The sequence below is a fragment of the Rouxiella aceris genome (genome assembly GCF_012933545.1).
Classification (GTDB): Bacteria; Pseudomonadota; Gammaproteobacteria; order Enterobacterales; family Enterobacteriaceae; genus Rouxiella; species Rouxiella aceris.
This window is the reverse complement of record NZ_JAADJU010000016.1, coordinates 57672-115342: the sequence shown is the minus strand read 5'-3', so window position 1 is coordinate 115342 and position 57671 is coordinate 57672. Positions and strand designations below refer to the sequence as shown.

General features: G+C 53.6%; 48 protein-coding genes and 4 tRNA genes (2 of these 52 cut by a window edge). 39 read left to right on the top strand and 13 right to left on the bottom strand.

Annotation, left to right across the window (positions count from 1 at the left end; translation table 11 throughout):
* Positions 1–678: the 3' portion of a galactofuranose ABC transporter, permease protein YjfF gene (gene yjfF, locus GW590_RS23025; protein ID WP_169405418.1), read on the top strand. It extends 309 nt beyond the left edge of the window; the window shows 678 of its 987 coding nt (coding positions 310–987); its start codon lies off the left edge, out of view; the stop codon is at positions 676–678.
* An 18-nt stretch (positions 679–696) separates the two neighbouring features.
* Here the strand turns inward: yjfF and hdfR are convergent, their stop codons facing one another.
* Positions 697–1527: an HTH-type transcriptional regulator HdfR gene (hdfR, locus tag GW590_RS23020; protein ID WP_169405417.1), complete on the bottom strand. Its 831-nt coding sequence runs from the start codon at positions 1525–1527 to the stop codon at positions 697–699.
* A gap of 119 nt (positions 1528–1646) precedes the next feature.
* On the opposite strand from hdfR, the gene GW590_RS23015 reads away from it, so the two are divergent.
* Positions 1647–1985 (top strand): DUF413 domain-containing protein, encoded by a 339-nt coding sequence (locus GW590_RS23015; RefSeq protein WP_169405416.1) that lies wholly within the window; start codon positions 1647–1649, stop codon positions 1983–1985.
* Positions 1986–2010: 25 nt separating this feature from the next.
* Here the strand turns inward: GW590_RS23015 and GW590_RS23010 are convergent, their stop codons facing one another.
* On the bottom strand, positions 2011–3552 hold the full coding sequence (locus tag GW590_RS23010; protein WP_169405415.1) for a YifB family Mg chelatase-like AAA ATPase: 1542 nt from the start codon (positions 3550–3552) through the stop codon (positions 2011–2013).
* Between the two features lie 364 nt (positions 3553–3916).
* Between GW590_RS23010 and GW590_RS23005 the strand changes: the two genes are divergently transcribed.
* The 8 genes from GW590_RS23005 (at position 3917) to GW590_RS22970 (ending at position 12651) form a co-directional block, all read left to right on the top strand.
* A complete protein-coding gene (locus GW590_RS23005) occupies positions 3917–5155 on the top strand; it encodes an MFS transporter (RefSeq protein ID WP_169405414.1) in 1239 nt (412 codons plus the stop codon).
* A 131-nt stretch (positions 5156–5286) separates the two neighbouring features.
* Positions 5287–5388 carry an ilv operon leader peptide gene (gene ilvL, locus GW590_RS23000; protein WP_169405426.1) on the top strand — a complete coding sequence of 34 codons (102 nt, stop codon included), beginning with the start codon at positions 5287–5289 and terminating at the stop codon, positions 5386–5388.
* A 137-nt stretch (positions 5389–5525) separates the two neighbouring features.
* Entirely contained in the window at positions 5526–7172 is a 1647-nt protein-coding gene (ilvG, locus tag GW590_RS22995) for an acetolactate synthase 2 catalytic subunit (protein ID WP_169405413.1), read from the top strand.
* The gene (gene ilvM, locus GW590_RS22990) at positions 7169–7444 is read left to right on the top strand and encodes an acetolactate synthase 2 small subunit (protein WP_169405412.1); all 276 of its coding nucleotides are present in this window, start codon (positions 7169–7171) and stop codon (positions 7442–7444) included. The genes ilvG and ilvM overlap by 4 nt, the downstream gene beginning before the upstream one ends.
* A gap of 15 nt (positions 7445–7459) precedes the next feature.
* A complete protein-coding gene (locus GW590_RS22985) occupies positions 7460–8389 on the top strand; it encodes a branched-chain amino acid transaminase (protein ID WP_169405411.1) in 930 nt (309 codons plus the stop codon).
* 118 nt (positions 8390–8507) lie between these two features.
* Positions 8508–10358: a dihydroxy-acid dehydratase gene (gene ilvD, locus GW590_RS22980; protein ID WP_169405410.1), complete on the top strand. Its 1851-nt coding sequence runs from the start codon at positions 8508–8510 to the stop codon at positions 10356–10358.
* A gap of 5 nt (positions 10359–10363) precedes the next feature.
* Positions 10364–11908, top strand: a complete 1545-nt coding sequence (gene ilvA, locus GW590_RS22975; protein ID WP_169405409.1) for a threonine ammonia-lyase, biosynthetic — start codon at positions 10364–10366, stop codon at positions 11906–11908.
* A 41-nt stretch (positions 11909–11949) separates the two neighbouring features.
* A complete protein-coding gene (locus GW590_RS22970; protein WP_169405408.1) occupies positions 11950–12651 on the top strand; it encodes a DUF2461 domain-containing protein in 702 nt (233 codons plus the stop codon).
* Positions 12652–12665: 14 nt separating this feature from the next.
* Here GW590_RS22970 and ilvY read toward each other — a convergent pair whose 3' ends face one another.
* A complete protein-coding gene (gene ilvY / locus GW590_RS22965; protein WP_169405407.1) occupies positions 12666–13550 on the bottom strand; it encodes an HTH-type transcriptional activator IlvY in 885 nt (294 codons plus the stop codon).
* A gap of 198 nt (positions 13551–13748) precedes the next feature.
* Between ilvY and ilvC the strand changes: the two genes are divergently transcribed.
* Positions 13749–15224, top strand: a complete 1476-nt coding sequence (gene ilvC, locus GW590_RS22960; RefSeq protein ID WP_169405406.1) for a ketol-acid reductoisomerase — start codon at positions 13749–13751, stop codon at positions 15222–15224.
* A gap of 243 nt (positions 15225–15467) precedes the next feature.
* Here ilvC and ppiC read toward each other — a convergent pair whose 3' ends face one another.
* Positions 15468–15749 (bottom strand): peptidylprolyl isomerase PpiC, encoded by a 282-nt coding sequence (ppiC, locus tag GW590_RS22955; protein WP_169405405.1) that lies wholly within the window; start codon positions 15747–15749, stop codon positions 15468–15470.
* Between the two features lie 176 nt (positions 15750–15925).
* On the opposite strand from ppiC, the gene rep reads away from it, so the two are divergent.
* Complete coding sequence (gene rep / locus GW590_RS22950) at positions 15926–17968, top strand: DNA helicase Rep (protein WP_169405404.1); 2043 nt, start codon at positions 15926–15928, stop codon at positions 17966–17968.
* A gap of 47 nt (positions 17969–18015) precedes the next feature.
* Here rep and ppx read toward each other — a convergent pair whose 3' ends face one another.
* Complete coding sequence (gene ppx, locus GW590_RS22945) at positions 18016–19512, bottom strand: exopolyphosphatase (protein ID WP_169405403.1); 1497 nt, start codon at positions 19510–19512, stop codon at positions 18016–18018.
* Positions 19513–19517: 5 nt separating this feature from the next.
* Positions 19518–20813, bottom strand: a complete 1296-nt coding sequence (rhlB, locus tag GW590_RS22940) for an ATP-dependent RNA helicase RhlB (RefSeq protein WP_169405402.1) — start codon at positions 20811–20813, stop codon at positions 19518–19520.
* A gap of 133 nt (positions 20814–20946) precedes the next feature.
* Here rhlB and trxA point away from each other — a divergent pair, with 133 nt between their 5' ends.
* From trxA to GW590_RS22850, 18 genes are all read left to right on the top strand, one after another.
* Positions 20947–21273, top strand: a complete 327-nt coding sequence (gene trxA, locus GW590_RS22935; RefSeq protein WP_169405401.1) for a thioredoxin TrxA — start codon at positions 20947–20949, stop codon at positions 21271–21273.
* A gap of 677 nt (positions 21274–21950) precedes the next feature.
* Positions 21951–23210, top strand: coding sequence for a transcription termination factor Rho (gene rho, locus GW590_RS22930; protein WP_169405400.1), 1260 nt, complete (start codon positions 21951–21953; stop codon positions 23208–23210).
* 389 nt (positions 23211–23599) lie between these two features.
* Positions 23600–24691 carry a UDP-N-acetylglucosamine--undecaprenyl-phosphate N-acetylglucosaminephosphotransferase gene (gene wecA / locus GW590_RS22925; RefSeq protein WP_169405399.1) on the top strand — a complete coding sequence of 364 codons (1092 nt, stop codon included), beginning with the start codon at positions 23600–23602 and terminating at the stop codon, positions 24689–24691.
* A 101-nt stretch (positions 24692–24792) separates the two neighbouring features.
* Positions 24793–25857, top strand: a complete 1065-nt coding sequence (gene wzzE / locus GW590_RS22920; protein WP_169405398.1) for an ECA polysaccharide chain length modulation protein — start codon at positions 24793–24795, stop codon at positions 25855–25857.
* A 94-nt stretch (positions 25858–25951) separates the two neighbouring features.
* The gene (gene wecB, locus GW590_RS22915) at positions 25952–27082 is read left to right on the top strand and encodes a non-hydrolyzing UDP-N-acetylglucosamine 2-epimerase (protein WP_169405397.1); all 1131 of its coding nucleotides are present in this window, start codon (positions 25952–25954) and stop codon (positions 27080–27082) included.
* Positions 27079–28377 (top strand): UDP-N-acetyl-D-mannosamine dehydrogenase, encoded by a 1299-nt coding sequence (gene wecC, locus GW590_RS22910; protein WP_169405396.1) that lies wholly within the window; start codon positions 27079–27081, stop codon positions 28375–28377. Before wecB ends, wecC begins: the two co-directional genes overlap by 4 nt.
* Positions 28378–28415: 38 nt before the next feature.
* The gene (rffC, locus tag GW590_RS22905) at positions 28416–29123 is read left to right on the top strand and encodes a dTDP-4-amino-4,6-dideoxy-D-galactose acyltransferase (protein WP_169405395.1); all 708 of its coding nucleotides are present in this window, start codon (positions 28416–28418) and stop codon (positions 29121–29123) included.
* A gap of 4 nt (positions 29124–29127) precedes the next feature.
* The gene (gene rffA / locus GW590_RS22900) at positions 29128–30258 is read left to right on the top strand and encodes a dTDP-4-amino-4,6-dideoxygalactose transaminase (RefSeq protein ID WP_169405394.1); all 1131 of its coding nucleotides are present in this window, start codon (positions 29128–29130) and stop codon (positions 30256–30258) included.
* A gap of 1 nt (position 30259) precedes the next feature.
* Complete coding sequence (gene wzxE / locus GW590_RS22895; RefSeq protein ID WP_169405393.1) at positions 30260–31510, top strand: lipid III flippase WzxE; 1251 nt, start codon at positions 30260–30262, stop codon at positions 31508–31510.
* A complete protein-coding gene (locus GW590_RS22890) occupies positions 31507–32592 on the top strand; it encodes a TDP-N-acetylfucosamine:lipid II N-acetylfucosaminyltransferase (protein WP_169405392.1) in 1086 nt (361 codons plus the stop codon). The genes wzxE and GW590_RS22890 overlap by 4 nt, the downstream gene beginning before the upstream one ends.
* Complete coding sequence (wzyE, locus tag GW590_RS22885) at positions 32589–33974, top strand: ECA oligosaccharide polymerase (protein WP_169405391.1); 1386 nt, start codon at positions 32589–32591, stop codon at positions 33972–33974. The genes GW590_RS22890 and wzyE overlap by 4 nt, the downstream gene beginning before the upstream one ends.
* Entirely contained in the window at positions 33971–34708 is a 738-nt protein-coding gene (wecG, locus tag GW590_RS22880; RefSeq protein WP_169405390.1) for a lipopolysaccharide N-acetylmannosaminouronosyltransferase, read from the top strand. Before wzyE ends, wecG begins: the two co-directional genes overlap by 4 nt.
* A gap of 282 nt (positions 34709–34990) precedes the next feature.
* A complete protein-coding gene (gene thrP, locus GW590_RS22875) occupies positions 34991–36364 on the top strand; it encodes a bifunctional threonine/serine APC transporter ThrP (protein ID WP_169405389.1) in 1374 nt (457 codons plus the stop codon).
* Positions 36365–36518: 154 nt separating this feature from the next.
* A tRNA-Arg gene (locus GW590_RS22870) sits at positions 36519–36595 on the top strand.
* Positions 36596–36660: 65 nt separating this feature from the next.
* Positions 36661–36736, top strand: a tRNA-His gene (locus GW590_RS22865).
* 48 nt (positions 36737–36784) lie between these two features.
* Positions 36785–36871, top strand: a tRNA-Leu gene (locus GW590_RS22860).
* A 62-nt stretch (positions 36872–36933) separates the two neighbouring features.
* Positions 36934–37010 (top strand) — tRNA-Pro (locus GW590_RS22855).
* A gap of 393 nt (positions 37011–37403) precedes the next feature.
* Positions 37404–39785 carry a beta-glucosidase family protein gene (locus tag GW590_RS22850; protein ID WP_169405388.1) on the top strand — a complete coding sequence of 794 codons (2382 nt, stop codon included), beginning with the start codon at positions 37404–37406 and terminating at the stop codon, positions 39783–39785.
* A 623-nt stretch (positions 39786–40408) separates the two neighbouring features.
* Here the strand turns inward: GW590_RS22850 and hemY are convergent.
* Genes hemY through hemC form a run of 4 tightly spaced genes read right to left on the bottom strand, consistent with a single transcriptional unit; the run spans position 40409 to position 44449 of the window.
* Positions 40409–41602 (bottom strand): protoheme IX biogenesis protein HemY, encoded by a 1194-nt coding sequence (gene hemY, locus GW590_RS22845; protein ID WP_169405387.1) that lies wholly within the window; start codon positions 41600–41602, stop codon positions 40409–40411.
* 3 nt (positions 41603–41605) lie between these two features.
* Entirely contained in the window at positions 41606–42748 is a 1143-nt protein-coding gene (gene hemX, locus GW590_RS22840) for a uroporphyrinogen-III C-methyltransferase (protein ID WP_169405386.1), read from the bottom strand.
* Positions 42749–42770: 22 nt separating this feature from the next.
* Positions 42771–43511 (bottom strand): uroporphyrinogen-III synthase, encoded by a 741-nt coding sequence (gene hemD / locus GW590_RS22835; protein WP_169405385.1) that lies wholly within the window; start codon positions 43509–43511, stop codon positions 42771–42773.
* Positions 43508–44449 carry a hydroxymethylbilane synthase gene (gene hemC / locus GW590_RS22830; protein WP_169405384.1) on the bottom strand — a complete coding sequence of 314 codons (942 nt, stop codon included), beginning with the start codon at positions 44447–44449 and terminating at the stop codon, positions 43508–43510. The genes hemD and hemC overlap by 4 nt, the downstream gene beginning before the upstream one ends.
* Positions 44450–44768: 319 nt before the next feature.
* Between hemC and GW590_RS22825 the strand changes: the two genes are divergently transcribed.
* From GW590_RS22825 to uvrD, 7 genes are all read left to right on the top strand, one after another.
* Positions 44769–47327 carry a class I adenylate cyclase gene (locus GW590_RS22825; RefSeq protein WP_169405383.1) on the top strand — a complete coding sequence of 853 codons (2559 nt, stop codon included), beginning with the start codon at positions 44769–44771 and terminating at the stop codon, positions 47325–47327.
* A 175-nt stretch (positions 47328–47502) separates the two neighbouring features.
* Entirely contained in the window at positions 47503–47706 is a 204-nt protein-coding gene (gene lptM, locus GW590_RS22820; RefSeq protein WP_169405425.1) for an LPS translocon maturation chaperone LptM, read from the top strand.
* A gap of 156 nt (positions 47707–47862) precedes the next feature.
* Positions 47863–48687: a diaminopimelate epimerase gene (gene dapF, locus GW590_RS22815; protein ID WP_169405382.1), complete on the top strand. Its 825-nt coding sequence runs from the start codon at positions 47863–47865 to the stop codon at positions 48685–48687.
* On the top strand, positions 48684–49388 hold the full coding sequence (locus GW590_RS22810; protein ID WP_169405381.1) for a DUF484 domain-containing protein: 705 nt from the start codon (positions 48684–48686) through the stop codon (positions 49386–49388). Before dapF ends, GW590_RS22810 begins: the two co-directional genes overlap by 4 nt.
* A complete protein-coding gene (gene xerC, locus GW590_RS22805) occupies positions 49385–50296 on the top strand; it encodes a tyrosine recombinase XerC (RefSeq protein WP_169405380.1) in 912 nt (303 codons plus the stop codon). Before GW590_RS22810 ends, xerC begins: the two co-directional genes overlap by 4 nt.
* Positions 50296–51012 (top strand): 5-amino-6-(5-phospho-D-ribitylamino)uracil phosphatase YigB, encoded by a 717-nt coding sequence (gene yigB / locus GW590_RS22800; protein ID WP_169405379.1) that lies wholly within the window; start codon positions 50296–50298, stop codon positions 51010–51012. Before xerC ends, yigB begins: the two co-directional genes overlap by 1 nt.
* Positions 51013–51197: 185 nt before the next feature.
* On the top strand, positions 51198–53360 hold the full coding sequence (uvrD, locus tag GW590_RS22795; protein ID WP_169405378.1) for a DNA helicase II: 2163 nt from the start codon (positions 51198–51200) through the stop codon (positions 53358–53360).
* 78 nt (positions 53361–53438) lie between these two features.
* Here the strand turns inward: uvrD and GW590_RS22790 are convergent, their stop codons facing one another.
* Positions 53439–53915 carry a WbuC family cupin fold metalloprotein gene (locus GW590_RS22790; RefSeq protein ID WP_169405377.1) on the bottom strand — a complete coding sequence of 159 codons (477 nt, stop codon included), beginning with the start codon at positions 53913–53915 and terminating at the stop codon, positions 53439–53441.
* Positions 53916–54410: 495 nt separating this feature from the next.
* Between GW590_RS22790 and corA the strand changes: the two genes are divergently transcribed.
* Both corA and GW590_RS22780 read left to right on the top strand, forming a co-directional pair.
* A complete protein-coding gene (corA, locus tag GW590_RS22785) occupies positions 54411–55364 on the top strand; it encodes a magnesium/cobalt transporter CorA (protein ID WP_169405376.1) in 954 nt (317 codons plus the stop codon).
* Positions 55365–55474: 110 nt separating this feature from the next.
* Positions 55475–56533 carry an AbrB family transcriptional regulator gene (locus tag GW590_RS22780; RefSeq protein ID WP_169405424.1) on the top strand — a complete coding sequence of 353 codons (1059 nt, stop codon included), beginning with the start codon at positions 55475–55477 and terminating at the stop codon, positions 56531–56533.
* On the opposite strand, the gene rarD is transcribed toward GW590_RS22780, so the two are convergent.
* Positions 56522–57412, bottom strand: coding sequence for an EamA family transporter RarD (gene rarD, locus GW590_RS22775; protein WP_169405375.1), 891 nt, complete (start codon positions 57410–57412; stop codon positions 56522–56524). The two genes, GW590_RS22780 and rarD, sit on opposite strands and share 12 nt — an antisense overlap.
* 27 nt (positions 57413–57439) lie before the next feature.
* A protein-coding gene (locus tag GW590_RS22770; RefSeq protein WP_169405374.1) for a thioesterase family protein crosses the window boundary here: on the bottom strand, positions 57440–57671 show its final stretch. It continues 251 nt past the right edge of the window; 232 of the gene's 483 nt are visible here — the last part of the coding sequence; the start codon falls outside the window, past its right edge; it ends in the stop codon at positions 57440–57442.

The window sequence follows — 57671 nt, the reverse complement described above, 5'->3', positions numbered from 1 at the left end:
CTGATGGGCTGGATCATCGATACCCTCAAGCTACCGGCGTTTATCATTACCCTGGCCGGTATGTTCTTTATCCGCGGCATGAGTTTTATCGTTTCCGAAGAATCCATCCCTATTAATCACCCGCTGTATGCCGAACTGGCTAACTATGCCTGGAAGGTTCCCGGTGGCGGGCGCTTTACGCTGTTAGCGCTGGTGATGCTATGCGTGGTCGGGGCCGGGATTATCCTGGCTCACCGTACGCGTTTTGGTAACAGCGTCTATGCCATCGGCGGTAACACCATTTCGGCGGCGCTGATGGGCGTTCCGGTCAGGCGTACCACCATTGCCATCTATATGCTGTCGAGTACGCTGGCGGTGTTGTCGGGCATTATTTTCTCGCTCTATACCTCTGCCGGCTATGCGCTTGCTGCCAGCGGCGTCGAGCTGGATGCCATTGCGGCGGTGGTGATCGGCGGCACCTTGCTAAGCGGCGGGGTGGGTACGGTATTGGGCAGCTTGTTTGGGGTCATGATCCAGGGGTTGATCCAAACCTACATCACCTTTGACGGTACATTAAGCTCATGGTGGACCAAGATTGTGATGGGGATTTTGCTGTTTATCTTTATCGCACTGCAAAAAGGTATGGGCTCCTACTGGCTGATCCGCCGAGCCCGTCACCCACAGCTTAAAACCACGTGATTGACGGCGAACGTGCCGCTAAATCACGGTTTCCATCGGGGTTTTAAGCAATTGTCGTATCAGGGTCTGTTGGTCGCTGTTTTGCAGCCAGACGGCATACAGCGGCCTGACCACCGGTGGAACATCGGGATACGCCGACAGCTGTTGTGGATAGTCTTTCTCCCAGTGACTCGGGAGAAAGGCGCAGCCTCCCGTTGTTTCCAGCAACTGGCGCGTCAGGTGTGCCGAGGTGGTGGTTAACACCGGTTCCTGTTCGCTGGCCTGCATTCTGCTCTCCTGTTGTGGAAAGTCCGCCCCCCATTCCAGTCGGATATACGCCCCCTGAGCATTTTTTTCCTGTTTTGGTGAGGAAAAAAGACGTAACGAAAAATTACCTAACAGCTGACTGGCGAGCTCATCCATCTTTGGCGGCTCGGTGGTAATCAATAAGTCGAGCTGTCTCTCATGCAACTGTTTGACCAGCGATTGGCGCAGAGCCACCCGAGCTTCCAGGCGAAGTGTGTCACGTTGCTGGTATAACGCCTCAAGCCAGGGGGTAAGGTACGCCTCCCAAAGCGATGCCGTGGCACCAATCGACAATTCTGCGTGCTGTAAGGAGCGTACAACCTCTTTTTTTGCCAATTGCCATGTTGACATCAGGTTTTCTGCGTAAGGCAGCAGACGCTCTCCTGCGGGCGTCAAACGGATATTATTTCTATGGCGCGTAAACAAATTTGCACCCAGTTGCGTCTCCAACTGGCGTATGCGAAAGCTCACTGCTGACTGCGTCAAATAGAGAGATTCAGCTGCCCGACCAAAGTGACGAGTTCTACTGACCTCCAAAAAGGTTTTCAGTAATTCCGTGTCCACCGCTATCTCCAAAAATTTTTGTCGTTAAGATTTAAATGTTTTGTTTTACAGAATGTCAAGCCTATCTAATACTCCGCGCCATAAACAGCACGACCATGAGAGAATTAGGAGCGTGTCAGATGGCGGAAAGCTTCACCACGACAAATCGTTTTTTTGACAATAAACATTACCCTCGCGGGTTCTCCCGGCATGGCGATTTCACCATTAAAGAAGCGCAATTGCTAGAACGTTACGGCTATGCTTTCAACGAGCTGGACATGGGAAAACGCGAACCGGTAACCGAAGAAGAAAAGCTGTTTCTGGATGTTTGCCGCGGTACCCGCGAGCCAGCTTCCGATGCTGAAAAAGTGTGGAATAAATACATTATCCGCACCCGTCGCCCGAAGAAATTTCACACGTTGTCAGGCGGAAAACCGCAAGCCGACGCGGTGGAAGACTACACCGAAAGCGACGACTAACAAAACGGGGCTTGTCCCCGTTTTTTTATGCCAGATTTTTATGCAAGGTTAACAATAGACGATCCATGCAACGATAGCTTAGCGCTTCCGAAAGTTGTGCTTTTTCAATTTGCGACTGTTGATTGAGATCGGCCAATGTTCTGGCCACCTTCAAGATCCGATGCCACGCCCGTACCGATAATCCCAGCTTTTGTAACACACTTTCCAGAAACTCTGCATCTTCCGGCGCTAATTTACAGAATTGCTGAACTTCACTGCTGCTTAAATAAGCATTCAATTTTCCCGCTCGTTGTTGCTGTCGCTCCCGCGCGGCTATCACTCTGGCGCGGACATGTGCGCTATTTTCTCGCGCCGTGCCTGCGGGGTATCTTTGCTGCTCACTAAGCAAGCCGGCAGGTAACAGCGGCACTTCCAGGGAGAGGTCGAAGCGATCGAGAAACGGGCCGGACAAGCGACTGAGGTAACGCAGGATCTGCTGCGGTGGCGTTCTGTTGTGCGGTCCCTGATAGTGCCCGGTAGGGCTGGGATTCATGGCGGCAATCAGTTGCATACGCGCCGGGAAATCAACCTTGGCCCGGGTGCGTGAAATGGTGATTTCTCCGGACTCCATCGGCTGCCGCAGCGCATCGAGGACTTTGCGGTCAAACTCCGGCAGTTCGTCGAGAAACAGAATGCCATTATGCGCCAGGGAGATCTCGCCGGGACGTGGAATACTGCCGCCGCCCACCAGGGCGTTAAGGGAAATGCTGTGGTGCGGGGCGCGAAATGGCCGCTGACGCCAATTGACAGCCTGCTGTTCCGGGCTGTAGACCAGACTGGCAATGGCCGCCGTTTCCAAGGCCTCTTGCTGGGTCAGCGGCGGGAGAATACCGGGTAAGCGGCTGGCCAGCATGGTTTTGCCGGTGCCCGGCGGTCCCAGCAGCAGCAGATTGTGGCCGCCCGCTGCTGCGACCTCCAGCGCTCTTTTGGCCTGCTCCTGCCCGATGATATCGCCGAGATCCCCGGCTGGTGGTTCACCAATCGGCGAGTGATGGCTTTCTACTGCCCGCAACTCGCCACTGCCTTGCAGGAAAGCGCACACCTGCAGCAGATGATCGGCAATCCACACCCTGTTCTGTTCGAGCAGGGCCATCTCTTGCTGATTGTCCTGCGGCAAAATCAGCCGACGCCCCTCATTGTGGGCGGCAATAGCGGCCGGGATAGCGCCATAAACGCCGCGTAACGCGCCAGAAAGCCCTAACTCACCGATAAACTCATATTGCCCTAGCTTGTCCGTTGCAAGCTGCTCAGAGGCCGCCAGAATGGCTAGCGCGATCGGCAGGTCGTAGCGCCCCCCTTCCTTGGGCAGATCTGCCGGCGCGAGATTGACGGTAATGCGCCTGGGGGGAAAGCTGAACCCGCAGTTGATTAGGGCACTGCGCACGCGGTCTCTGGCTTCTTTAACCGTGGTTTCCGGCAGACCGACCAACGTCAAGGCTGGCAAACCGTTGCTGATATGAACTTCGATGGACACGCTCGGGGCGATCACGCCCAAAGATGCCCGGGTATTGACCACGGCCAGTGACATGCCCGCCTCCCTGTGCGCATGAAAAACCCATTATGACCAAAGCGGCGGCTGGCGAAAAATAAGCAAAATCTTCCTCTGCGAGCACGATTCTGTTTTTTATCTGCAAGCCAGACTGTCGCACATTTTCCTGCGAGACCCCGCCCAAAGTGCTGCAACAATCCTTAACATTTCGCCTTTATTAGATACAAATTAGCGACCTAATAATGTTGCCGGTTATTTGTCTGCGGTGTATTAATTAATATGTTTTTAACAAAAAATAAACAAATACATCTTAGCCAAGACACTGTTTTGCCGCCGAGTATCCATAGTGAATAACCCACTGATCGGCGGCGTTACCCCTACCTCTGCAAATAAGGTACATCACATGTTTGGATGGACTTCCCGGCAACGTCATGTCGCCATTGCCAGCTTTTTGAGCTGGACGCTTGATGCCTTCGATTTCTTCCTGCTGGTATTTTTACTCAGCGATATCGCTGGCACCTATCATGTTGATATCAAACAGGTGACGCTGGCCATTCTGTTGACGCTGGCGGTCAGACCTGTCGGTGCCTTACTCTTTGGTCGCGCCGCCGAGAAATATGGCCGCAAGCCGGTGCTGATGGTCAATATTCTGTTTTTCTCGTTTTTTGAACTCTGCACTGCCGCCGCCCCCTCGCTGGCGGTTTTTCTGATCCTGCGCGTGATGTATGGCGTGGCGATGGGCGGCATCTGGGGCGTGGCATCATCGCTGGCTATGGAGACCATTCCCGATCGTTCCAGAGGGCTGATGTCGGGGATTTTCCAGGCGGGTTACCCCTTTGGTTATTTGCTGGCGGGTGTGGTCTACGGTCTGCTGTTTAGCAGCCTGGGTTGGCGCGGTATGTTTGTGATCGGTGCGGCACCGATATTGTTGCTGCCCTATATCTATTTCAAAGTACAAGAGTCGCCGGTCTGGCAGGCCGCTCGTGAGCGTAATGAAAGCACTGCGCTGTTGCCGGTGTTAAGAAGCCACTGGAAACTCTGTGTCTACCTGGTGATCCTGATGGCCGCTTTTAACTTCTTTAGCCACGGCACCCAGGATCTCTATCCGACCTTTCTGAAGGTGCAACACGGATTTGATGCCCATACCGTCAGCCTGATCGCCATTGCCTATAACATTGCGTCGATAATCGGTGGCGTTTTCTTTGGTTCGCTCTCTGAACGCATTGGCCGCAAAAAGGCGATTATCATTGCCGCCTTGTTGTCGCTGCCGGTGCTGCCGCTGTGGGCTTTTGCCGGGGGATCCTGGAGCCTGGGGCTGGGGGCGTTTCTGATGCAGTTTATGGTGCAGGGTGCCTGGGGGGTGATACCCACCTACCTCACCGAACTGGTGCCAGCCAATACTCGCGCGGTTCTGCCCGGTTTTGTTTATCAGTTGGGTAACCTGCTCGCCTCGGTGAACGCGACGTTGCAGGCGGGCATTGCCGAAAGTCACGGTCATAATTACGGACTGGCGATGGCGATGGTCGCCGGAACGGTCGCCATTGTGATCGCCGTGCTGGTATCTTTTGGCCGCGATACCCAGGGCAAGGTGATCAGTGCCGCATCAAATGCTAAAACCGCCGATCTGCGCTCGAGAGCTTGATATTGCTGATGATTTTATGATCTTTGCCGCCGTGCGTCGGAATAATAACGCAAGAAAAGTGTTGTCATTACTTAGCTAACTGTGATAACTCTGTAGGCAATCGTTCGTAAGAAGACTAATTGAAACCAAAAATGAAAGCCCTTCTCCAAGTCCTAACCCTAGTCGTGATTAGCGTGGTGGTGATTATTATCCCACCGTGCGGGGCTGCACTTGGACGAAGAAAGGCTTATTAAACAAGCCTGAACCTGAAAAGAACCCCCGCACCGAAAGGTCCGGGGGTTTTTTTTGGTCAGGTCAAAACAAGGCGAGAAGAAAATATGACCAACAGCATAATGTTCTGCGCTTTTAGCCAAAAGGCAGGAGAATAAAGATGAATGGAGCACAGTGGGTAGTACAAGCGTTGCGTTCGCAAGGGGTGGATATGGTTTTCGGCTATCCTGGCGGAGCAATCATGCCGGTATACGATGCACTCTATGACGGCGGCGTGGAACACCTACTGTGTCGCCATGAGCAAGGCGCGGCGATGGCGGCTATCGGCTATGCCCGTGCTACCGGCAAAGTGGGGGTCTGTATCGCCACTTCCGGACCGGGTGCTACCAACCTGATCACCGGCCTGGCCGATGCGCTGCTGGACTCTGTCCCGGTAGTGGCCATCACCGGTCAGGTAGGCTCCGCCTTGATTGGCACCGATGCTTTTCAGGAAATCGATGTGCTGGGTCTGTCGCTGGCCTGTACCAAACACAGCTTTTTGGTGGAGTCGCTGGAAGCTTTGCCAGAAATCATGGCAGAAGCCTTCGCTATCGCCAGCAGTGGTCGCCCTGGCCCGGTGCTGGTAGATATTCCCAAGGATATCCAGTTGGCGGTGGCGGATTTGGCTCCGCACCTGATGCCGGTTGAACAAAAAATGGCACACCCTGCCGCCGAGTTGCAGCAGGCGTATCAAATGATCGCCGCGGCAAAAAAACCGATGCTGTATGTCGGTGGCGGTGTCGGCATTGCGCGCGCAGTACCGGCACTGCGGGCGTTTATGCGCACCACTGGTATCCCTTGCGTGGCTACGCTGAAAGGGCTGGGCGCCGCGGATGCCGCTGACCCCTGTTATCTGGGGATGCTGGGCATGCACGGTACCAAAGCAGCCAACCTGGCCGTTCAGTCCTGCGATCTGCTGATTGCCGTCGGCGCGCGTTTTGATGACCGCGTGACCGGCAAGTTGAACACCTTCGCCCCCCTGGCCAGCGTGATCCATCTGGATATCGACCCGGCAGAATTAAATAAACTGCGTCAGGCCCATGTGTCTATTCAGGGGGATTTGACCACGCTGCTGCCTGCTCTGGAACAGACGCTGGCGATCAACGCCTGGCGTGATGAAGTCATGACGCTGAAAGCCGCCGGTGAGTGGCGTTATGATCATCCCGGCGAGGCGATTTACGCGCCGCTGCTGTTAAAACAGGTTTCCGATCGCAAAGCCGCCGATACCGTCGTGACCACCGACGTCGGCCAACATCAGATGTGGACCGCGCAGCATATGACCTTTACCCGCCCCGAGAATTTCATCACCTCCAGCGGGCTGGGCACCATGGGCTTTGGTATCCCCGCCGCGGTGGGTGCGCAGGTTGCCCGTCCCGATGATATGGTGATCTGCGTGTCGGGCGATGGCTCTTTTATGATGAATGTGCAGGAGCTGGGCACCATCAAGCGAAAACAGTTGCCGCTGAAAATCCTGCTGTTGGATAACCAGCGATTAGGCATGGTTCGACAGTGGCAGGAACTGTTTTTTGATGGACGCTTCAGTGAAACCAACCTCTCAGATAACCCCGATTTTATAACGCTGGCCAGCGCATTTGATATCCCCGGCCAACGTATCAGCCGTAAAGACCAAGTCGACGCTGCCCTGGACGCTTTCTTCAATAGCGAAGGCCCTTATTTGCTTCAGGTTTCCATCGACGAAAATCAGAATGTCTGGCCGCTGGTGCCACCAGGCGCAGGCAACGAAACCATGTTGGAGAAAATGTCATGATGCAGCATAACGTCTCAATTCAGGCCCGCTTTCGTCCGGAAGTGTTGGAGCGCGTACTGCGCGTGGTTCGTCATCGCGGATTTCAGGTCTGCGCCATGAATATGAGCCCGATGGTGAATAAAGATAATATAAATATTGAATTGACCGTTGCCAGCCAGCGGTCTGTAGATTTACTGTCTGCACAGTTAAGTAAACTTATGGATGTCGCCTGCGTCGAGATCCAACAGCCAGCATCACAACCTATTAATCAACAAATGTGCGCCAACGCGTGAGTAAGGAAAAGAACAATGACTACCAAGAAAGCTGATTTTATTTGGTTCAATGGCGAGATGGTTAAATGGGAAGACGCTAAGGTTAGCGTGATGTCCCACGCGCTGCACTACGGTACGTCGGTATTCGAAGGCGTTCGTTGCTACGACTCGCACAAAGGACCTGTGGTTTTCCGCCATCGTGAGCATATGCAGCGTCTGCATGATTCTGCAAAAATCTATCGATTCCCGGTAAAACAATCAGTTGAAGACTTAATGGAAGCTTGCCGCGCCGTTCTGCGCAAAAATGATCTGAAAAGCGCTTACATTCGTCCTCTGGTTTTCGTTGGCGATGTTGGTCTGGGTGTTAATCCACCTGATGGTTTTGACACCGACGTGATTATTGCCGCCTTCCCATGGGGTGCCTACCTCGGCGCAGAAGCGCTGGAAAACGGTATCGATGCCATGGTCTCTTCATGGAACCGCGTAGCGGCTAATACCATTCCTACTGCCGCCAAAGCCGGGGGTAACTACCTCTCCTCACTGCTGGTGGGCAGCGAAGCACGCCGTCACGGTTATCAGGAAGGTATTGCCCTGGACGTCAATGGCTACGTTTCCGAAGGTGCGGGCGAAAACCTGTTTGAAGTCAAAGACGGTATTCTGTTTACCCCTCCGTTCACCTCGTCAGCGCTGCCGGGTATTACCCGTGACGCCATTATCAAGCTGGCGAAAGATCTCGGCCTTGAAGTCCGTGAACAAGTGCTGTCACGCGAATCCCTGTACCTGGCAGATGAAGTCTTTATGTCCGGTACCGCCGCAGAAATTACCCCGGTGCGCAGCGTAGACCGTATTCAGGTCGGCGCAGGCAAATGCGGTCCGATCACCAAGCAAATCCAGAATGCGTTCTTTGGCCTGTTCACCGGCGAAACTGAAGACAAATACGGTTGGTTGGATCAGGTTAATCCATAATTTAAGTCTGCCTGTCATCATGTCCGTGGCCCAGGCGCTGCACCATGAGATCGGGTAAAGAGTTGGCAGGTGGCGGTCTCGTCGCCTGCACATAAGAAATAATTGGAGTAAATAGAGCATGCCTAAGTACCGTTCCGCTACCACGACTCACGGCCGCAATATGGCTGGTGCCCGCGCATTATGGCGCGCCACCGGTATGACCGATGACGACTTCGGGAAACCTATTATTGCCGTCGTAAACTCATTTACCCAGTTTGTCCCTGGTCACGTGCATTTGCGTGATTTGGGTAAGCTGGTGGCTGAACAGATCGAAGCCTCCGGCGGTGTGGCCAAAGAGTTTAACACCATCGCCGTGGATGACGGGATTGCCATGGGTCATGGCGGCATGCTGTATTCACTGCCTTCACGCGAACTGATCGCCGACTCCGTGGAGTATATGGTCAACGCCCACTGCGCGGATGCCATGGTGTGTATCTCTAACTGCGACAAAATCACCCCGGGAATGTTGATGGCTTCGCTGCGCCTGAACATTCCGGTGATTTTTGTTTCCGGTGGACCGATGGAAGCCGGCAAAACCAAGCTGTCTGACAAAATCATCAAACTGGACCTGGTTGATGCCATGATCCAGGGGGCCAACCCGAACGTCAGCGATGCCGACAGCGAGCAGATTGAACGTTCTGCCTGTCCGACCTGTGGCTCCTGTTCCGGGATGTTTACCGCCAACTCAATGAACTGTCTGACCGAAGCGCTGGGCCTGTCTCAGCCGGGCAACGGTTCATTGCTGGCCACCCATGCCGATCGTCGCGAGCTGTTCCTCAATGCCGGTAAACGTATTGTCGGTCTGGCCAAGCGCTACTACGAAAACGACGACGAAAGCGTGTTGCCGCGCAATATCGCCAATAAGGCGGCGTTTGAAAATGCCATGACGCTGGATATCGCCATGGGCGGCTCCACCAATACGGTACTGCATCTGCTGGCGGCGGCGCAGGAAGGCGAAGTGGACTTCAATATGTCCGATATTGACCGTCTGTCTCGTCAAGTGCCGCACCTGTGTAAAGTGGCGCCCAGCACCCAGAAATACCATATGGAAGACGTCCATCGCGCCGGTGGCGTATGGGGCATCCTCGGCGAGCTCGATCGCGCCGGTCTGATGCATCGTGATGTTAGCAATGTGTTGCAAATGACCCTGCCGGAAACCCTGCAGCAGTACGACATCATGCTGACTGAAAACGAAGACGTGAAGAAAATGTACCGTGCCGGTCCTGCCGGGATCCGCACCACCAAAGCCTTCTCGCAGGACTGTCGCTGGGACACCCTGGATAACGACCGCGCCGAAGGCTGTATCCGCAATCTTGATCACGCTTTCAGTCTCGACGGTGGTCTGGCGGTGCTGTACGGCAATATGGCCGAAGACGGCAGTATCGTTAAAACCGCCGGTGTTGATAAAGGCAGCCTGACCTTCCGCGGTCCGGCTAAAGTCTACGAAAGCCAGGACGCTGCCGTTGAAGCCATTCTCGGCGGTAAAGTGGTCGCCGGTGACGTGGTAGTGATCCGTTACGAAGGGCCGAAAGGTGGACCGGGCATGCAGGAAATGCTCTATCCCACCACCTATCTGAAATCCATGGGATTGGGCAAAGAGTGCGCGCTGATCACCGATGGCCGTTTCTCCGGCGGTACCTCCGGCCTGTCGATCGGCCACGTTTCTCCGGAAGCGGGCAGCGGCGGTCTGATCGCGCTGGTGGAAGATGGCGATATGATTGCCATTGATATTCCTAACCGCAGCATGGTGCTGGATGTTGCCGACAGTGAACTGGCAGCGCGTCGCGAAGCCGAACTGGCGCGTGGCGACAAAGCATGGACGCCTAAAAACCGTCAACGTCAGGTTTCTTATGCTCTGCGCGCTTATGCGCTGTTGGCGACCAGTGCCGACAAAGGAGCAATTCGCGACAAGAGTAAGCTGGGAGGCTAACTGTCATGGCGGTATCACAACCTTTGCCCGAGCAACCCAGCGGTGCAGAATATTTGCGCGCGGTGTTGAGCGCGCCGGTTTATGAGGTGGCGCAAGTCACCCCGTTACAAATGATGGAAAAAATCTCGACTCGTCTGGGCAATACCATTCTGGTCAAGCGCGAAGATCGTCAGGCGGTGCACAGTTTTAAACTGCGTGGCGCCTATTCCATGATTGCTGGCCTGACCGAAGCGCAGGCGGCCCAGGGTGTGGTAACGGCCTCTGCCGGCAACCATGCGCAGGGCGTGGCCTTATCCGCCAGCCGCAAAGGGATCAGGGCACTGATTGTGATGCCGGTGGCGACCGCCGATATCAAAGTGGATGCCGTGCGTCATTTCGGCGGTGAGGTACTGCTGTACGGTGCCAACTTTGACGAAGCCAAAGGCAAGGCCATCGAGCTTTCGCAAACCATGGGCATGACTTTTGTGCCACCGTTCGACCATCCGGCGGTGATCGCCGGACAGGGAACGCTGGCCATGGAGCTGCTGCAACAGGATGCGCATATCGATCGGGTGTTTGTCCCGGTGGGTGGCGGCGGTCTGGCGGCAGGGGTGGCGGTGCTGATCAAACAGCTGATGCCGCAAATCAAAGTGATCGGTGTTGAAGCCGTTGACTCTGCCTGCCTGCGCGCGGCGCTGGATGCCGGTGAGCCGGTCGATTTGGCGCGTGTCGGGCTGTTTGCCGAAGGCGTGGCGGTCAAGCGAATTGGTAATGAAACCTTCCGTCTGTGCCGTGAATACCTTGATGATGTGATCACCGTAGACAGTGATGCCATCTGTGCGGCGGTCAAGGATCTGTTTGAAGATGTGCGTGCCATTGCCGAGCCTTCCGGGGCGCTGGCACTGGCCGGTCTTAAAAAGTATGTGCAGCAGCATAATATTCAGGGTGAGCGCTTGGCGCATATCCTGTCGGGGGCCAACCTCAATTTTCATGCGCTGCGCTATGTCTCTGAGCGTTGTGAACTGGGTGAGCAGCGTGAAGCGCTGTTGGCTGTGACCATCCCGGAACGCAAAGGCAGTTTCCTGCAGTTTTGCCAACTGCTTGGCGGTCGTTCGGTTACCGAATTCAATTACCGTTACGCCAATGCCGATAACGCCTGCATTTTTGTCGGTGTGCGGTTGACGCGCGGTAATCTTGAGCGTAAAGAAATTATCGAACAACTGACTGAGGGCGGTTACCAGGTGGTGGATCTCTCCGACGACGAAATGGCGAAACTGCATGTGCGCTATATGGTCGGCGGCCGTCCCAGCAAACCTTTGCACGAACGTTTATACAGCTTTGAGTTTCCGGAATCGCCCGGCGCATTGCTCAAGTTCCTGCATACCCTGGGCACGCACTGGAATATTTCGTTATTCCATTATCGTAGCCACGGCACCGATTTCGGCCGGGTGTTGGCCGCGTTTGAGCTGACCGAGCAAGAGCCGGAGTTTGAAAAGAACCTGTCGGCGCTGGGTTATGATTGCCATAACGAATCGGAAAATCCGGCGTTTCGCTTCTTTTTGCAGGGATAGTCAATTTTTTTAGTGTTATAAACCAAAGGCAGGGAAGGCGTATGAGTTCCGCGTTTACAGGTTTCAGTCAGCAAGGGTTGAATTTTCTTCAGCAGGTGCGGATTGAGAACGATAAAGAGTGGTTTGAAGCAAACCGCCATATTTATGACCGGGAGCTGCTTACGCCGTTCCGCAACCTGGTGGATGCCCTGAGCCCCACCATGTTGACCATCGACCCGCAGTTTGAAACCCGTCCTGCCATTGGTAAAACGCTGTCGCGTATCCACCGCGACACGCGTTTCTCACACGATAAATCCCGTTACCGCAGCCGTATGTGGCTGACCTTCAAGCGTCCCAGTAAAGACTGGAAAGACGCACCGGTCTATTTTTTTGAACTCGGTCCCGACATGTTGCGCTATGGCCTGGGATATTACAGTGCCAACAAGCCGACCATGGATCTGTTTCGCCATACCCTGACCCGCCAGCCGCAGGCCTTTCTCGAGGTGGCCGACTGTTGTCGTCCGCCATTTGAGCTGGTGGGCGAGAGCTATAAGCGGCCCTTGGTCAAAGAGCAGGCGGCAGAGATTGCCACCTGGTATAACCGTAAGTCGTTTGCCATGATGGTGACCGATAGTCAGGTTGACAAGCTGTTCCATCCCCGGCTGATCACGGAGTTGGCAGAAGGTTTTCAACAGCTGGAACCGCTTTACCAGTGGCTGATGCGGGTGGAAACCATGAAACAGGTCGATCCGGCAGATCTCTGATGCCGCCCGCCGATCTAGCGTAACAGCTGCCAGAACGCGGCGATCAGGGGTTCATCAAGGCGTTTTTTCTGTACGCAAACCCCCAGCGGTAAAGGGGCATCCATGGTCATATTATCCATTACCGAAATACGGTTACGGATCGGCTCGGGGCTGTTTTCCAGCACCACGCCGGGAATAAGGGCCACGCCGCAGCCGAGCGCCACCATCGAGACAATGGCTTCATGGCCGGAAACGGTGGCGTAAATCAGCGGATTGGTCAGTTTGTGATGGCGAAACCAGTTGTCGATGCGTTTCCGCGCCGGTCCGTGCTCCGGCAGAATAAAAGGAATCTGTGACCACTCAGGCGTTGGTTGGCTGATCTGGGTACGTACGGCGCAGGGTAACGAGGGGGCAATCAGGATCATCGACACTTCGCCAATGGGCATAAAGTCTATACTGATGGGCAGCACCTCCGGATGTCCGGCAATGCCGAGATCGGCATCGGTTGACTGCACTTTCTCTACCGCGTCGGCGGCATCACCGGTGGTCAGTTTGATCTCCACCAGCGGATGCTGGGCGCGAAAGCGGTCCAGGATCGGCGGCAGATGACTATAGGCGGCAGTGACCGAGCAAAACAGGCGCAGTTCACCGCTAAGGGTGGGGCCGTTTTGCCCCAGTGCATGACGCAGCTGCTGATATTGCAGCAGAGTCTGTTGCGCAAAAGTTTTGAGCTGTTCACCGGCGTGGGTTAACTGTACGGTACGATTATCCCGCTGAAACAGCGTCTGCCCCAACTCTTCTTCCAGTCGCTGAATTTGTCGTGAAAGGGTGGAAGGGCTGACGTGCATGGCTTTGGCCGAACGCCCGAAATGGCGGCTTTCGGCAAGATTGAGAAACAGTTTCAGATCGCGTAAGTCCATAAAGATTTCCAGGTCCGGTCATGTGAGGCAAGTGGCGAAATTGCGGAATGTTTAACCGTTGCATAAACTGCAATATCATTTTCGTAATATATCAATTTAAGCAATGCCACGCATGACATATAGTGTTTTTACCGCGTCCTTCGGCTAAGCCGATGAGACAGCAAAATAACAGCATCTAACCTCGAACGGAGTTTTACCATGGCTAACTATTTCAACACATTGAACCTGCGTCAGCAGTTGGCGCAATTAGGCAAGTGCCGCTTTATGGCACGCGATGAATTCGCCGATGAGGCGAGTTTCCTGAAAGGTAAAAAAGTGGTGATCGTTGGCTGTGGCGCCCAGGGCCTTAACCAGGGTCTGAACATGCGTGACTCCGGTCTGGATGTTTCCTACACCCTGCGTGCAGAAGCGATTGCCGAGAAGCGTGCTTCATGGCGTAAAGCGACCGAAAACGGTTTTAAAGTCGGCACCTACGAAGAACTGATCCCGCAGGCTGACCTGGTTGTTAACCTGACGCCGGACAAACAGCATAGCGCGGTGGTTAAGGCCGTTCAGCCGCTGATGAAAGACGGTGCAGCCCTGGGTTACTCCCATGGTTTCAACATCGTTGAAGTCGGTGAGCAGATCCGTAAAGACATTACCGTCGTCATGGTAGCGCCAAAATGTCCGGGTACCGAAGTGCGTGAAGAGTACAAACGCGGTTTTGGTGTGCCTACGCTGATCGCCGTTCACCCGGAAAACGATCCTAAAGGCGAAGGCATGGCCATTGCCAAAGCCTGGGCTGCGGCTACCGGTGGTCACCGTGCCGGCGTTCTGGAATCCTCTTTCGTTGCAGAAGTGAAATCTGACCTGATGGGTGAGCAAACCATCCTGTGCGGTATGTTGCAGGCGGGTTCACTGCTGTGCTTCGATAAGCTGGTTGCGGACGGCGTTGATGCGGCTTATGCCGAAAAACTGCTGCAGTTCGGTTGGGAAACCATCACCGAAGCGCTGAAACAAGGCGGTATTACGCTGATGATGGACCGTCTGTCCAATCCGGCGAAACTGCGTGCGTTCGCCCTGTCTGAACAGCTGAAAGGCATTATGGCACCGCTGTTCCAGAAACATATGGATGACATCATCTCCGGTGAATTCTCCGGTGGCATGATGGCTGACTGGGCGGCTGACGATGTCAAATTGCTGACCTGGCGTGAAGAGACTGGCGCGACGGCGTTTGAGAATGCACCACAGTTTGCTGGCAAAATCGCTGAGCAAGAGTATTTCGATAACGGCGTGCTGATGATTGCGATGGTAAAAGCCGGTGTTGAACTGGCCTTCGAAACCATGGTGGCTTCTGGCATTATCGAAGAGTCTGCTTACTACGAATCACTGCATGAGCTGCCGCTGATCGCCAACACCATTGCCCGTAAGCGTCTGTACGAAATGAACGTGGTGATCTCCGACACGGCTGAATACGGTAACTACCTGTTTGCCAATGCGGCAGTGCCGTTGCTGAAAGAGTTTATGACCACGCTGCAAGCCGGCGATCTGGGCAAAGCGGTCGCTACAACTGAAGTGGATAACGCCCAGTTGCGTGATGTCAATGAAGCTATCCGCAACCATGCCATTGAAGCCGTAGGCCACAAACTGCGCGGTTATATGACGGATATGAAACGTATTGCGGTTGCCAGCTAATTTACTGCGTTAACGCACCGACAATATAAAAAGACAGGGCAAATACCATGCCCTGTCTGAGTTTGATGACAAAGTCGTCTTGATGATCGAGATACCCGGGCATAGCACACCTAGGGGCGCTCCGGCGGGCAAGCCCGCTACGACCCCAACGGTGCACTCTCCCTAATAACGGACTTTGTCAGCCGTCTGAGACAGGGCAAATACCATGCCCTGTCTTTTTTTATGCTTTGGCTAAGCCGCGACTTAGTTGCGGTAAAGCACTTTAATGATGTGATAACCGAACTGGGTATGCAGCGGGCCAGTAGGTTCCAAAAGCGGGCAGGAAAAAACCACTTTATCAAACGCTGGCACCATGGCACCTTGCTTAAATTCGCCCAAATGACCGCCCTTGCGACCAGACGGGCAGGTGGAGTGCTTTTTCGCCAGTTTTTCGAAATCTGCGCCGTTTTTCAACTGGGTCAGAAGCTCTTGAGCCTGCTGTTCTTCCTTTACCAGGATATGTAATGCTGCCGCTGTTTTTGCCATCAGTAGACCTTTAGATAAAATAACTATTCAGGGGCGTAATGTAACATCTGCAACGCCGGATGTGGAATGCGCGATGCCACCCAGAGTCGATTCGCCGACGTTTTTGCCTGTCATGCCCGCGGCGAGTTTCTGCTACAATCCTCCTCCCGCGTCCATCAAGTGAGCAAATTTACGCCATGCGATTAAACCCTAGTCAACAACACGCCGTCGAATTCGTTACCGGACCTTGCCTGGTTCTGGCCGGTGCCGGCTCGGGCAAAACGCGGGTGATCACCAATAAAATTGCCCATTTGATCCGCGTCTGTGGTTATCAGGCCCGGCATATTGCCGCCGTGACCTTTACCAATAAAGCGGCGCGCGAAATGAAAGAGCGCGTGGCACAAACGCTGGGGCGCAAAGAGTCACGCGGTCTGCTGATCTCCACCTTCCATACCCTGGGTTTGGAAATTATCAAGCGAGACTATGCGGCGCTGGGCATGAAAGCCAATTTCTCGCTGTTTGACGACCAGGACCAGTTAGCCCTGCTCAAGGAGTTGAGCGAAAAGTGGCTCGACAATGACAAGACGCTGTTACAGCAGCTGATCTCGACGATCTCCAACTGGAAAAACGATCTCATCGATCCGGCCGGGGCCGCGACCCTTGCCCGTTCCGAACGCGACAAACTCTTTGCCCACTGCTATGGCCTCTATCACGACCATATGCGCGCCTGCAATATTCTCGATTTTGACGACTTGATCCTGCTGCCTACGTTATTATTGCAGCGTAACGAAGAAGTTCGCGAACGTTGGCAAAACAAGCTGCGTTATTTGCTGGTGGACGAATATCAGGATACCAATACCAGCCAGTATATGATGGTCAAGCTGCTGGTCGGCAATCGCGCCCGCTTTACCGTGGTGGGCGATGACGATCAGTCGATCTACTCCTGGCGCGGCGCGCGGCCACAAAATCTGGTGCTGCTGAAAGAGGATTTTCCGGCATTACAGGTGATCAAACTGGAGCAGAACTATCGCTCCACGCAGCGTATCCTGAAAGCGGCGAATATTTTGATTGCCAATAACCCGCACGTCTTTGAAAAGCGCTTGTTTTCCGAGCTGGGCTACGGCGAGTCGCTGAAAGTGATCACCGCCAACAATGAAGATCACGAAGCCGAACGGGTGGTCGGTGAGCTGATTGCCCATCACTTTGTCAAAAAGACGCAATACGGCGATTACGCCATTCTCTATCGTGGTAACCATCAGTCGCGGCTGTTTGAAAAAATGCTGATGCAAAACCGCATTCCCTATCGCATTTCCGGCGGCACCTCCTTTTTCTCGCGCCCGGAAATCAAAGACCTGCTGGCCTATTTGCGGGTGTTGACCAATCCCGACGACGACAGCGCCTTTTTGCGCATTGTGAATACCCCGCGCCGCGAGATTGGGGCCGCTACCCTGCAAAAACTGGGGGAGTGGGCCAATCAGCGCAACAAAGGTCTGTTTAAAGCCAGTTTTGATTTGGGACTCGGCCAATACCTGACCGGACGGGGTCTTGAATCCCTGCAGCGTTTTACCCACTGGATGGGCAATATTGCCGAACTGGCGGAACGCGAACCCATTGCCGCCGTGCGCGATCTGATCCACGGCATGGACTACGAAAGCTGGCTGTTTGAAACCTCGCCCAGCCCCAAGGCCGCGGAAATGCGTATGAAAAACGTCAATCAGCTCTTTAGCTGGATGACGGAAATGCTCGAAGGGACCGATCTCGATGAGCCGATGACGCTGACGCAGGTGGTCACCCGCTTTACGCTGCGCGATATGATGGAACGCGGTGAGAACGACGAAGAGCTGGACCAGGTTCAGCTCATGACCTTGCATGCCTCCAAGGGGCTGGAGTTCCCCTACGTCTTTCTGGTAGGGATGGAGGAGGGGCTGTTACCCCATCAAAGCAGTATCGATGAAGATAATGTCGATGAAGAGCGCCGTCTGGCCTATGTCGGCATTACCCGCGCGCAGCAAGAGCTGATATTCACCCTCTGTCGTGAACGCCGACAATATGGCGAGTTGATGCGCCCGGAGCCAAGCCGTTTCTTGTTGGAACTGCCTCAGGATGATTTGGCGTGGGAAAGTGAACGCAAGGTGGTTTCGCCACAAGAGCGAATGCAGAAAGGGCAAAGCCATCTTGAAAAAATCCGTGCGCAGTTGGCCAGTGCCAAAGCGGCCAATCAGTCTGCTGGCAAGGAGTAATGCGGCGCGGTCAAAAGAAAACAGGGAGTCTTGAGACCCCCTGACATTTATTGGCTGGCTTCTTCGATAAATAGCGGCCAGTGGACATAACTTTGCCAGTGGCTTTCCTGTTCCAGCTCCTCGGCGCGCAGTGGGTGTTGCTCCAGCCAGCCGAAAGGTACCAGTACGTTTAGCTCATCGTCATTGGCCCGCAGGCGAACGGCTGGGAGCGTATCGTCACGGCGACGGCTGGCAAAAATAATCGCCAGACGCATAATACGGCACAGTCGCTCAGCTTGACGCGGAGGCAGGGCGTTTTGCTGATTGAGCAACGGCAGATCCAGGTTATTGCTCTGGTTTTGCAGCAGCGTCGCCAGCAGTTTTTTCTGTGCCGGAGTGAATCCCGGTAAATCGAGATGGCGAATCAAATAAGCGGCATGGTTCTGCGACTGTTTGAAGTCGACACTCAGTCCAATCTCATGGATCAGACAGGCGCTGGAGAGCAGTTCGCGAGCGCGGGCATCCAGTTGCCAGGCACCGGAAACCTGGAGCCAAAAATTTTCTGCCAGTTGCGCAACACGATTGGCTTGTTCCACATCGAGCAGGTAGCGGCGTTGCAGATTGTGCAAGGTACGCTGACGGATATCCTGTTCCACCGGCAGATGCAGCATTCCGTAAACCAGTCCTTCGCGCAGCGCACCGCCGGCCAGGGTCATGGTTTCGATATTCAGGGTTTTAAAAATCGCGATCAGGATCGACAGACCACTTGGGAAGACCAGTGCACGCTCTAGTGTCAGGCCTTCGATTTCCAGTTCTTCCAGTTTGCCGCATTGAATGGCGCGCTGTTTAAGCTGTTGCAGTTTGGCCAGCGTAATGCGTTCGTCCATCCCCTGGGCGACCATGATTTCCTGGAGCGCCTGCACCGTGCCGGAAGCCCCGACGCAAATTTGCCAGCCGTTGGCGATCAATTCCGGGGCAATGGGGCGGATCATTTCGCTGGCAGCCAGCTCGGCCTGTTCGAAATTTTCCTTTGCCAGACTGCGGTCGGCAAAATAGCGTTCCAGCCAGGTAACACAACCCATGGAAAGACTGAATAAAGTATTGGCCTGCGCACCGGATCCGGTTACCAGTTCCGTACTGCCGCCGCCAATATCCACCACCAGACGCTGATCGGGTCCGCCGGTAGTATGGGCAACACCATGATAAATCAGCCGCGCTTCTTCTTCGCCGCTGATCACCTGGATATGGCAACCCAGGATCGTTTCAGCCACCGTTAAAAACTCGTCGGCATTACTTGCCAGGCGCAGCGTTGCCGTGGCTACCACGCGAATTTGCTCACGCGGAATATCCTGCAGCCGTTCAGAAAATAATTTCAGGCATTGCCATCCCCGCTGCATGGCCTCGGCGGAAAGGTGGTTGTTTTTATCCAGTCCGGCAGCCAGACGCACTTTGCGTTTTATTCTGGCCAGCGTCTGAATACTGCCTGCCACCTCACGGACCACCAGCATATGGAAACTGTTGGAGCCCAGATCGATCGCTGCATAAAGTGAGGTGGAACTCAGCATAATTTTCAGCTCGAACGTTTGCGGTTATTGCGTGGGGCGCTGCTACCGCGTCGTGATGATGATGATGAATTACGGCGTGGGCCGCTGCCATTGCGTGAACGAGCCAGGCGTTTTGGTGCCGGCAGATCAGTCAATAATGCATCGCTGTTGTACTTACTGACCGGAATACTATGGCCGGTGTAGGTTTCGATTGCTGGCAGATTAAGCGCATATTCTTCACAGGCCAGACTGATGGAGAAACCACTCAGCCCTGCGCGACCGGTACGACCAATGCGGTGAACGTAATCTTCACAGTCGTCTGGCAGGTCATAGTTGAATACGTGCGTCACGGCCGGGATATGCAGGCCACGAGCGGCCACGTCGGTCGCTACCAGGATATCGATATCACCCTTGGTAAAGTCTTCGAGTACGCGCAGACGTTTCTTCTGGGCGACATCGCCGGTCAATAAGCCGACGCGGTGTCCATCGGCGGCCAAATGACCCCAGATATCTTCACAACGGTGCTTGGTATTGGCGAAAATAATGCAACGGTCTGGCCATTCTTCTTCAATCAGCGTCTGCAGCAGGCGCATTTTTTCTTCATTTGAAGGGTAGAACAGCTCTTCCTTAATGCGGTGACCGGTTTTTTGTTCCGGCTCGATTTCAATCGACTCGGCATTGTTCATATTTTCGAAGGCCAGTTCTTTTACGCGATAAGACAGGGTCGCGGAGAACAGCATATTGAGACGCTCGGTGGCCGGTGGCATGCGGCGGAACAACCAGCGTATATCTTTGATAAAGCCCAGATCGAACATGCGATCGGCTTCATCCAGCACCACGACCTGGATTGCACCCAGATTAATATGGTTCTGTTTTGCATAATCAATTAACCGGCCAGTGGTGCCGATAAGGATATCAACGCCACTTTCCAGCACTTTAAGCTGTTTGTCGTAGCCGTCGCCGCCGTAGGCCAGACCGAGTTTTAGTCCGGTCGATTCAGATAATGCTTCGGCATCTGAGTGGATCTGGACGGCTAATTCTCGGGTTGGTGCCATAATTAAAGCACGCGGCTGATTGGTCTGACGACCCTCTACAGCGGGGTGAGAAAGCAGATAATGGAAAGTAGACGCTAAAAAAGCCAGCGTCTTGCCGGTACCGGTTTGCGCCTGACCCGCAACATCACGTCCTAAGAGCGTGATAGGCAGTGCGAGTGCCTGTATAGGTGTGCAGTAATGAAACCCTTTCTTTTCAAGGGCTTCGACTGCAAGCGGGTGCAGGGCGAAGTCGGAAAACTTCTGTTCGGTTAAGTGTGTTTTGCTCATAGTGTGGTAGAATATCAGCTAACTATTGCTTTACGAAAGCATATCCGTTGAAATAAACATGGTGAAATAGAGTCAACCTACTGTTGGTTAATGCTACATCAACAAGGTAAAGATAAATCCTTTGGAGTAGAACATGAGCGATAAAATTATTCACCTTTCTGATGACAGTTTCGACAAAGACGTTTTAAAGGCCGAAGGGCTGGTATTGGTCGATTTCTGGGCAGAATGGTGTGGTCCATGCAAGATGATTGCTCCGATCCTGGACGAAATTGCCACCGAGTTCGAAGGCAAGTTGACTATTGCCAAGCTGAATATCGATGAAAATCCAGGCACTGCGCCTAAATACGGTATTCGTGGTATCCCTACTTTACTGCTGTTTAAAGACGGTGAAGTGGCGGCAACCAAAGTCGGTGCCCTGTCTAAAGGTCAGTTGAAAGAGTTCCTGACGGCAAATCTGTAAGCGATTGAAGTGACCGATACCAGGCGTTTGGTGGTCGACGTGTGTTTTTCACACTGACCGCTAGACGCCTGTCAAGAAGCGTGATAAGTTTATCCTCACTGCATATTAGAGCTTACCTGTAGTTTGATTCTAACGTTTTACTCTGTGTCGAAAACATCTGCCCATACAAAGTTGTTTTAATAAACCTGCTTGTATAGAAGTTAAGTTGAACTGGCGATGTGCTTTGACAATCTAACGGTTTTGACAAAATCGGCTTTGAGACACCTTCAATATCAGTCTGCCCTCTTTCAAGAAATAGTCCGCGAGCATTTGCCGTGAACTGAAATCAGAAGCTGCGAATTGAGTGTCTATACCCAAAAGCATTTGAGTTGCAGGTAGGCGGTAACTGAACGAATTCCTACACGCTTACTCCGGTAAGTGACGGAGTGAGTAAAGACAGTCAAAAGCCCTGCGTCTTGATGGATGAAGGGTATTACCCAAAAGCATTCTAGATGCAGGTAGGCGGCAACTGAGCGAATCCCCCGGAGCTTACTCCGGTAAGTGACTGGGGTGAGTAAAGGCAGCCAACACCCCTGCGTCTTGAAGGATGAAGGGCATATAAACAGGCATGGATGACCCTGCCTTCCCCATTCACGACAGATTTTCGAGACATACCCCGAGTTTAAGAACCCACCATTATGAATCTTACCGAATTAAAGAATACGCCGGTTTCTGACCTGATAACACTCGGCGAAAATATGGGACTGGAAAACCAGGCCCGCATGCGTAAGCAAGACATTATCTTTTCAATATTGAAGCAGCATGCCAAAAGCGGAGAAGATATCTTCGGCGACGGTGTTCTCGAGATATTGCAGGATGGATTTGGTTTCCTCCGTTCCGGAGACAGCTCCTACCTCGCAGGTCCCGACGATATCTACGTTTCTCCCAGCCAAATCCGCCGCTTCAACCTTCGTACCGGTGACACCATTTCCGGTAAAATTCGCCCGCCAAAAGAAGGCGAACGTTATTTTGCCCTGTTGAAAGTTAACGAAGTCAACTACGACAAACCAGAAAACGCCCGCAGTAAAATCCTGTTTGAAAACCTTACTCCACTGCACGCCAACTCACGTTTGCGTATGGAACGCGGTAACGGTTCAACCGAAGATTTGACCGCGCGCGTACTTGACCTGGCATCACCTATTGGCCGCGGCCAACGTGGTCTGATTGTGGCACCGCCGAAAGCCGGTAAAACCATGCTGCTGCAAAATATCGCGCAAAGCATCGCTTACAATCATCCAGATTGCGTACTGATGGTTCTGCTGATCGATGAACGTCCGGAAGAAGTGACCGAGATGCAGCGTCTGGTCAAAGGTGAAGTTATTGCTTCGACCTTTGACGAGCCGGCCTCTCGCCACGTTCAGGTTGCCGAAATGGTCATCGAGAAAGCCAAGCGCCTGGTTGAGCACAAAAAAGACGTGATCATCCTGCTCGACTCCATCACTCGTCTGGCTCGTGCCTATAACACCGTGGTACCGGCATCAGGTAAAGTGCTGACCGGTGGTGTTGATGCCAACGCCCTGCATCGTCCAAAACGTTTCTTTGGTGCGGCACGTAACGTTGAAGAGGGCGGAAGCCTGACCATCATCGCTACCGCGCTGGTAGATACCGGTTCGAAAATGGACGAAGTTATTTACGAAGAGTTTAAAGGTACAGGTAACATGGAACTGCATCTCGCGCGTAAAATCGCTGAGAAACGTGTGTTCCCGGCAATTGATTACAATCGCTCCGGTACCCGTAAAGAAGAGCTGCTGACCACCTCGGAAGAACTGCAGAAAATGTGGATCCTGCGCAAAATTATCCATCCAATGGGTGAAATTGACGCAATGGAATTCCTCATGAATAAATTGGCCATGACCAAAACCAATGATGAGTTCTTCGACATGATGAAGCGTTCGTAATTTTACGCGCGTAAATCTCTAAAAACGCCACGCTTAGACGTGGCGTTTTTTGCTTTTGGTCGCTACGATGTGTTGTGATTATGCGTCTTTGACATCAGTATCAGATAACATCCGATAGCCAAAACCGGCATCGTTCAGTATTTTATCGCTGACTAAAAACAGAAAGGAAGGATCCTGCGGAATAAATCAACAGGCTCGCTATAATCCGAATCTTCACAATGGGATATGATTATACCCGACAGCTTTGGACATGCAGACAGTGAATCCGCTGTATGAATGAAGGATTAAGGGAAAAAAGACCGTGAGGTTATTATGACGGCTGCCACACTCCAGACCGAGCTGCCTTATCATTTATGCCGATTTATCATTAATGCAGAGACGTGTTAACTGTGAATTTACTCACTACGAGTACTGAACTTGTCATTATTTTCTTGTTTTCATTTGTCTTTTTGTTTTTGGCCAGGAAGGTCGCCAAAAAAATAGGATTAGTTGATAAACCGGATTTCCGCAAACGCCATCAAGGCTTAATTCCCTTGGTCGGTGGTATTTCTGTCTATGCCGCAATCTGCTTTACTTTCTTTATCAGTCAGTCGCAGATCCCGCATAACCTTATGTATCTTGGCTGTGCCGGATTATTAGTATTTGTCGGTGCGCTTGACGATAAATTCGATATCAGTGTAAAAATCCGTGCTTTTATTCAGGCGCTGGTTGCCGTAGTGATGATGGTACATGGCGATCTGATGCTGCACGATCTCGGGCAAATTATGGGCCCCTTTCCGCTGGTACTTGGTCCCTTTGGCTATCTGGTAACGCTGTTTGCCGTCTGGGCGGCGATAAACGCCTTTAATATGGTCGATGGTATCGATGGCTTGCTTGGCGGCTTGTCCTGCGTGTCCTTTGGCTCCATCGGCATTGTGATGCTCTATTCGGGTAACTATGTGCTGGCGATGTGGTGTTTTGCCATTATTGCGGCGATAGTGCCTTATATCTTGTTGAATCTCGGTGTCTTTGGCCGCCGCTATAAAGTGTTTATGGGCGATGCCGGCAGTACCCTGATTGGTTTTACCGTTATCTGGATCCTGCTGCAAAGTACGCAAAGCACCCGTGGTTTTCCGCATCCAATGGTCCCGGTGACCGCCCTGTGGCTGATCGCCATTCCCCTGATGGACATGATTGCCATCATGTATCGCCGTTTGCGTAAAGGGATGAGTCCCTTCTCCCCTGACCGGCAACATATTCATCACTTGATCATGCGCGCCGGATTCTCTTCCCGTCAGGCGTTTGTGCTGATCACCCTGGCCGCAGCGCTGCTTGCCGCCATTGGCGTGTTGGGCGAACATCTTAAAGTGCCTGAATGGCTGATGCTTGCGCTGTTTCTGTTGGCTTTCATGCTCTATGGTTATTGCATAAAACGAGCCTGGCGCGTGGCGCGCTTTATCAAGCGCATTAAAAGAAGGCTGCGCCGTCACCCTGCTAACTAATGTTGCCTGCCCTGATGGTCCACCCTAAGCGCGGCGGGAGAGTGACAGTCTGCTGAAAGGTGAGCGCTGCTATAACTTATTTGTTCAACGAGTTGGTGAGAATGATGAGATCAGAGTCAACGCCTGCAAGGCGAGATCTCGCTCTGGATAATGAGCTGGATATTCGCGGACTGTGCCGGACGCTATGGCGGGGGAAAGGCTGGGTTATAGGTTTGGCCCTGGGATTTGCTCTGGCGGCATTGCTGATTACCCTGCTGATGAAGCAGGAGTGGAGTTCGACGGCGATCACCGATAAACCGACGGTCAATAATCTGGCGTCTTATTTCTCTCAGGAGCAGTTCCTGCGTAATCTGGATGCCAAAAATACCCTTATCCCTTCCACTGACCAATCCTCGATTTCTGACGGTGCCTATAATGAATTTGTTATGCAACTGGCCTCGTATGATACACGACGTGATTTTTGGTTGGCAGACCCCTATTACATTCAGCGCAAAACCGGCGATGACCGTGGCGATGCCCTGCTGCTCGATCAGCTGATTAATGCGATCCAGTTTACCCCCCGCGATGAGAAAAAAGTCCTTAACGACAGCATCAAACTGACTGCAGAAACTGCCGCTGATGCCAATCAGTTGCTGCGGCAGTATATTGATTTCGCCAGCGAGCGCGCTGCATTGCATCTCTATGAAGAGATCCAGGGTGCCTGGGCGGCTCGCACACAATCGATGAATGCCCAGGTCAAGCGTCAGGAAGCGGTGGCGACGGCCATTTATAACCGTGAGCTTAATAACACTCAGCAGGCTTTGAAGATTGCTCAGCAACAGAATATAGACCATAGCATGACCGATGCCGCCCCCAATCGACTGCCGGATCCCGATATGTTTTTGCTGGGAACGCCGATGCTGCAGGCGAGATTAAAGTTATTGCAAGCTTCCGGCCCCGGTTTTGATATTGATTACGATCAGAACAAAGCCATGCTGGCGACGCTCAATGCCGGACCGGTGCTGAATGAAAAATTCCAGACCTACCGCTATCTGCGCACGCCGGAAGAACCGGTAAAACGTGATAGTCCGCGCCGCGTATTTCTCATGATAATGTGGGGCGTGGTGGGGGGATTGATCGGTGCCGGAGTGGCGCTGGTGCGCTGCCGACCGACTGCTGCCGAATAAACGATTAGCCAATGATAGTGATAAATAACCGGGTGCCCATAATGCGTCCGCTCCGCAGGAGATCGCTGCGTCTGTCAAATAAGGGAGTGCCTCAGTGAAAGTATTAACGATTTTTGGTACCAGGCCGGAAGCGATTAAAATGGCACCGCTGGTGCATGCTTTGGCTAAGGATAATGCCTTTGATTCCAGAGTCTGTGTTACCGCCCAGCATCGAGAAATGCTGGATCAGGTTTTACAGCTGTTTGCTATCAAGCCGGATTATGACCTTAATATTATGCAGCCTGGTCAGGGACTAACGGAGATCACCTGCCGTATCCTGACCGGACTCAAGCCGGTGCTGGAAGAGTTTAAGCCGGACGTGGTGCTGGTGCATGGCGATACCACCACCACGCTATCCGCCAGCATGGCGGCGTTTTATCAGCAAATTCCTATCGGCCACGTTGAAGCGGGCCTGCGTACCGGCGATCTGCTTTCGCCATGGCCGGAAGAGGGGAATCGCTGCCTGACCGGACATCTGGCCAACTGGCACTTTGCACCAACGGAAACCTCGCGCAGTAATCTGTTGCGTGAAGGGATCAACGAGAGCGGGATTGTGGTTACCGGCAATACGGTGATTGATGCCCTGCTGTGGGTGCGCGATTTGATTGCCTACTCGCCGGAACGCGTTGCCCATTTTGCCGATAACTTTAGTTTTATCGACCCGGAAAAGAAACTGATCCTGGTGACCGGCCACCGTCGTGAAAGCTTTGGCGGCGGTTTTGAGCGTATTTGCAACGCCCTGGCACAAATTGCCCGCCAGCATCCCGAAGCGCAGATCCTCTATCCGATGCATATGAATCCACAGGTTCGCGAACCGGTGCAGCGTATTTTACAGGGTATCGATAACGTGGTGTTGATCGAGCCGCAGGACTATTTACCCTTTATTTATCTGATGGACCGGGCCTATCTGATCCTGACTGATTCCGGCGGCGTGCAGGAAGAAGCGCCATCGCTGGGTAAACCCGTGCTGGTGATGCGTGATACCACAGAACGACCAGAAGCCGTTGATGCCGGAACCGTTAAGCTGGTGGGCACCGATACAGCGACCATCGTCAGAGAAGTTTCCACATTGTTAAGCGATAGCGAGGCGTACCACACCATGAGCCGCGCCCATAATCCCTATGGCGACGGCCACGCCTGTAGCCGGATTTTGGCTGCTTTAAAGAACCACCGAGTAACATCATGACCCTATCAAAGATCGATAACCCTGGTCGGAGTCGTTCCTTCCAAACCATTTCGGTGATCGGATTGGGGTATATCGGCTTGCCGACGGCGGCGGCATTAGCCTCCCGCCAAAAGCACGTTATTGGTGTTGATATCAACCAACACACCGTGGACGTTATCAACCGCGGAGAAGTGCATATTGTTGAGCCCGAGCTGGATAGCCTGGTAAAGAACGCCGTCGAGCAGGGCTATCTGCGGGCCGTGACGCGACCTGAGCCTGCCGATGCGTTTTTAATTGCCGTACCCACGCCGTTCAAGGACGGCCATCAACCGGATATGGCCTTTGTCGAACAGGCGGCGCTTTCTCTGGCTCCGGTATTAAAAAAAGGGGATTTGATTATCCTCGAATCCACTTCGCCGGTCGGGGCTACCGAAAAAATGGCCGAGTGGCTGGCGCAACAGCGTCCTGACCTGCGTTTTCCCCAACAGGAGACGCAAAATCCGGATGTGAATATTGCCTATTGTCCGGAACGCGTGTTGCCCGGCAAGGTGATGGTTGAGCTGATAAAAAATGACCGGGTGATCGGCGGCATGACCCGGCAGTGCTCGCTGCGCGCCAGTGAACTCTACAATGTATTTCTGTTGGGCGAATGCGTGATCACCACCTGCCGCACTGCCGAAATGTGTAAGCTCACCGAAAATAGCTTCCGCGATGTGAATATTGCCTTCGCCAATGAACTGTCGATGATTTGCGATGCGCAAGGCATCAACGTCTGGGAGTTGATCCGGCTGGCCAATCGTCATCCGCGAGTGAATATTCTACAGCCTGGTCCCGGCGTCGGCGGACATTGCATTGCCGTCGATCCCTGGTTTATTGTTTCTCAGCACCCCGATCTGGCCCGTCTGATTTATACCGCGCGGGAAGTCAACGACCATAAGCCGTTCTGGGTGGTGGATAAAGTCAAAGCGGCGCTGGCCGATTGCCTGACCGTTACCGGCAAGCGTGCAGCCGATATCAAGATTGCCTGCTTTGGCCTGGCGTTTAAACCCAATATTGACGACTTGCGCGAAAGCCCGGCGGTTGAAGTGACGCAACTGATTGCCGACTGGCATGCCGGTGAAACCTGGGCGATTGAACCTAATGTCACCCGGTTGCCCGCCATGCTGGCAGACAAAGTCACTTTGCAGCCGCTGGAGTACGCCCTGGCCCATGCCGATTTGCTGGTGATGCTGGTTGACCATACGCAGTTCAAGCTGATCCCGAGTCAGCAGATCGCACAGAACTGGGTCGTCGATACCAAAGGTGTGTGGCGTTAAGTCTGCCGTTATTGGCCTGCAAAAGCTCAGGGGGAACCATGAACAATGACGCAATTCACGGGCAACTTGATTATCTGCAATGGGAGAGCGAGTTTTTTTTCCAACCCACCGCGAAATTGACGCTGGACTCTGCCGGGCCGCTGCTGACGCGCAAAGCGTTGAGTGCCTACCCCTTGGTGCAGGTTAAAGTCCCGGCTGCAGATAGCTCATCGCTGGACGCTTTGTATTATCTTGGTTTTCAACTGGTCGAAGGCGAGATAGATTTTGCGCTGAATGTACCTGATGCCGCCATACCGGTGACCTCCTGTCAGCTGGCCGTGGCGCAAGATATTGTGCGGGTCAGCCAACTGGCGGGCAGTGCCTTTCAGCTAAGCCGTTTTCGTGCTCCCTGGTATCAACCACGAGATGCCGGCCGCTTCTATGCGCTGTGGGCAGAAAAAGCCATTCTTGGTACCTTCGATAGCCACTGTTTACTGCTTAACGCACCGGATGGGCAACTGTTGGGCTTTGTTACCCTGCGTGCCGACGAGAACCATAGCGCCCGGATCGGCTTGCTGGCGGTGCAACCCCAGGCAACCGGCCGTGGTATTGGCAAGCAATTAATCCACGCCGCCTGGCAATGGTGCCGGGAGCACAATATTGCGCAGCTCAAGGTCGCCACGCAAACCGGCAATATTGCCGCGTTAAACCTCTATCGAACATGCGGCGGTGTGCTGACTCATTCAGCCTACTGGCTGTACAGGTAATATTATGATCCCCTTTAACTCCCCGCCGATTGTTGGCAGCGAACTGGACTATATGCAGCAAGCGATGGGCAGCGGCAAGCTTTGCGGCGACGGCGGATTTACCCGCCGCTGCCAACAGTGGTTTGAGAAAAACTTCCACAGCCCGAAAGTGTTGCTGACGCCATCCTGTACCGCGTCCCTTGAGATGGCGGCCATCTTGCTGAATATCCAGGCGGGCGATGAAGTGATTATGCCCAGCTATACCTTTGTCTCCACCGCCAACGCCTTTGTGCTGCGTGGCGCGCACATTGTCTTTGTCGATATTCGCCCCGACACCATGAATATGGATGAAACCCTGATTGAAGCGGCCATTACCGACAAAACGCGGGCGATTGTGGCGGTGCACTACGCCGGCGTTGCCTGTGAGATGGACGTCATTATGCAGCTTGCCGAAAAGCATCATCTCTATGTGGTGGAGGATGCGGCGCAGGGAGTGATGTCGACCTATAAAGGGCGGGCGTTGGGGACGATTGGCCATATCGGCTGCTTTAGTTTTCACGAAACCAAAAACTACACCGCCGGTGGCGAGGGAGGGGCAACCCTGATTAACGACCCGGCGCTGGTGGAGCGTGCCGAGATCATCCGCGAAAAAGGCACCAACCGTAGCCAGTTCTTTCGCGGTCAGGTGGATAAATATACCTGGCGTGATATTGGCTCCAGCTATCTGATGTCGGATCTGCAGGCGGCCTATCTGTGGGCTCAGTTGCAGGTGGCGCAGGAAATCAATCAGCATCGTCTGGGCCTGTGGAAACAGTATCAACGCGCATTGCAGCCTTTACAGGACGGCGGATATTTACTGTTGCCGACGCTGGCGCCTCACTGTACGCACAATGGACATATGTTTTATATCCGGCTGCCCAACGTCGAGACGCGCGATGCCTTGATCAGTTATATGAAAGAGGCGGAGATCCTCACCGTATTCCACTATATCCCGTTGCACTCCTCCCCGGCGGGCCAGAACTTTGGCCGTTTCTGTGGCCAGGACATCTATACCAGCCAGGAAAGCAGTCGACTGGTGCGACTGCCACTGTTTTACAATATGAGTGATGTGATGCAGAAAACGGTGATTACCACGCTGCTGAGTTTTTTCGCCTGATATGTCGCTGGCGAAAGCATCACTCTGGACCGCCGCTTCTACGCTGATAAAAATTGCAGCCGGGTTGCTGGTGGTCAAATTACTGGCCGTTGCCTTTGGTCCCGGCGGTGTCGGTCAGGCGGGTAATTTTCGTCAGTTGATCACTGTGCTGGGCGTGCTTTCCGGAGCGGGGATATTTAACGGCGTCACCAAATATGTCGCCGAGTACCAGCAGCAGCCGCCAAAATTAAAAGCGGCTTTGGCGACAGCCTCGACGCTGATCCTGGTTTTCTCCACCCTGTTGGCAGTGCTGTTGCTCGGCGCTGCCGCCCCTGTCAGTGTGCTGTTATTTGGTCACCCTGATTATCAGACCGTGGTGCGGGCAGTAGCCTTTATCCAGATGGGGATCGCCTATGCCAATCTGTTTCAGGCGATTTTAAAAGGCTATCGTGATGCGCGAGGCAATGCGCTGGCGGTGATCGGCGGCAGCCTGATCGGCTTGCTGGCCTATTGGCTCTGTTTTACCCTCGGTGGCTATCGCGGCGCGCTGGCCGGTTTTGCGCTGGTGCCTGCGCTGGTAGTGATCCCCGCCGGGTTTAGGCTGTTGCGCCATCCGACTTTTTCGCTGCGCTGGCTGAAGCCGGGATGGGACGCGGCCATTGCCCGTCAATTGGCCAAATTTACTCTAATGGCGGTGATCACCTCAGTGACGCTGCCGGTGGCCTACGTGATGATGCGTAATCTGCTGGCCGCGCACGACGGTTGGCAGGCGGTGGGGATTTGGCAGGGGGTCAGTAGTATTTCCGATGCCTACCTGCAGTTTATCACCGCCTCCTTTAGCGTCTATTTACTGCCGACGCTGGCCCGACTACAGCGTAAAGAGCAGATAGCCCGCGAGATCGTCAACGCCTTGAAATTTGTATTGCCGGTGGTGGCCGCTGCCAGCTTTACGGTCTGGCTGCTGCGGGACCTGGCCATTAGCCTGCTGTTTACCGCGCAGTTCAGCGCCATGCGCGATCTTTTCGCCTGGCAACTGGTGGGGGATGTGCTAAAAGTCAGCGCCTATATTTTTGGTTACCTGGTGATCGCCAAGGCTTCGCTGCGCTTTTACCTGCTGACCGAGATCAGCCAGTTTCTTATGTTAACGCTGTTTTCTCATTGGTTGATCCCACTTCATGGCGCACTGGGAGCGGCACAGGCTTATATGGCCACCTATATTATTTATTTTGCCCTGTGCGCTATCATTTTTGTTATTTACTGCAGGCGAGCATGACCAGGCTGATCCACGTTCTGGGATCTGATATCCCACACCATAACCAGACTCTGTTGCGCTTCTTTAATGAGGTGTTGCTGAACCATATCCCCGCCGAGCAGGTGCGGCATTTTATGGTGGTCAGCCGCGATCCGCAGGCGTTTAGCGCCTTTCACCCTCTGGAGATTGCGGTATTTGCCGACAGAAAATCGCTGGCGCAGGCGGTGGTCGCCAAAGCGCAGGCCGACAGGCAGTGCCGTTTCTTTTTCCATGGGCAGTTTAATGCCGCCATTTGGTTGGCGCTGCTTAGCGGCAAAATCAAACCCCGGCAAGCGCTATGGCATGTTTGGGGGGCCGATCTCTATGAAACCGCCAGCGGCCTGAAGTATCGGCTGTTTTACTGGCTTCGCCGTCTGGCGCAGGGATGGGTGGGGCATATTTTTGCCACTCGTGGCGATCTTGCCTTCTACCAACAGCGTCATCCGCAGGTGCCAGCATCATTGCTCTACTTTCCGACGCGGATGGATCCCGCGCTGACCCTCCCCGCCGATACACCGCCGCCCGCAGGCCGACCACGGGTGCTGGTGGGCAACTCCGGGGATGCCAGTAATCGTCATATCGAGGCTTTGCGTGCCCTGCATCAACAGTGGGGCAGCGAGTTAGAAGTGGTGATCCCGATGGGTTACCCGGAAAATAATCAGTCCTATATCGCCCGGGTCAGGCAGCAAGCCCTGGCGCTGTTCCCGGCGCAGAACGTACAACTCCTCACCGAATCGATGGCTTTTGGTGACTATTTGCAGATGTTGAAAAGCTGCGCCGTCGGTTATTTTATCTTTGACCGCCAGCAGGGGATTGGCACCCTTTGCCTGCTGATCCAGTTTGGTGTGCCCTTTGTCTTAAGTCGCAAAAATCCCTTCTGGCAAGATATGGCCGAACAGCAGCTACCGGTGCTATTTTACGGGGACGAGCTTGATGCCGCGACGCTGGTGGAGGCGCGCCGTCAATTGCTCAACGCCGATCGCCAGAATATTCTGTTCTTTAGCCCGAACTATATTCAGGGTTGGGTACAAGCATTAGCAACGGCTGCGGGAGTGGCATTATGACGCTGGCACAGTTCGGTGGATTGAGCGTTGTCTACGCCTTGTCGCTGCTGTTTATTTTGACCCTGACCTACCGGGAGTTCCGGCGGGTGAGGTTTAGCTTTAACCTGTTTTTTTCCGTGCTCTATCTGCTGACCTTTTACTTCGGCTTTCCACTGACCTGTCTGTTGGTGTTTGAATTTGACGTTAACGTGGTACCCGCGGCCTATTTGCTGCAAGCGATGCTCTCCGCCACCTGTTTTTATGCTCTCTATTATGTGGCCTATAAAACGCGTTTGCGCAAACCCCGGCAAGGCCCCGCTCGCGAGCTCTTTACCATGAACCGGGTAGAAACCCACCTCAGTTGGCTACTGATGGCGCTGGTGGCCTGGGTGACGCTGGCGATCTTCTTTATGCACAACGGCTTTTTGCTGTTTACTCTGACGTCCTATAGCCAGATTTTTTCCAGCACTGTTTCTGCGGTGGCCCTTAAGCGTTTCTTTTACTTCTTTATACCGGCGATGCTGGTGGTCTATTTTTTACGCCAGAACAGCCGCGGCTGGTTGATGTTTCTGGCTACCACTCTGGGGTTTGGTCTGCTGACTTACATGATTGTTGGCGGTACCCGGGCCAATATCATTATCGCTTTTGCACTGTTTTTGTTTATTGGCATTATCCGTGGCTGGATCACCCTGTGGATGTTGTTGGTCGCCGGAGTGATGGGAATATTGGCCATGTTCTGGCTGGCGCTCAAACGCTATAACCTCGACGTTAGCGGCCCGGAAGCCTTTTATACCTTCCTCTATCTGACCCGCGATACCTTTTCGCCGTGGGAAAATCTCGCCCTGTTACTGCAAAACTATGACAAGATCAGCTTTCAGGGGCTGGCACCGATTATTCGTGATTTTTACGTGTTTATTCCCGCCTGGCTGTGGCCTGGCCGACCGGCAGCGGTGCTCAATACCGCCAACTACTTCACCTGGGACCTGTTGGACAATCATTCGGGGTTGGCGATATCACCGACGCTGATTGGCTCGCTGGTGGTGATGGGCGGCGTGTGGTTTATTGCCCTCGGTGCCGTGGCGGTCGGCTTGATTATCAAATGGTTTGACTGGCTCTACGCCCTGGGAAAAAACAGCCTTAACCCTTATAAAGGGGCGATCCTGCAAAGCTTTTGTTTCGGTGCCGTCTTCAATATGATTGTCTTGGCCCGAGAAGGTGTGGATGCCTTCTTTTCACGGCTGCTGTTTTTTGCGGTGGTTTTTGGCCTTTGTCTGCTCGTCGCCAAACTGTTGTATTGGTTATTTGATCGAGCCGGATTAATAAGAGTGCGTTCTGCCCGATTGCCCGAGATGGATGCGCCGATCGCGACAGAGCCGTACGCGCGCGATAAAGGAAAACAATGAGTGCAACTCCCATCCCCAGCTATAGCATTCGTGGTATAGATTTGCGGGGATTTCGTAATATGGCGCAATGCCTTGATCATCTGATTAGCGAGCATGAAGTCAAAAGCGGAACCTTAATCGCCATTAATGCCGAGAAAGTGCTGGCGGCAGAGAACGATGCCCAATTACGGGCGCTGATCAAGGAAGCCGACTATAAATATGCCGACGGCATCAGCATTGTCAGATCGATTGAGCGCAAATATCCCCAGGCGCAGGTCGAGCGGGTGACCGGTGCCGACCTGTGGGAAGAGATCATGCAGCGCGCAGGGCAACTGGGAACACCGGTGTTTCTGATTGGCGGACAACAAAGCGTGCTGGCGCAGACCGAGTCACAGCTGCGGGCGCGCTGGAAAGTCAATATTGTCGGCAGCCAGAACGGTTATTTTATGCCTGACCAGCGTGAGTCGCTGTTCGAGCGGGTCAAGGCCAGTGGCGCCAGGATTGTTACCGTCGCCATGGGCTCGCCGCGTCAGGAGATCCTGATGCACGATTGCCGTAAAATCTACCCCGAAGCTTTATATATGGGCGTTGGCGGCACCTATGATGTGTTTGTTGGCGTGGTTAAGCGCGCCCCCAAAATCTGGCAGCGCTGGGGACTGGAGTGGTTTTATCGTTTGTTGCATCAACCTGCTCGCCTGCCACGTCAGCTTAAGCTGCTCAAATATCTGTTCTATTACCTGACGCGTCGCCTGTAAGCTACTCTGCCTGGTCCGGAAAATCCCCGGGCCGCTAATCCTCTCTCGCCATTGTTTCGCTTATATTTTCCGCTGATCCATTAATTTGCGTAATCCTGTTTGCAACTGACGGCAAAATACGAAACCATACCGCCCGTTTTATCCCCTCGGTCGTGGCACTGGCATATCTCGATGCGGCTGACATGACCTGGGTATAACAGCCCTTACCGTGGGCCATAACAATAATATTCCGGGCAACCCGGAAAAAAGAGCAAGCACAACAAACTGAGAAACAGAGGATTTATGTCAAGTAGCGAAGAGAAAAAGGGACTCCATCGGGGTTTGGAAGCCCGTCATATCGAACTGATAGCCCTGGGTGGGACTATTGGCGTTGGACTGTTTATGGGCGCAGCCAGCACGCTTAAGTGGGCCGGTCCCTCGGTATTGCTGGCTTATATTTTGGCCGGGGTTTTTGTCTTCTTTATTATGCGTTCCATGGGCGAGATGCTGCATCTTGAGCCGGTAGCCGGTTCTTTTGCCGTTTATGCCCATAAATACCTTGGCCCCTATTTCGGTTATCTGACCGCCTGGAGCTACTGGTTTATGTGGATAGCCGTGGGCATATCAGAAATCACCGCCATTGGGGTTTATGCCCAATACTGGTTCCCTGAGCTACCGCAATGGATCCCGGCGCTGATTGCCGTGGCTATCGTTGCCAGCGCCAATATGGCGGCGGTCAAGCTGTATGGCGAAATGGAGTTCTGGTTTGCGCTGATCAAAATCACCACCATTATCGTGATGATTGTTGTCGGTGTGGCGGTCATTTTCTTTGGCCTTGGCAACCATGGTCAGGCGATTGGCTTTGAAAACCTGACCGTACACGGCGGATTTTTTGCCGGTGGCTGGAAAGGCTTTTTGTTTGCACTCTGTATTGTGGTGGCGTCTTATCAGGGGGTCGAACTGGTCGGTATCACCGCCGGTGAAGCCAAAAACCCGCAGGTCACCCTTAAGCGTGCCATCAACAACATCTTATGGCGCATCCTGATTTTTTACGTCGGTGCCATTTTTGTTATCATCACCATCTTCCCATGGAATGAAATGGGCACCCACGGTAGCCCGTTTGTGCTGACCTTCGCCAAAGTCGGTATTACTGCTGCGGCAGGTATTATCAACTTTGTGGTGCTGACCGCTGCGCTTTCTGGTTGTAACAGCGGTATGTACAGCTGTGGACGTATGCTCTATGCCCTGGCCAACAACCGTCAGTTGCCGGCCTGTTTAGCCAAGGTATCAGCCAGCGGTGTGCCGGTGTACGGTATTGCCGTCACCATACTCTGTCTGCTGGTCGGCTCATGCCTTAATTATGTGATCCCCAACCCAGAGCAGGTGTTTGTCTATGTCTACAGCGCCAGCGTATTACCGGGTATGGTGCCGTGGTTTGTGGTGCTGATTAGCCAACTGCGTTTTCGTGAAGCTCATCGCGCTGCGCTGGCCAGTCATCCGTTTAAATCCATTCTGTTCCCTTATACCAACTATCTGACCCTGGCTTTCTTGCTGTGTGTGTTGGTGGGGATGGCAATGAATGACGATACCCGGGTTTCTTTGCTGGTTGGCGGCATTTTTATCGCTGCCGTTTCGGTGATTTACCTGGCGCTGGGCATGAACCGTCGTAGCCAATAATCAATCGGATCCGTTAATAGACAGGGTGGGGAAGGGTGAGATGCCTACTTTTAGCGCATAATGGACAAAGCGTAATCAAACGCAACATTTCCTTTAAAAAGCACTAGACAGCATGGCATTAAAACCGTAGTATCCCCACCCGCAACGGCGCTACGCGCCCGTAGCTCAGCTGGATAGAGCGCTGCCCTCCGGAGGCAGAGGTCTCAGGTTCGAATCCTGTCGGGCGCACCATTGATTTCGGTCAGTTTTGCGCAAGAGTTGCGGTGGTAGTTTCTGTACGTGAAGAAGTAGCAATGGTGGCTATAGCTCAGTTGGTAGAGCCCTGGATTGTGATTCCAGTTGTCGTGGGTTCGAGCCCCATTAGCCACCCCACTTTCTTACCTTGAAAGTGTTGAGAAAGACCGAATATTTTGTGACAGTGCGAAGGTGGCGGAATTGGTAGACGCGCTAGCTTCAGGTGTTAGTGTTCTTACGGACGTGAGGGTTCAAGTCCCTCTCTTCGCACCACGCAAAATGATTTGGCAAGCTATGAAACGATAGCAGAACAACAGGTTGTAAAAGCAGTACATCGGCGAGTAGCGCAGCTTGGTAGCGCAACTGGTTTGGGACCAGTGGGTCGGAGGTTCGAATCCTCTCTCGCCGACCAATTCAAACAAAAAGCCCCGCAGCAATGCGGGGCTTTTTGTTTGATGATAAAGTCGTCTTGATGATCGAGATACCCGGGCATAGCACACCTAGGGGCGCTCCGGCGGGCAAGCCCGCTACGACCCCAACGGTGCACTCTCCCTAATAACGGACTTTGTCAGCAGTCTGAAAGCCCCGCAGCAATGCGGGGCTTTTTGTTTTTCTATTTTGGCGATCCTGCACGCGGCGCACTTTTGTTTTTTCTGAAACTGACAGTTCTTTTCTAAATGCGTCCTTTTGCTGGGCGCTGGATCACTGAAATCCTCAGCACGAAAACGTTATAAATCCCGGGTTCATAAGAACGGAATCTTTTGTATTTCATAAAATTGAAGTACAACACCAGGGAATAACGCGTATGAAAATAAATAGACTTTGTCTGCTGGCCGCCTGTTCAATCATTTCCTCCTCCGCGTTGGCGGTGCCGCGCTTAACAGACCAGGCCTCGATCCCCGCCGTGATCTCTGCCATGACCCTGCAGGAAAAAGCCGCATTTGTGGCAGGAACCGGGATGAATGCGGCCAATGATGTTGCCGGTGCTGCTGGCTCTACCTTGGCCATTCCTCGTCTGGGTATTGTGCAGATGGTTTTTGCCGATGGCCCGGTGGGGGTCAGGCTGGGCGCCGGTCCCACTGGTGGCGAAAAACGCTTTGCTAGCGGTTTCCCGGTTTCTACCGCCATGTCGGCAACCTGGGACCCGGCGCTGATTTATCGTGTCGCCGGGGCGATTGGCGATGAGGCGAAAGCTTACGGGGTCGATTTAATGCTCGGCCCGGCGATCAATATTCAGCGCAGCCCAATCAATGGTCGCAATTTTGAATATTTTTCTGAGGATCCGCTACTCAATGCCCAAATTACCGCTGCCTATATTAATGGCCTGCAGGCGCAGGGGGTGGGGGCAGTATTAAAACACTTTGTGGCCAACAATCAGGAGACGCGGCGGCAAACCATCAATGAACTGATTTCCGACCGTGCGCTACGCGAGATTTACTTTCCGGGGTTTGAATACGCCATGGCCCATGCCCAGCCCTGGGCGGTAATGAGTTCCTATCCGGCCATTAACGGGACTCCGGCGTCACAAAACCCCTGGTTGCTAAAAGAGGTTTTGCGCAAGCAGTGGAAATTCAATGGCTTTGTGATGTCTGACTGGTATGGCGTCACCGATCCGGTTCGCTCACTGCTGGCAGGTAACGATCTCAATATGCCAGGCGGAGTATCCAAAAAAGAGACGCCGTTTATTCGTCGCAACAGTAATCCCAACGACGTGGTATTAGCCGCCTTAAAATCCGGTGAGATCAGCGAAAAACAGATCGACGAAAATATCGCCAACATTCTGCATGTACTGATTAAAACTCAGGCCTTTAAACATCCGTCAGCGCAACGCGGTTCGTCGCCAAATAACCACTCGGCGCTGGCGCGGGAAGCGGCGGCAGATTCCATGGTGCTGCTCAAGAATAAGCAACAGACGCTGCCCATGGTCTCCTCCACGCGGGTTGCCGCCTTTGGCAAAAATGTGGGTAATTTTTATGTTGTGGGCGGCGGCAGTGCCGAGGTGAATATCGATCCTCGCCAAAGGGTAGATCTGCAAGAGGGTCTGCGTAATAGTGGATTGACGCTGATCGACAGTATCGATAACCGTCCATTGGACGAAAACGCGGCGCAGAGCGCCATTACGCGGGCGGCGCAGCAAAGTGATATCGCACTGATTTCTATTGGTCGCAACTCGTCAGAGGGCGCTGACCGCTATTCTATGGCAATGCATGCCGATGAGTTGGCCATGATAGAAAACGTCGCCGCCGCCTTCCATCAGCAGAATAAAAAAGTGGTGGTACTGCTTAATATCGGCTCGCCGATTGAAATGGCTTCCTGGGATAAATTTGCCGATGCCATCCTCCTGACCTGGCAACCGGGTCAGCAAGCGGGCAATGCGGTGGCCGATATTCTTACCGGCAAAGTCAATCCGTCTGGCAAGCTGCCGCTGACTTTTCCTAAGCGTTATGAAGATACGCCGAGCTTTGGCAATTTTCCCGGTAATAGCCATACGGTCAACTATGGCGAAGGGATCTACGTCGGCTATCGTTATTTTGATAGCAAGCAGATTGCCCCCATGTATCCCTTTGGGCATGGTCTTTCTTACGCCACCATCGAGTACGGCACCATCAATCCGCAGAACCCGGTTTTCAATATCGACAAGCAAGAGCAGGTCGAGGTGACTATCAGCCTGTGGAACAAATCCAGGATCGCCGCAAAAGAAGTGGTGCAACTGTATGTGCATGATAATGCATCCCGTCTCGACCGTCCTGTTCAGGAGCTTAAAGCCTTCCATAAGGTATCCCTCGCAGCGGGGCAGCATAAAAATATCAGCTTCGCCCTGGATAAGCGGGCTTTCTCCTATTACGACAGTGACAAAAATGACTGGGTGCTGGAGCCGGGGCGCTTTACGCTGCGTATTGGCCAATCCTCAAGAGATATTCGTGCCGAGGTGCCGTTGCAGGTGATCTCTGCCACGACGGCTTTTAGCTTTAATACCCCGTGGATTGATGTGCAAACTTACGAAAAAGCGGCCACGCTGGTGGCACAGGTGATCGGGGATGATGCGACGATTAGCTGGATCCAGGGCCAACCTACCCTGGGAGAAAAGTTGGATCAGGCGTTACAGCAACAACCGGAACTGGCCAACGATGCGGCTAAACGGCAGCAGATTAAGCAGGATCTTTTGCAACGCATAAATGCACTGTAACGATATGGCGACACATTGGCTTAACTTGCTGTTTTTCCTTGATTAAATAGCAATAGTGACATGCCTTCTGTGGCTGCTGTGTCGGCCATCTGTAAAGACTGTCGCTGCAAGGAGACATTTATCTTGTTGATATTAATGAATAAGAAAAACAGAGGTTAGCACTGTCGCTGTCTGGCGACAGCCTCGGAGAGCTGGAAAGCGGGTCTGACATTAGCGAGAAAAAAACGCAGAGAACAGTGAATAAATATATTTAATAAAATCAATGTATTAATTTATTTTTCGCTTGTTTTTTCTGTCATCTGTAAATATGGCATGCTACCTGCATTGCTTTAAGGGTAGATGCCCACTCCAACCTCTTATGATAGCTTGTCTTCATAAACCTGGGAGTGACGCAGAGCCAATTTACAGTGTCTCTTGTCTATCTGACCGATAATCTTTTGGTTATCAACCAGCAGGCAAAACGTTGAGTGTGACACTAACCCATGTTGTCTAAGACCTGATTTTTTTTATACACTTGCCTTCACGGCAAGTGTTTTTTTTTGCCTGTCATTTACCGCCCATGTCACGCTGGCGGGCAAAAAAAAGGCCCACCTGAGCGGTGAGCCCTGGCAGATTGATCGCAGTTACTGCGCTGAATGATTAATGGTTAGCATCAGTCCCAGGCGACGCATTTCGGCGGCCTCTGCCGGTTGATGCAGTTTATCCAGCGCATCCGCCAGCCAGGCATAATCATAGGGGTCTGGTCGCTGATCCAGCGCCTGTTTAAAGGCTTCGCTGGCCTGTAACCATTCGCCATGCTTCAACAGAATTTGCCCCAGCGTGCTGGTAAGCAAAGGCGTTGCGCCCTGCTGTTTAATCGCCTGACGCAGAAACTTCTCGAGCTGTTCCGGGTTGCCAGAGCGCAATTTCGGCATCATCGCCACCAGACGTTCATCATAGTGGCGTTTCAGACCGTCGAGGATCACTTCCTGCGCCAAATCCTGGTCGTTGCACTTAATCAGCTGCACGGCCATGGCGACCTGCAAGGCGGCTTCATGACGGGTTTTTCGACTCTGGTTTTTCCACCAGCGCTTCAGACCTTCACTGCCTTCTTCAGCCATCAACTGATCCATCATGCCGATATAAGCCTGTTCCTGTACCCGCTGCAGCTGATCTTCATCGTAAATCTCGGCTTTCGAGATAGAAGGCAGAATTTCCAACAGGGAAGCGTAAGCTCCGGTACGCATATAAGCCTGCTCGGCCAGGCGCAAAATCTCCGGGTGGCGTGGCGACAACCCAAGCAGCCGGTCAACGCCATGGCGGGCGGCATGGATCTCTCCCTGCGCCAGTTGGATGCGTACGCGGGTGATATCCACCGGTAGCTGATCGGTATCGGCAATTTCAGCCGCCCGTTCCAGATACTGATTGGTACGGATCTCATCACCACGCTGCGATGCCGCCTCGGCTGCCAACAGATAGTTGACCATCGGTTGTTCGGCGTGGTCGGCATGGCGGGCCAGCAATTTTTCCATCTGACGATGGTCGCCTTCGGCCATTTTAATCATTGCCTGCCGGGTATGTTTACGGGCCTTGGAACTTTTGCGGCCGATAAACCAGCCGCGGGTGCGGGCACCGGTGCGGAAAATACGTCGTAGCAGCCACTCGATCAAAAACAGCACCACAAACAATACAATGGCCATAATCACCAGACCGGTGACGCTGGTTTCCACATTGTAGTTGTCGGTCTGGATTAATACATAGCCCTGGTGGCCGGCCAACATCGGGCCGACGACAATCCCGGCGATAACAAGCAGAAACAGCGCGAGAACACGTAGCATAGGTTATTCCCCCTGTGCGCTGGTAGTCGCAGCGGGTTGCTGAAGCAGATTACGCACACGCGTTTGCATCAGTTTTTCCAGCATTGGCTGGCTTTGCAACTGATCCGGGACATTCATGGAAACGGATTGCTGGCTTAACGCATCCAGATCGGCAAGAAAGGCCTTGGTGGTGGGGTCTGAGCCATCAAAATAGGCGCGCACCCAGGTGGATACGGTTTCCAGCGACTGTTTGTAGATTTCATTCTGATGGCGCGGTACCGCTTGGGCGGCAACCAGCAGGCGCGAACGAATGTTTTCGCGCAGATAGATATCCTGATTGGGTGCCAGCAACGGTTCGGCGCTGGTATCGCGACGGCGGATGGTGATGAAATCCGACATAAAGTTATGCCAGCTTTTGCTGAGATTCTGACGCCATTGGGCCAGCGAGCCTGAAAGCTCATCGCTGTCACTGTCCATCGGCGATTCATCATGGTTGTTATCAGCCAGGCGAAGATTGTCGACCTGATTGGACAACTGATTGACCTTGAGAATAATGCCGTCGAAATCCACCTGGGTTACCGCCGACAGACTGCCCACGTCGGCGTTGATCGCTTTGCGCACTTCAATCAGGCTGGGATCATTCATATCCGCCAGGCTGGCGTCGGCACTTTTCAGCAGCGCCGCGGCGGTGGTGACGTCCTGATCGCTCCACAGTTTTCTACCGGCCAGTTTCACCAGGAAGTCCGCCTGCGACAGCATCCAGGTTTTGGCATCGCTGCCGGAAATAGTGGCGACTTTATCCTGCAGTTCATTTAACTGATGGCTAAAGGCCGCCTGTTGCCGCGAGGCTTCTTGTCCGGCTTTATCCTGCTGGCCCAACAGCGTTGCAATCTGTTGTTTATCTTGCAGTTGGCTGTTCTTGAGATCGGCAAGTTGCGCCTGCAGCGCCTCATTGGCGGCGATTTCCGCTTTGGCCTGTTGATGTCCGTGATAATAAATTCCGGCACCAAGGGCAATCACCAGCGCAATGGCGATCGCGCCCAATATCGGTCCGCTGCGTTTCTCTTTGGGCACCGGTGCGCGGAAATCAGCATCTGGCTGTTGGGCGGTCTCAACCTTGATATGGTTGTCATCGACCTTTGCGGAAGGATTTTTTTGTTCCGTCATGTTGGCACATCCCTTAGTCAGGTTATTTTAATGCACGGATCAGCGCATCATTATCTGCGCTCTCTGCAACCCTGATGGTTTGCCAGCCAAGTTGGCGGGCCAGGGTTGCCAAACGTTCACTGACCACTACCAGCGTACAGCCCAAAAGCCAGGTGCTGCGATAGTAATCAGGAACTAACGTATATAACTGTTGTAACATTTCACCGCTGGTCACTACCAGAGTATCAACCCCGGCCCGCTGCCAGCTCGAGCTTTGTTCACTGCCGTGATAATAAATCGGGCTACGCCGGTAGCACTCACAATAGGTGACCTTGACGCCGCGCGCGGTAAGCGTTTCTGCCAGCAGCTCGCGACCACCGTCGCCGCGCAGGATCACTGCGCTACGGCCTTCCAGTTTCTGCAAGGCCGGTAACTGCAACATGGTTTCGCTGGTTTGGCCATCCTGCGGATAAATTATCGGCAGACTGCTGGCGCGATGCATCAGCAAGCCGGTCGTTCTTCCTATAGCATAATAGCTTACAAAGTCAGGCCAGGTTTGCCCCTGTTGACGTAGTGCGCGGTCGGCGTAGTTCACCGCAAACTGCGAAACAACAAAAACCAGATCCTGCGGCTGTAATGCCGAGAGCATTGCCGGCAATTGCGCAAGCTGGTCACCCGGTGAAAATTCAATCAACGGCGAGTGATAAGCAACCCTGCCCAGGGTACGCAGTCGCGCAACCAGCTGTTCTCCAGCCGGGGAGGGGCGGGTCACCAGAATAGTCATTTCGGGGTATTGCCCTGATAGACGGCCTGCAGGATCTCGCGTGCGCCGCCGTTTAGCAACTCTTCGGCCAGGTCGATACCCATGCTTTCGGCTTGTGCAGAAGGTCCGCGCCGTTCACCGCGCACCATTCGGCTACCGTCCGGCGCACCTACCAGTGCTCTCAGCCACAGGGTATCGCCCTCTAATTCGGCATAACTGCCAATGGGAACCTGGCAGCCACCTTCGAGACGCATATTCATTGCCCGCTCTGCGCTAACCCGCAATGTGGTTTCGCGATGGGCGAGGGGGGCCAACAGCTGACGGGTGTCGAGATCGTCGAGGCGACACTCAATACCGACCGCGCCCTGGCCAACGGCGGGCAGGCATTGTTGCGGACTCAGTGCGCAACGGATACGCGATTCCAGCCCCAGACGCTTGAGACCGGCGACGGCAAGGATAATGGCGTGATAGTCGCCGTTATCCAGTTTGGCCAGACGCGTGCCGACATTGCCGCGCAGATCGCGAATTTGCAGGTCCGGGCGCTGCTGGCGTAATTGGCATTGACGGCGCAGACTGGAGGTACCGATAATACTGCCCGCAGGCAGTTCATCCAGGCTGGAAAAGTGGTTGGATACCAGCGCATCACGGGGATCTTCGCGTTCGCAAATGGTAACCAGGCCGAGTCCCTCGGGGAATTCTACCGGCACATCTTTCATCGAGTGCACGGCAATATCTGCCCGACCTTCGAGCATGGCCAGCTCGAGTTCTTTAACGAACAAGCCCTTGCCGCCAACCTTTGCCAAAGGGGTATCGAGAATAATGTCACCACGGGTGACCATTGGCACAAGCTCGACCTGTAAATCGGGATGAAAGGCCTTCAGCTGGCTTTGAACATATTGTGCCTGCCACAAGGCCAAAGGGCTCTGACGAGTGGCAATTCGGATGATTTTGTCTAACATGCTTGTTACCATTTTGATATTTCGCCGACCATCCTACCACCGACAGTGGAAGGCTGTCAGCGATCGATAACGTAGTCAGAGGGGCGAAACGGTGTGGCAAGAAAATTTGTGGCCTGCCGTGACAGCAAGTAAAATGTAAAAGTGTGGAAGATTAATTGTGGTGCGTTACTTCCTTTACGGTCAATCAGCAAGGTGTTAAATTGATCACGTTTCCAGCAATATTCCGTCAAATACTTACTTCAAATTAAAGTTTCTTAAAACTAATGGCGGATTTGGTAACGGGGTTGTTTGTTGACACTGGAAAATCAGGCGAAAAGTCTTGTACCTCTACATCGAGACATTAAAGCAAAGATTGGATGCAATAAATCAGCTACGCGTCGACCGCGCGATAGCGGCTCAGGGGCCCGCTTTTCAGCAGGTCTATAGTTTGTTGCCCATCTTATTACATTATCATCATCCACTGATGCCGGGTTACCTCGAAGGTAAAGTGCCCCACGGCGTCTGTATTTTCACGCCTGATGCAAGCCAACAAAGCTACCTGGATGACCTCGAAGAAAAATGGGGCAGTCCCTTTGAACCGGTGATAAAAGGCGAATTGCCGATCACCGGCGTCTATACCATGGGCAGTACCTCCTCCATCGGCCAAAGCCAGACTTCTGACTTGGATATCTGGGTCTGTCATCAATCCTGGCTTGATAATGAAGAACGCAACCGTCTGCAGCAGAAATGCAGCCTGCTTGAACAGTGGGCCGCGTCGCTGGGCGTGGAAGTCAGCTTCTTTATGATTGATGAAAACCGCTTCCGTCATAATGAAAGCGGCAGTCTCAGCGGCGAAGACTGCGGCTCCATGCAACATATTTTGCTGCTCGACGAGTTCTATCGTACCGCCGTGCGTCTTGCCGGTAAGCGTATTCTGTGGAATATGGTGCCGGGCGAGGAAGAGGGCAACTATGACGAATACGTCCTTTCGCTCTATTCCCAGGGTGCATTAACGCCCAACGAATGGCTGGATCTCGGCGGTTTGAGTACGCTGTCTGCCGAGGAGTATTTCGGTGCCAGCCTGTGGCAACTGTATAAGAGTATCGACTCCCCCTATAAGGCGGTATTGAAGTCGATGCTGCTCGAAGCCTATTCCTGGGAATATCCCAATACCCAACTGTTGGCGATGGATATCAAACAGCGCCTGCATCAGGGGGAAATCGTCTGCTTTGGCCTCGATGCCTACTGCATGATGCTCGAGCGCGTAACCCGCTATTTAACCCAGATTGAAGATCACACCCGCCTTGATTTGGTGCGTCGCTGTTTCTATCTCAAAGTGTGCGAAAAACTCTCCAGACCGCGCGCGGCGGTGGGCTGGCGTCGTGAAGTATTGACCCAGTTGGTCAGCGAGTGGGGCTGGAGCGAAGAGCGTCTGGCGATCCTCGACAACCGCGCCAACTGGAAGATTGAGCGAGTGCGTGAAGCGCATAACGAACTGCTTGATGCCATGATGCAGAGCTACCGTAACCTGATCCGCTTTGCACGGCGCAATAACCTTAGCGTCAGCGCCAGTCCGCAGGATATCGGTGTGCTGACCCGCAAGCTGTATGCAGCCTTCGAAGCCCTGCCGGGGAAAGTGACGCTGGTCAACCCGCAGATTTCGCCGGATCTTTCCGAAGGCGATCTCACCTTTATTCATGTGCCCATTGGCCGCGCCAATCGCACTGGCTGGTATCTGTATAACCAGTCTCCGGTAATGGATGCCATTGTCAGCCATCAACCGCTGGAATATAACCGCTATCTCAACAAGCTGGTGGCCTGGGCCTATTTCAACGGCCTGCTGACCTCCGCGACGCGGCTGCATATCAAGAGCAGCAACTTGTGTGATATCGCCAAGTTGCGCGAACTGGTGGCCGATGTGTCGCAGCATTTCCCGCTGCGTCTGGCGGCACCGACGCCGAAAGCCTTATATAGCCCGTGCGAAATCCGCCATCTGGCGATTATCGTCAATCTCGAACATGATCCCACCGCGGCGTTTCGTAATCAGGTCGTGCACTTTGACTTCCGTAAGCTGGATGTTTTCAGCTTTGGTGAACAACAGCAATGCCTGGTCGGCAGCATCGATCTGCTTTATCGCAACTCGTGGAATGAAGTGCGTACGCTGCATTTTAACGGCGAGCAGGCGGTGCTGGAGGCGCTGAAAACCATTCTTGGCAAAATGCACCAGGATGCGGCGCCCCCTGAGGAAGTTGAGGTCTTTTGCTACAGTCAGCATCTGCGTGGCCTGATCCGTACCCGTATTCAACAACTGGTGTCGGAGTGTATTGAGCTGCGTCTGTCGAGCAAACGCCTTGAACCAGGTCGTTTTAAAGCGGTCAGGGTTTCCGGGCAGACCTGGGGACTGTTCTTTGAACGTCTGAGCGTCTCGGTGCAAAAGCTTGAAAACGCCATTGAGTTCTATGGGGCGATTTCCAACAATAAGCTGCACGGTTTATCGGTGAAAGTTGAAACCGACCAGGTACATTTACCTTCGGTGGTCGATGGCTATGCCAGCGAAGGCATTATTCAGTTCTTCTTTGAAGACAGTAATGATGATGGCGGCTTTAATATTTATATTCTCGATGAATCCAATCGCGTGGAGGTTTATCATCACTGCGAAGGCAGCAAAGAAGACCTGGTGCGCGACGTCAGCCGTTTCTATTCGTCCTCCCATGACCGTTTTACCTACGGCTCAAGTTTTGTGAATTTTAACTTGCCGCAGTTTTACCAGATTGTTCCCCTCGATGGGCGAACTCAGGTGATCCCATTTCGCACCAACGTGCTGTCTCACCTGTGCACCACTTCCCCGGACGGTGGCGCAGAACCCGCCAAATTGGCCCAGCAGTTTCAGCTGCACTGATACTGCTGCCGACCCAGTTTAAGGTTCAGGGGATCTCTGCCAGCGGCGAAGCGACTGTCAATTTTTGATAACCGATTCCTATTGCTTTTCAAGATCCACCTGCGATTATAGAGAGCTTGGATGGTGAATCGCAGATCCGCTTAAAATGAAAACGATCAAAATGAAAAATTCGCATATGAAAACAGCATTACGCTGGTCTTTGACCTCAATGGTCTTGTTTGTACTCTCTGGTTGTGGATTAAAAGGACCGCTGTATTTCCCCCCGGCGCAAAAGCCGGTCGCAGGTAAAACAGTTGTCACCAACGCTGCTGCTGACGGGCAAACCGGTGTCTCTCCGGACAAAAACGCGCAGAAAAACGGCACGATGCAACAGTTCTAACGGCGTTGCCGAATTGTTCTGTGCCAGAGGTTAACGCAGGCCGCTGGTGGCACGCTTTTAAGTCAGGGGATCATTGCGTTTGGTCATCGCCAGCGTGACTGAAGCTGCGGCTTCTACGCACAAGAGCCGATGACCAGAGGCCAAGCGGAGTAATATATGCAGTTCGCTAAAATGCACGGATTGGGCAACGATTTTATGGTTGTTGATGCCGTCACTCAAAATGTTTACTTCTCGCCCGAATTGATCCGCCGCCTTTCCGATCGCAACCGTGGCGTAGGCTTCGACCAACTGCTGGTGGTTGAGCCTCCTTACGATCCCGAATTGGATTTCCATTACCGCATCTTCAATGCCGACGGCAGCGAAGTGATGCAGTGTGGCAACGGCGCCCGTTGTTTTGCCCGTTTTGTGCGTATTAAAGGGTTGACCAATAAGCGCGATATTCAGGTGAGCACGCAAAATGGACGGATGACCTTGACGGTCACCGAGGATGAGCTGGTGCAGGTGAATATGGGTGAACCCATCTTCGAACCGCAGCAGATCCCGTTCCGCGCACCCAAGGCAGAAAAAACCTATATTTTACGCGCAGAAGAGCACACCGTACTTTGTGGTGTGGTCTCCATGGGCAACCCGCACTGTGTGCTGCAGGTTGACGACGTGGTCACCGCCAGCGTGGAACAAATTGGCCCGCTGCTGGAAAGCCATGAGCGTTTTCCCGAGCGCGTCAACGTCGGTTTTATGCAGGTGGTTGATCGTAACAGCGTTAAACTGCGGGTTTATGAACGCGGTGCAGGAGAAACTCAGGCTTGCGGTAGCGGAGCCTGTGCAGCAGTGGCCATTGGTATCCAGCAAGGGCTACTTGCCGAAGAGGTTCAGGTGGAACTGCCAGGCGGCAGTCTCGACATTCGCTGGAAAGGACCGGGACATCCGTTGTATATGACCGGCCCGGCTACCCATGTTTATGACGGATTTATTCATCTATGAACAATCTTGATGGTCAGGTTGCAAGCATCACCGAACTCGACGATGAATTGGTAATGCAGTATTTGCTGCAACACCCGGATTTCTTTATCAGAAATGCCCGCAGCGTAGAGCAAATGCATGTCCCGCATCCGGTGAAAGGCAGTATCTCACTGGTTGAGTGGCAACTCGGACGTCAGCGACATCAGATTGCGCAGTTAGAAGAAGAAATTACCCTGCTGATGGAACAGGCGACGATCAACGAAACTCTGTTTGCCCGCTTGATCGAGCTGCAAACCAATCTGGCCGATGCTTCCAGCCTGCAGGATATGCTTAATCGTCTGCAACGCTGGGGGCGGGGTTTTGGTTTGGCGGGTGCCAATGTGCGCTTGTTTAACGAAAGCTGGCGCATTGGTGCTCCTTCCGATTTTACCCATCTGGGGCTGTCTCGCAGCGCTTTTGAAGCATTGCGCATTCAGCGACTTGGCGATAAGCATCACTTCCTCGGTAGCCTTAATGGGCCAGAGTTGTTGCTGGTTTTGCCACAGGCCAGGCAGGTCGGGTCAGTTGCGCTGTCGCTACTCGGCGAGAATGGCGAGTTGGGAATGCTGATTTTCAGCAGCCGTGACCCGCAACACTACCAGCCGGGTATGGGTACGGTGATGCTTAACCAACTGGCAAGAATGTTGCCTGGGCTGCTGTCACGCTGGATCGAACGCATATGACCCCCGGCGACTCGCCACTGCTCCCTGCGGTCGAGGCATTTTTACGGTATTTACGGGTTGAGCGCCAGCTCAGTCCACTGACACAAAGCAGTTATCACCATCAGCTACAGGCACTGATAGTCATGGCCGATGCGCTGCCGCTTACCGACTGGCGCGATCTGGATGCACCAAAAGTCAGAATGCTCACCGCACGCAGCAAACGCGCCGGTCTGGGGGCCGCCAGTCTGGCACTGCGCCTGTCGGCATTACGCAGTTTCCTTGACTGGCAGGTGCATCAGGGTATCTTGCACGCCAATCCGGCGAAAGGCATCTCCACCCCGCGTGCGCCGCGTCATCTGCCAAAAAATATTGATGTTGATGAAGTCAATAAATTGCTGGATATCGACAGTAACGATCCACTGGCGGTGCGCGATCGCGCCATGCTGGAAATCATGTACGGCGCGGGTCTGCGTCTGTCGGAGCTGGTGGGTATTAACCTGAGTCATATCGATTTACCCTCTGGTGAAGTCTGGGTAATGGGTAAGGGCAGCAAAGAGCGCAAATTGCCGATTGGCCGCACGGCGGTTCTGTGGATAGAACACTGGCTGGCACTGCGCGACCTGTTTGGCCCACAAGATGATGCCCTGTTTTTATCCAATCAGGGGCGGCGTATCTCCACCCGCAACGTGCAAAAACGTTTTGCCGAGTGGGGGGTAAAGCAGGGGGTGAACAGTCATATTCATCCGCATAAACTGCGTCACTCCTTTGCCACTCATGTGCTGGAGTCGAGTGGCGATCTGCGTGCGGTACAAGAATTATTGGGCCACGCCAATCTCTCCACCACCCAGATCTATACCCACCTCGACTTTCAGCATTTGGCGTCGGTGTACGATGCTGCCCACCCCCGCGCTAAACGAGGAACATCCTGATGAAGTTTTACCGCGCCCGCCAACAGATTGAGGCGATAACCTTCGACCTCGACGATACGCTTTATGATAATGGCCCGGTGATCCGCCGCACTGAAGCGGAAACCATGCAGTTTTTGCGTCAGTACCATCCGGCGATGGCCGATATAGATGCCCAGGAGTGGAGGGATGTGCGCGCAGAACTGCTGGCCCGCGATGCGGAAATTTGTCATGACGTCACCGCCTGGCGGCATCAGGCACTCTATTGCGCCATGTTACGCCGCGGTTTGCCCGAAGAGCAGGCGCGGGTCGGTGCCGAGGCGACCATGCAGCATTTTGCCCACTGGCGTAGCCAGATCGATGTGCCGCAGGAAACCCACGATACCCTGAAGTTACTGGCGACCCGTTGGCCGTTGGTGGCCATCACCAACGGCAATGCCAACCCCGATCTTATCGGCCTGTCCGACTATTTCCAGTTTACCCTGGTGGCCGGTCGTGATGGCCGATCCAAACCTTGGGACGATATGTACCAACTGGCAGCAGAACGTCTGCAACTGCCACTGGCGCATATTCTCCACGTCGGCGATGACCTGACCACCGACGTGGCCGGTTCGGTTCGCTGCGGCATGCAATCCTGCTGGATCAATCTGCGCGCCGGCAATCTGATGCAGATTGGCGACAGCCGCCTGTTGCCGCATATGGAGATCTCGCAGCTCGCCTCGCTGACCCTGTTGCGCTAACCGTCCCCGCCCCTGGAGAAGGCCAGGCTGTGCCTCTGCAATGGCCGACCATTTAGGTGTATAATTCGCGCAGCTAGCCTTCTTGATAAAAATACTGTATATAATAACAGTAAAACTTCGCGGGTGGCAGGAACTTAAGGCTCCTCACCCCTGTATGTCTTTCTTTACCCGGACAAACGGTGCTTATGGACGTTTCTGACCTGCTCGACAGCCTGAATGAAAAACAACGCGAAGCCGTAGGGGCCAAACGCTGCAACCTGCTGGTATTGGCCGGTGCGGGCAGCGGTAAAACCCGTGTTCTGGTGCATCGTATTGCCTGGCTGTTATCGGTTGAAAACTGTTCTCCCTATTCCATTATGGCGGTGACCTTTACCAACAAGGCCGCGGCTGAAATGCGCCATCGTATCGAGCAATTGATTGGCACCAGCCAGGGCAGCATGTGGATCGGTACCTTCCATGGTCTGGCGCACCGCTTGCTGCGCGCACACCATCTTGACGCCAATTTGCCGCAGGATTTTCAGATCCTCGACAGCGACGATCAGCTGCGCCTGCTCAAGCGCATTGTCAAAGCGCTGAATATTGACGACAAGCAGTGGCCGCCGCGTCAGGCGATGTGGTACATCAACGGCAAAAAAGATGAAGGCCTGCGGCCACAGCATATTGAAAGCTATGGCAACCCTATTGAAGCCACCTGGTTGCGTATCTATCAGGCCTATCAGGAAGCCTGCGACCGTGCCGGACTGGTGGATTTTGCCGAACTGTTGCTGCGCGCCCATGAGCTGTGGCTGAATAAACCGCATATTCTGCAGCACTATCGCGATCGTTTTACCAACCTGATGGTCGACGAATTCCAGGATACCAACAGCATTCAATACGCCTGGATCCGTCTGCTGGCCGGTGAAAACAACAATGTGATGATCGTCGGCGACGATGACCAGTCGATTTACGGCTGGCGCGGTGCGCAGGTGGAGAATATCCAGCGTTTCCTTAAGGACTTCCCCGGTGCCGAAACCATCCGTCTCGAGCAGAACTACCGCTCAACCAGCACCATTTTGACCGCCGCCAACGCCTTGATTGCCAATAACAACGGACGCATGGGCAAAAACCTGTGGACCGAGGGGGTCGAGGGCGAACCCATCTCCCTGTACTGCGCCTTTAACGAACTGGACGAGTCGCGGTTTGTGGTCAGCCGCATCAAGGCCTGGCAAGACAACGGCGGGGCGTTAAACGATTGTGCCATTCTGTATCGCAGCAACGCCCAGTCGCGCGTACTGGAAGAAGCGCTGCTGCAAATGGCGATGCCTTATCGCATTTATGGCGGCCAGCGCTTCTTTGAACGTCAGGAAATCAAAGACGCTTTGGCTTATCTGCGCCTGATGGCCAACCGCAATGACGATGCCGCCTTTGAACGCGTGGTCAACACCCCGACGCGCGGCATTGGCGATCGTACGCTGGACGTCGTGCGCCATGCCGCCCGCGATCGGCAACTGACCATGTGGCAGGCCACGCGCGAATTATTGCAGGAGAAAGTCCTCGCCGGACGCGCCGCGGGCTCACTACAACGCTTTATCGAACTGGTCGATGCCCTGGCCCATGAAACGGCGGATATGCCGTTGCATGTGCAGACCGATCGAGTGATCAAAGATTCCGGCCTGTTTATTATGTATGAGCAGGAGAAAGGCGAGAAAGGCCAGGCTCGTATTGAAAACCTTGAAGAACTGGTCACCGCAACACGCCAGTTCAGTTACCAGGACGAAGATCAGGACCTGATGCCGTTACAGGCCTTTCTCTCCCATGCCGCGCTGGAAGCCGGAGACGGACAGGCGGATGCCTATCAGGACGCGGTACAGTTGATGACCCTGCACTCCGCCAAAGGGCTGGAGTTCCCGCAGGTGTTTATCGTCGGTATGGAAGAGGGGATGTTCCCGAGCCAAATGTCGCTGGATGAAGGCGGACGTCTTGAGGAAGAGCGGCGCCTGGCCTACGTGGGGGTCACCCGCGCTATGCAAAAACTGACGCTGACCTATGCCGAAACTCGCCGTCTTTACGGCAAAGAGGTTTACCATCGTCCGTCGCGCTTTGTCGGTGAGTTGCCGGAGAACTGCGTGGAAGAGGTGCGTTTGCGCGCCAGCGTTTCACGCCCGGTCAACCATCGCCGTATGGGCACGCCAGTCAATGAAAATGACAGCGGCTTTACCCTGGGGCAACGGGTGCGTCACCCGAAATTTGGTGAAGGCACTATCGTCAACCTCGAGGGCAGCGGCGAGCACAGCCGTCTGCAAGTCGCTTTCCCTGGTGAGGGCATCAAGTGGCTGGTTGCCGCCTATGCCCGCCTGGAGGCGGTGTGATCTAAGGGTTGTGCCGGTTATCCGCTGTTTGTGCGCCTGCTGCCGGAGACGATATTGACTCCGGCAGTGGGCGTAGTGTTAAAACGCCAGCTTGTCGCCAACTTTTGCCTGCGCATACCAGGCCAGCGTCTCCTGAACATCGTCCTGGCCTTCCACCGGGCTGCCCGGGAAACTATCCTGCTCGGTCACCGGGCGATAGGCACCCTGTTTGACTTCAAAAATCACCCCGCCCTTATCCAGTGACAGCACGCTGTGCCAGGTGTTGGCGGATATTTCCAGCAGACGCGTCTCTTCGCCGAGCAGCAGTCGGTCAATGACTTCTCCTTTTTCATCATACACCAGGACCACAAAACGCCCGGCCAGTGCGGTCAGCATTTCCCAGGTGTGGGGATGGCGATGAATACGCACATAAGTACCCGGCTCCATGGCGATTGCCAGCCGTTGCACCTCATCACTGACATCGGGATGGAGGTTCAGGTTGCTGCGCAGGCGAGGAGATTGGGCGGCAACCTGTGCCAGTTGGGTCAGGGTGTTACGGTCGATCTGCTTAATCATTATCAATCCTGAAAATAGCGTCAAAAAGCATGGGTCCACAAAGTGGCGTCAATTAGCTGAGTGTAGCGAAAAAGATCTCGCCAGGTAAGCGCGCAGGCCAACCGCGGGTGGTTGAATATTATGCCGAAATGTTGCGGAATTAGGCGCGTAGGCGGTTGACAGCGTTTTTCTTCTCGGCGTAACATGCGCGCACTATTATCAATGAGGATTTCCGCCTTGGACGCACCCAGTAGATACTGGCTCAATAACCTGTTTTACAGGTACTACTTCTAAGGCTGTCCTTAACGTTGATGGCCTTATACCCGGTAATTTCGGGTAAAGAGCGGCGTGAAATCCAGCGATTTCGCCAGTGCTCTACAGGGTTGTCAGCGACCGATTTTGTCGCTGTGAGTCAGGCCTGAAACGGGTCTGAAACATAACGGTGATGTTCACCTGTGTTTCCCCTAGTGCTTCAATGCGTTGTCTATACCAGTCACCCTTAGGGAGAACGGGCACATGCTGAGTGCTTTTAAATTAGATAACAGCCGCTTATCCCGTCTGGAACTGGATGAAGCAGATAGCGATCTCACCACCTCGCTGTGGGTCGATTTAGTGGAGCCAGACGAACTGGAGCGCGAGCGTGTACAGCTGGAGCTTGGGCAGAGTCTGGCCACCCGCCCCGAACTGGACGATATCGAAGCGTCAGCGCGTTTCTTTGAAGATGAAGACGGGCTGCATATTCACTCCTTCTTTTATTTTGAAGATGCCGAGGATCACGCAGGCAACAGCACCGTTGCTTTTACTATCCGTGATGGCCGCCTGTTTACCCTGCGCGAACGCGAACTACCGGCGTTTCGTCTCTACCGTATGCGCGCCAGAAACCAGTTGTTGGTCGATGGCAATGCCTACGAACTCCTGCTTGATCTATTTGAAACCAAAATCGAACAGCTGGCGGACGAGATCGAAAATATTTACAGCGATCTGGAAAAGCTTAGCCGGGTGATTATGGAAGGGCATCAGGGCGATGAGTATGATGCCGCGCTGTCGACCCTCGCCGAGTTGGAAGATATTGGCTGGAAAGTACGCCTCTGTCTGATGGATACGCAAAGAGCGCTCAATTTCTTGGTGCGCAAGGCACGTCTGCCCGCCGGGCAGTTGGAACAGGCGCGCGAAGTGCTGCGCGATATCGAATCGCTGTTGCCACACAACGAATCGCTGTTCCAGAAGGTTAACTTCCTGATGCAGGCGGCGATGGGTTTTATCAACATCGAGCAAAACCGTATTATCAAGATCTTCTCGGTGGTGTCCGTGGTCTTTCTGCCGCCGACGCTGGTGGCCTCCAGCTATGGTATGAACTTTGAGTTTATGCCTGAGCTGAAATTCACCTTTGGTTATCCTGCCGCCATTGGCCTGATGCTCCTGGCCGGTCTGGCACCCTATCTCTATTTCAAAAGAAAGAATTGGCTTTAATGACTCTCTTCCCCCGCTGCCAAGGGGGAAGGGCAAAAGCTATCCATTAGCCTGATAAATATGCTAAACCTATCCCTTCTGTTTATTTAACGTAGATACGTGCAATGTCGATGGAAAGGATGGCTGCCGCCGGCCAGTGGTTTATTCTGGTTTTTAGCTCCCTGCTGCTAGGCTTTATCTTTCAGTACTACAATGTTCCCGCCGCACTGTTGCTGGGGCCAATGATTGTTGGCGTGGTGATGGGCCTGCTAGGGGCGACGGTACGTATTCATTCTCTGATGTTTAAAATTGCTCAGGGGGTGCTGGGTTGCATGATTGCACAAACCCTCTCTCCTGCAATTTTGCCCCCTTTGCTGCATGACTGGCTATTGGTGCTGGCGGTGCTGATTTGCACCTTGCTGGCCAGTGGTCTCTCGGGGTGGCTGTTGGTAAAATTTAGCGACTTACCCGGTTCCACCGGTGCCTGGGGTTCTTCGCCTGGCGGTGCCAGCGCCATGGTGGCGATGGCCGGTGATTTTGGTGCCGATGTGCGACTGGTGGCATTTATGCAGTATCTGCGCGTCTTGCTGGTGGCCACCGCCGCGGCTTTTGTTGCCCGTATCAGTATTGGCAATCCGCTCTCCACCGCCGTGGCCATTGACTGGTTCCCCTCTCTGCAATGGGGTTTGCTGGCCACTATCTTATTGGCGCTCTCTGGCGTCTGGCTGGCTCCCAAGCTGCGCATTCCTTCCGGTGCCCTGCTGATCCCGGCGGTGGTGGGTGCCGCTTTACATTCTACCGGTACCCTGGTGATGCCGGTGCCGGAATGGTTGCTGGCCACTGCCTATACTTTTATTGGCTGGACCGTGGGGCTGCGCTTTACCCGTCCTATCTTTAAACTGGCATTGCGCACCCTGCCGCAGATGGTGGCGTCCATTATTGGCTTGATGCTGATTTGCGGTGGCATGGCCTGGGCACTGACCCGGCTGATTGATGTCGATATGTTGACCGCCTATCTGGCAACCAGCCCGGGCGGGCTGGATACCGTGGCGATCATTGCTGCTGGCAGTCACCATGTCGATCTGTCGTTTATTATGGCGATGCAGACACTGCGTCTGCTGACCATTATTGTCAGCGGGCCGGCGATGGCGCGCTTTATTTCACGGCGCGCCGAACCTTCACCTTCTTAACTGGTACTGATGGTGCAGCGCGTCGTAAATAAAGCAGCCGAGACCCGCCCAGATAAAGGCAAAGGTCAGCAACTGCGAGGGATTGACCGACTCGCCGTAAAAGGTTACCGCCAGCAGGAACATCAGGGTTGGCCCGAGATATTGGAAAAACCCCAGCGTTGAGAGCTTTAAGCGGCTGGTTGCTGCGGTAAAAAACAGCAGGGGAACCGTAGTAATAATCCCGGCGGCGGCCAGCAGTAAATTCAGCGACAGCGCATTGGCAGCAAGATTGCTGGTGGCCGAGTGGGCAATGAAAAACAGGTAAATACCTGCCGCCGGCAGTAACCACATGGTTTCAATCAACATGCCCGATTGCGCATCGACGCCAATTTTTTTACGCATCAGCCCGTAAAAGGCAAAGGTCAGAGAGATACCCAGGCCGAGGATTGGCAGCGAACCCAACACCCAGAGTTGTACCACCACCCCGGCAAATGCCAGCACCACCGCCAGCCATTGCAGACGTCGAAAGCGTTCACCAAGAAACAGCATACCCAATAAGACGTTGACCAGCGGATTGATAAAGTAGCCGAGGCTGGCTTCCAGAATATGGTCATGATTGATCGCCCAGATAAACAGTAACCAGTTGCCGCCAACCAGCAAGGCGCTGATCAACAGCATGCCGACTTTTTTCGGGGTGGCCAACACCTGGCGTACGCCTCCCCAACTGCGGCTTAGTGACAGTAAAAACAGCATAAAGAAAAATGACCAGATCACCCGGTGGGTAAGGATCTCTTCGGCGGGAACCTGTTTGAGCAACTTAAAGTAAGCCGGGGCGATCCCCCAGATACAGTAGGCAATAAAGGCAAAAATTACGCCCTGACGGGTGCGTTTGGCATCCATGACAAATATCCTGAAGCAAGTGGGGCATTAGCCAACCAAATAGGTGGCCGTGGCGGTGGCGATGTGCACACCACGCTCATTATGCAGATCTACGCGCGCAACCGAGATTTTATTTCCGGCACGAATCAGCGTACTGCTGGCAATAAAGTTATCGCCGCGTCCCGGACGCAGGTAATCGACGCGCAAATCGATGGTACCCATTTTCGATAACCGCTGACGCAGCTCAGGTTCGAGCAGAGGATGGTCGGGTTTGTCATGG

Coding starts and splice junctions, on each gene's coding strand:
- GW590_RS23015 (WP_169405416.1), top strand. CDS start 1,647: ATGGCGGAAAGCTTCACCACGACAAATCGTTTTTTTGACAATAAACAT.
- GW590_RS23010 (WP_169405415.1), bottom strand. CDS start 3,552: ATGTCACTGGCCGTGGTCAATACCCGGGCATCTTTGGGCGTGATCGCC.
- GW590_RS23005 (WP_169405414.1), top strand. CDS start 3,917: ATGTTTGGATGGACTTCCCGGCAACGTCATGTCGCCATTGCCAGCTTT.
- ilvL (WP_169405426.1), top strand. CDS start 5,287: ATGAAAGCCCTTCTCCAAGTCCTAACCCTAGTCGTGATTAGCGTGGTG.
- ilvG (WP_169405413.1), top strand. CDS start 5,526: ATGAATGGAGCACAGTGGGTAGTACAAGCGTTGCGTTCGCAAGGGGTG.
- ilvM (WP_169405412.1), top strand. CDS start 7,169: ATGATGCAGCATAACGTCTCAATTCAGGCCCGCTTTCGTCCGGAAGTG.
- GW590_RS22985 (WP_169405411.1), top strand. CDS start 7,460: ATGACTACCAAGAAAGCTGATTTTATTTGGTTCAATGGCGAGATGGTT.
- ilvD (WP_169405410.1), top strand. CDS start 8,508: ATGCCTAAGTACCGTTCCGCTACCACGACTCACGGCCGCAATATGGCT.
- ilvA (WP_169405409.1), top strand. CDS start 10,364: ATGGCGGTATCACAACCTTTGCCCGAGCAACCCAGCGGTGCAGAATAT.
- GW590_RS22970 (WP_169405408.1), top strand. CDS start 11,950: ATGAGTTCCGCGTTTACAGGTTTCAGTCAGCAAGGGTTGAATTTTCTT.
- ilvY (WP_169405407.1), bottom strand. CDS start 13,550: ATGGACTTACGCGATCTGAAACTGTTTCTCAATCTTGCCGAAAGCCGC.
- ilvC (WP_169405406.1), top strand. CDS start 13,749: ATGGCTAACTATTTCAACACATTGAACCTGCGTCAGCAGTTGGCGCAA.
- ppiC (WP_169405405.1), bottom strand. CDS start 15,749: ATGGCAAAAACAGCGGCAGCATTACATATCCTGGTAAAGGAAGAACAG.
- rep (WP_169405404.1), top strand. CDS start 15,926: ATGCGATTAAACCCTAGTCAACAACACGCCGTCGAATTCGTTACCGGA.
- ppx (WP_169405403.1), bottom strand. CDS start 19,512: ATGCTGAGTTCCACCTCACTTTATGCAGCGATCGATCTGGGCTCCAAC.
- rhlB (WP_169405402.1), bottom strand. CDS start 20,813: ATGAGCAAAACACACTTAACCGAACAGAAGTTTTCCGACTTCGCCCTG.
- trxA (WP_169405401.1), top strand. CDS start 20,947: ATGAGCGATAAAATTATTCACCTTTCTGATGACAGTTTCGACAAAGAC.
- rho (WP_169405400.1), top strand. CDS start 21,951: ATGAATCTTACCGAATTAAAGAATACGCCGGTTTCTGACCTGATAACA.
- wzzE (WP_169405398.1), top strand. CDS start 24,793: ATGATGAGATCAGAGTCAACGCCTGCAAGGCGAGATCTCGCTCTGGAT.
- wecC (WP_169405396.1), top strand. CDS start 27,079: ATGACCCTATCAAAGATCGATAACCCTGGTCGGAGTCGTTCCTTCCAA.
- rffC (WP_169405395.1), top strand. CDS start 28,416: ATGAACAATGACGCAATTCACGGGCAACTTGATTATCTGCAATGGGAG.
- rffA (WP_169405394.1), top strand. CDS start 29,128: ATGATCCCCTTTAACTCCCCGCCGATTGTTGGCAGCGAACTGGACTAT.
- wzxE (WP_169405393.1), top strand. CDS start 30,260: ATGTCGCTGGCGAAAGCATCACTCTGGACCGCCGCTTCTACGCTGATA.
- GW590_RS22890 (WP_169405392.1), top strand. CDS start 31,507: ATGACCAGGCTGATCCACGTTCTGGGATCTGATATCCCACACCATAAC.
- wzyE (WP_169405391.1), top strand. CDS start 32,589: ATGACGCTGGCACAGTTCGGTGGATTGAGCGTTGTCTACGCCTTGTCG.
- wecG (WP_169405390.1), top strand. CDS start 33,971: ATGAGTGCAACTCCCATCCCCAGCTATAGCATTCGTGGTATAGATTTG.
- thrP (WP_169405389.1), top strand. CDS start 34,991: ATGTCAAGTAGCGAAGAGAAAAAGGGACTCCATCGGGGTTTGGAAGCC.
- GW590_RS22850 (WP_169405388.1), top strand. CDS start 37,404: ATGAAAATAAATAGACTTTGTCTGCTGGCCGCCTGTTCAATCATTTCC.
- hemY (WP_169405387.1), bottom strand. CDS start 41,602: ATGCTACGTGTTCTCGCGCTGTTTCTGCTTGTTATCGCCGGGATTGTC.
- hemX (WP_169405386.1), bottom strand. CDS start 42,748: ATGACGGAACAAAAAAATCCTTCCGCAAAGGTCGATGACAACCATATC.
- hemD (WP_169405385.1), bottom strand. CDS start 43,511: ATGACTATTCTGGTGACCCGCCCCTCCCCGGCTGGAGAACAGCTGGTT.
- hemC (WP_169405384.1), bottom strand. CDS start 44,449: ATGTTAGACAAAATCATCCGAATTGCCACTCGTCAGAGCCCTTTGGCC.
- lptM (WP_169405425.1), top strand. CDS start 47,503: ATGAAAACAGCATTACGCTGGTCTTTGACCTCAATGGTCTTGTTTGTA.
- dapF (WP_169405382.1), top strand. CDS start 47,863: ATGCAGTTCGCTAAAATGCACGGATTGGGCAACGATTTTATGGTTGTT.
- GW590_RS22810 (WP_169405381.1), top strand. CDS start 48,684: ATGAACAATCTTGATGGTCAGGTTGCAAGCATCACCGAACTCGACGAT.
- xerC (WP_169405380.1), top strand. CDS start 49,385: ATGACCCCCGGCGACTCGCCACTGCTCCCTGCGGTCGAGGCATTTTTA.
- yigB (WP_169405379.1), top strand. CDS start 50,296: ATGAAGTTTTACCGCGCCCGCCAACAGATTGAGGCGATAACCTTCGAC.
- uvrD (WP_169405378.1), top strand. CDS start 51,198: ATGGACGTTTCTGACCTGCTCGACAGCCTGAATGAAAAACAACGCGAA.
- GW590_RS22790 (WP_169405377.1), bottom strand. CDS start 53,915: ATGATTAAGCAGATCGACCGTAACACCCTGACCCAACTGGCACAGGTT.
- corA (WP_169405376.1), top strand. CDS start 54,411: ATGCTGAGTGCTTTTAAATTAGATAACAGCCGCTTATCCCGTCTGGAA.
- GW590_RS22780 (WP_169405424.1), top strand. CDS start 55,475: ATGGAAAGGATGGCTGCCGCCGGCCAGTGGTTTATTCTGGTTTTTAGC.
- rarD (WP_169405375.1), bottom strand. CDS start 57,412: ATGGATGCCAAACGCACCCGTCAGGGCGTAATTTTTGCCTTTATTGCC.